The sequence below is a fragment of the Gordonia sp. SID5947 genome (assembly GCF_009862785.1).
In the GTDB taxonomy this organism is placed as follows: domain Bacteria; phylum Actinomycetota; class Actinomycetes; order Mycobacteriales; family Mycobacteriaceae; genus Gordonia.
This window is the reverse complement of sequence record NZ_WWHU01000001.1, coordinates 2,760,084-2,817,754: the sequence shown is the minus strand read 5'-3', so window position 1 is coordinate 2,817,754 and position 57,671 is coordinate 2,760,084. Positions and strand designations below refer to the sequence as shown.

Annotated in this window: 47 protein-coding genes, 5 pseudogenes and 1 riboswitch (2 of these 53 cut by a window edge); of the genes and pseudogenes, 27 read left to right on the top strand and 25 right to left on the bottom strand. The window is 67.9% G+C overall.

The features are described 5' to 3' along the window. Positions 1-330: the end of an FtsX-like permease family protein gene (locus GTV32_RS13020; RefSeq protein WP_161060676.1), read on the top strand. 2,229 nt of this gene lie to the left of the window's left edge; only the last 330 of its 2,559 coding nucleotides appear in the window; its start codon lies beyond the left edge, outside the window; its stop codon occupies positions 328-330. Positions 331-359: 29 nt separating this feature from the next. Here GTV32_RS13020 and GTV32_RS13015 read toward each other — a convergent pair whose 3' ends face one another. Next, positions 360-1,952, bottom strand: coding sequence for an MFS transporter (locus tag GTV32_RS13015; protein WP_161060675.1), 1,593 nt, complete (start codon positions 1,950-1,952; stop codon positions 360-362). 57 nt (positions 1,953-2,009) lie between these two features. Between GTV32_RS13015 and GTV32_RS13010 the strand changes: the two genes are divergently transcribed. After that, a complete protein-coding gene (locus tag GTV32_RS13010) occupies positions 2,010-2,675 on the top strand; it encodes a TetR/AcrR family transcriptional regulator (RefSeq protein WP_161060674.1) in 666 nt (221 codons plus the stop codon). A 250-nt stretch (positions 2,676-2,925) separates the two neighbouring features. Next, positions 2,926-3,384, top strand: coding sequence for a hypothetical protein (locus tag GTV32_RS23460; RefSeq protein ID WP_343287313.1), 459 nt, complete (start codon positions 2,926-2,928; stop codon positions 3,382-3,384). On the opposite strand, the gene GTV32_RS13000 is transcribed toward GTV32_RS23460, so the two are convergent. The 3 genes from GTV32_RS13000 to GTV32_RS12990 form a co-directional block, all read right to left on the bottom strand. After that, positions 3,385-5,043 carry an AMP-binding protein gene (locus tag GTV32_RS13000; RefSeq protein ID WP_161060673.1) on the bottom strand — a complete coding sequence of 553 codons (1,659 nt, stop codon included), beginning with the start codon at positions 5,041-5,043 and terminating at the stop codon, positions 3,385-3,387. It abuts the gene before it with no gap. 91 nt (positions 5,044-5,134) lie between these two features. Then, entirely contained in the window at positions 5,135-5,890 is a 756-nt protein-coding gene (locus GTV32_RS12995; protein WP_161060672.1) for a class I SAM-dependent methyltransferase, read from the bottom strand. Next, the gene (locus GTV32_RS12990; protein ID WP_161060671.1) at positions 5,887-6,657 is read right to left on the bottom strand and encodes a TetR/AcrR family transcriptional regulator C-terminal domain-containing protein; all 771 of its coding nucleotides are present in this window, start codon (positions 6,655-6,657) and stop codon (positions 5,887-5,889) included. The genes GTV32_RS12995 and GTV32_RS12990 overlap by 4 nt, the downstream gene beginning before the upstream one ends. Before the next feature lie 241 nt (positions 6,658-6,898). Between GTV32_RS12990 and GTV32_RS12985 the strand changes: the two genes are divergently transcribed. After that, positions 6,899-8,089 carry a glycosyltransferase family 4 protein gene (locus GTV32_RS12985; RefSeq protein ID WP_161060670.1) on the top strand — a complete coding sequence of 397 codons (1,191 nt, stop codon included), beginning with the start codon at positions 6,899-6,901 and terminating at the stop codon, positions 8,087-8,089. On the opposite strand, the gene GTV32_RS12980 is transcribed toward GTV32_RS12985, so the two are convergent. Both GTV32_RS12980 and GTV32_RS12975 read right to left on the bottom strand, forming a co-directional pair. Then, entirely contained in the window at positions 8,004-9,707 is a 1,704-nt protein-coding gene (locus tag GTV32_RS12980; protein WP_161060669.1) for a hypothetical protein, read from the bottom strand. The genes GTV32_RS12985 and GTV32_RS12980 overlap by 86 nt on opposite strands. 43 nt (positions 9,708-9,750) lie before the next feature. Next, a pseudogene (locus GTV32_RS12975) lies at positions 9,751-10,670 on the bottom strand (CoA ester lyase). Between the two features lie 117 nt (positions 10,671-10,787). Between GTV32_RS12975 and GTV32_RS12970 the strand changes: the two are divergent. Further along, entirely contained in the window at positions 10,788-12,023 is a 1,236-nt protein-coding gene (locus GTV32_RS12970) for a polysaccharide biosynthesis protein (RefSeq protein WP_202421787.1), read from the top strand. Here GTV32_RS12970 and GTV32_RS12965 read toward each other — a convergent pair. Then, positions 11,950-13,137, bottom strand: coding sequence for a DUF3068 domain-containing protein (locus GTV32_RS12965; protein WP_161060668.1), 1,188 nt, complete (start codon positions 13,135-13,137; stop codon positions 11,950-11,952). The genes GTV32_RS12970 and GTV32_RS12965 overlap by 74 nt on opposite strands. Positions 13,138-13,278: 141 nt before the next feature. On the opposite strand from GTV32_RS12965, the gene GTV32_RS12960 reads away from it, so the two are divergent. Continuing rightward, a complete protein-coding gene (locus tag GTV32_RS12960; RefSeq protein WP_161060667.1) occupies positions 13,279-14,580 on the top strand; it encodes an acyltransferase in 1,302 nt (433 codons plus the stop codon). A 2,057-nt stretch (positions 14,581-16,637) separates the two neighbouring features. Here the strand turns inward: GTV32_RS12960 and GTV32_RS24060 are convergent. The 3 genes and pseudogenes from GTV32_RS24060 to GTV32_RS12945 all read right to left on the bottom strand — a co-directional run. After that, a pseudogene (locus tag GTV32_RS24060) lies at positions 16,638-18,722 on the bottom strand (DUF3367 domain-containing protein); the annotation flags it as partial. Positions 18,723-18,814: 92 nt separating this feature from the next. Further along, complete coding sequence (locus GTV32_RS12950) at positions 18,815-19,015, bottom strand: DUF2613 domain-containing protein (protein ID WP_161060666.1); 201 nt, start codon at positions 19,013-19,015, stop codon at positions 18,815-18,817. Between the two features lie 55 nt (positions 19,016-19,070). After that, positions 19,071-19,577 carry a universal stress protein gene (locus tag GTV32_RS12945; RefSeq protein WP_161060665.1) on the bottom strand — a complete coding sequence of 169 codons (507 nt, stop codon included), beginning with the start codon at positions 19,575-19,577 and terminating at the stop codon, positions 19,071-19,073. Between the two features lie 77 nt (positions 19,578-19,654). Here GTV32_RS12945 and GTV32_RS12940 point away from each other — a divergent pair, with 77 nt between their 5' ends. The 3 genes from GTV32_RS12940 to GTV32_RS12930 all read left to right on the top strand — a co-directional run bounded on the left by GTV32_RS12940 (position 19,655) and on the right by GTV32_RS12930 (position 22,223). Continuing rightward, positions 19,655-20,812, top strand: coding sequence for a glycoside hydrolase family 3 protein (locus tag GTV32_RS12940; RefSeq protein WP_237421537.1), 1,158 nt, complete (start codon positions 19,655-19,657; stop codon positions 20,810-20,812). A gap of 74 nt (positions 20,813-20,886) precedes the next feature. Continuing rightward, positions 20,887-21,507, top strand: a complete 621-nt coding sequence (locus tag GTV32_RS12935) for a TetR/AcrR family transcriptional regulator (protein ID WP_161060664.1) — start codon at positions 20,887-20,889, stop codon at positions 21,505-21,507. Between the two features lie 104 nt (positions 21,508-21,611). Next, positions 21,612-22,223: a DedA family protein gene (locus tag GTV32_RS12930; protein ID WP_161060663.1), complete on the top strand. Its 612-nt coding sequence runs from the start codon at positions 21,612-21,614 to the stop codon at positions 22,221-22,223. 79 nt (positions 22,224-22,302) lie between these two features. On the opposite strand, the gene GTV32_RS12925 is transcribed toward GTV32_RS12930, so the two are convergent. Next, positions 22,303-23,190 (bottom strand): MaoC/PaaZ C-terminal domain-containing protein, encoded by an 888-nt coding sequence (locus tag GTV32_RS12925; protein WP_161060662.1) that lies wholly within the window; start codon positions 23,188-23,190, stop codon positions 22,303-22,305. After that, positions 23,190-24,545, bottom strand: coding sequence for a 3-oxoacyl-ACP reductase (locus GTV32_RS12920; protein ID WP_161060661.1), 1,356 nt, complete (start codon positions 24,543-24,545; stop codon positions 23,190-23,192). The genes GTV32_RS12925 and GTV32_RS12920 overlap by 1 nt, the downstream gene beginning before the upstream one ends. Positions 24,546-24,691: 146 nt before the next feature. Here GTV32_RS12920 and GTV32_RS12915 point away from each other — a divergent pair, with 146 nt between their 5' ends. The 3 genes from GTV32_RS12915 to GTV32_RS12905 all read left to right on the top strand — a co-directional run bounded on the left by GTV32_RS12915 (position 24,692) and on the right by GTV32_RS12905 (position 28,738). After that, positions 24,692-25,987 (top strand): acetyl-CoA C-acetyltransferase, encoded by a 1,296-nt coding sequence (locus GTV32_RS12915; RefSeq protein ID WP_161060660.1) that lies wholly within the window; start codon positions 24,692-24,694, stop codon positions 25,985-25,987. 192 nt (positions 25,988-26,179) lie between these two features. Next, entirely contained in the window at positions 26,180-27,880 is a 1,701-nt protein-coding gene (locus GTV32_RS12910; protein ID WP_202421785.1) for a VanW family protein, read from the top strand. A gap of 81 nt (positions 27,881-27,961) precedes the next feature. Continuing rightward, entirely contained in the window at positions 27,962-28,738 is a 777-nt protein-coding gene (locus GTV32_RS12905; protein WP_161060659.1) for an SDR family NAD(P)-dependent oxidoreductase, read from the top strand. 120 nt (positions 28,739-28,858) lie between these two features. Here the strand turns inward: GTV32_RS12905 and GTV32_RS12900 are convergent. Together GTV32_RS12900 and GTV32_RS12895 are read right to left on the bottom strand one after the other, a co-directional pair. Then, positions 28,859-30,693: pseudogene (locus GTV32_RS12900) on the bottom strand (acyl-CoA dehydrogenase). Positions 30,694-30,768: 75 nt separating this feature from the next. Next, entirely contained in the window at positions 30,769-31,806 is a 1,038-nt protein-coding gene (locus GTV32_RS12895) for a DMT family transporter (protein ID WP_161060658.1), read from the bottom strand. Positions 31,807-31,842: 36 nt separating this feature from the next. Here GTV32_RS12895 and GTV32_RS12890 point away from each other — a divergent pair, with 36 nt between their 5' ends. Continuing rightward, positions 31,843-32,424 (top strand): helix-turn-helix domain-containing protein, encoded by a 582-nt coding sequence (locus tag GTV32_RS12890; protein ID WP_343287312.1) that lies wholly within the window; start codon positions 31,843-31,845, stop codon positions 32,422-32,424. Here GTV32_RS12890 and GTV32_RS12885 read toward each other — a convergent pair. Then, positions 32,407-33,177 carry a deoxyribonuclease IV gene (locus tag GTV32_RS12885; protein WP_161060657.1) on the bottom strand — a complete coding sequence of 257 codons (771 nt, stop codon included), beginning with the start codon at positions 33,175-33,177 and terminating at the stop codon, positions 32,407-32,409. The two genes, GTV32_RS12890 and GTV32_RS12885, sit on opposite strands and share 18 nt — an antisense overlap. 27 nt (positions 33,178-33,204) lie before the next feature. After that, on the bottom strand, positions 33,205-33,420 hold the full coding sequence (locus tag GTV32_RS12880) for a hypothetical protein (RefSeq protein WP_161060656.1): 216 nt from the start codon (positions 33,418-33,420) through the stop codon (positions 33,205-33,207). A gap of 347 nt (positions 33,421-33,767) precedes the next feature. Between GTV32_RS12880 and GTV32_RS12875 the strand changes: the two are divergent. The 3 genes and pseudogenes from GTV32_RS12875 to GTV32_RS12865 all read left to right on the top strand — a co-directional run bounded on the left by GTV32_RS12875 (position 33,768) and on the right by GTV32_RS12865 (position 36,052). Further along, a pseudogene (locus GTV32_RS12875) lies at positions 33,768-34,858 on the top strand (phosphatase PAP2 family protein). A 10-nt stretch (positions 34,859-34,868) separates the two neighbouring features. Then, positions 34,869-35,288 carry a hypothetical protein gene (locus tag GTV32_RS12870; RefSeq protein WP_161060655.1) on the top strand — a complete coding sequence of 140 codons (420 nt, stop codon included), beginning with the start codon at positions 34,869-34,871 and terminating at the stop codon, positions 35,286-35,288. 104 nt (positions 35,289-35,392) lie between these two features. After that, positions 35,393-36,052, top strand: a complete 660-nt coding sequence (locus tag GTV32_RS12865; RefSeq protein WP_161060654.1) for a DUF305 domain-containing protein — start codon at positions 35,393-35,395, stop codon at positions 36,050-36,052. Between the two features lie 66 nt (positions 36,053-36,118). Here GTV32_RS12865 and GTV32_RS12860 read toward each other — a convergent pair whose 3' ends face one another. Together GTV32_RS12860 and GTV32_RS12855 are read right to left on the bottom strand one after the other, a co-directional pair. Further along, positions 36,119-37,192 carry a DUF4185 domain-containing protein gene (locus tag GTV32_RS12860; protein ID WP_161060653.1) on the bottom strand — a complete coding sequence of 358 codons (1,074 nt, stop codon included), beginning with the start codon at positions 37,190-37,192 and terminating at the stop codon, positions 36,119-36,121. Between the two features lie 52 nt (positions 37,193-37,244). Continuing rightward, a complete protein-coding gene (locus GTV32_RS12855) occupies positions 37,245-38,123 on the bottom strand; it encodes an acyl-CoA thioesterase domain-containing protein (RefSeq protein WP_161060652.1) in 879 nt (292 codons plus the stop codon). A 67-nt stretch (positions 38,124-38,190) separates the two neighbouring features. Between GTV32_RS12855 and GTV32_RS12850 the strand changes: the two genes are divergently transcribed. Continuing rightward, entirely contained in the window at positions 38,191-38,760 is a 570-nt protein-coding gene (locus GTV32_RS12850; protein WP_161060651.1) for a DUF308 domain-containing protein, read from the top strand. A 29-nt stretch (positions 38,761-38,789) separates the two neighbouring features. Here the strand turns inward: GTV32_RS12850 and GTV32_RS12845 are convergent, their stop codons facing one another. Next, a complete protein-coding gene (locus tag GTV32_RS12845) occupies positions 38,790-39,383 on the bottom strand; it encodes a hypothetical protein (RefSeq protein WP_161060650.1) in 594 nt (197 codons plus the stop codon). Between the two features lie 128 nt (positions 39,384-39,511). Beyond that, positions 39,512-40,222 (bottom strand): hypothetical protein, encoded by a 711-nt coding sequence (locus tag GTV32_RS12840; protein ID WP_161060649.1) that lies wholly within the window; start codon positions 40,220-40,222, stop codon positions 39,512-39,514. 568 nt (positions 40,223-40,790) lie between these two features. On the opposite strand from GTV32_RS12840, the gene GTV32_RS12835 reads away from it, so the two are divergent. Beyond that, on the top strand, positions 40,791-41,309 hold the full coding sequence (locus GTV32_RS12835) for a DUF5709 domain-containing protein (protein WP_161060648.1): 519 nt from the start codon (positions 40,791-40,793) through the stop codon (positions 41,307-41,309). 9 nt (positions 41,310-41,318) lie between these two features. Here GTV32_RS12835 and GTV32_RS12830 read toward each other — a convergent pair whose 3' ends face one another. Next, positions 41,319-42,068, bottom strand: a complete 750-nt coding sequence (locus GTV32_RS12830; RefSeq protein WP_237421536.1) for a Clp protease N-terminal domain-containing protein — start codon at positions 42,066-42,068, stop codon at positions 41,319-41,321. A 270-nt stretch (positions 42,069-42,338) separates the two neighbouring features. Between GTV32_RS12830 and egtB the strand changes: the two genes are divergently transcribed. The 3 genes and pseudogenes from egtB (at position 42,339) to GTV32_RS12815 (ending at position 45,014) form a co-directional block, all read left to right on the top strand. After that, on the top strand, positions 42,339-43,568 hold the full coding sequence (egtB, locus tag GTV32_RS12825) for an ergothioneine biosynthesis protein EgtB (protein ID WP_343287448.1): 1,230 nt from the start codon (positions 42,339-42,341) through the stop codon (positions 43,566-43,568). Continuing rightward, a pseudogene (egtD, locus tag GTV32_RS12820) lies at positions 43,565-44,520 on the top strand (L-histidine N(alpha)-methyltransferase). Before egtB ends, egtD begins: the two are co-directional and overlap by 4 nt. A 113-nt stretch (positions 44,521-44,633) precedes the next feature. Continuing rightward, a complete protein-coding gene (locus tag GTV32_RS12815) occupies positions 44,634-45,014 on the top strand; it encodes an SHOCT domain-containing protein (protein ID WP_161060646.1) in 381 nt (126 codons plus the stop codon). 108 nt (positions 45,015-45,122) lie between these two features. On the opposite strand, the gene GTV32_RS12810 is transcribed toward GTV32_RS12815, so the two are convergent. After that, on the bottom strand, positions 45,123-45,905 hold the full coding sequence (locus GTV32_RS12810) for an HAD-IIA family hydrolase (RefSeq protein ID WP_161060645.1): 783 nt from the start codon (positions 45,903-45,905) through the stop codon (positions 45,123-45,125). Between the two features lie 127 nt (positions 45,906-46,032). Here GTV32_RS12810 and GTV32_RS12805 point away from each other — a divergent pair, with 127 nt between their 5' ends. From GTV32_RS12805 to GTV32_RS12790, 4 genes are all read left to right on the top strand, one after another. Beyond that, positions 46,033-47,016 carry an ABC transporter permease gene (locus tag GTV32_RS12805; RefSeq protein ID WP_161062501.1) on the top strand — a complete coding sequence of 328 codons (984 nt, stop codon included), beginning with the start codon at positions 46,033-46,035 and terminating at the stop codon, positions 47,014-47,016. Positions 47,017-47,125: 109 nt separating this feature from the next. Beyond that, on the top strand, positions 47,126-48,058 hold the full coding sequence (locus GTV32_RS12800) for an ABC transporter permease (protein WP_237421535.1): 933 nt from the start codon (positions 47,126-47,128) through the stop codon (positions 48,056-48,058). Further along, a complete protein-coding gene (locus tag GTV32_RS12795; RefSeq protein ID WP_161060643.1) occupies positions 48,055-50,157 on the top strand; it encodes an ABC transporter ATP-binding protein in 2,103 nt (700 codons plus the stop codon). Before GTV32_RS12800 ends, GTV32_RS12795 begins: the two co-directional genes overlap by 4 nt. After that, entirely contained in the window at positions 50,154-51,812 is a 1,659-nt protein-coding gene (locus GTV32_RS12790; protein WP_161060642.1) for an ABC transporter family substrate-binding protein, read from the top strand. The genes GTV32_RS12795 and GTV32_RS12790 overlap by 4 nt, the downstream gene beginning before the upstream one ends. A 353-nt stretch (positions 51,813-52,165) precedes the next feature. On the opposite strand, the gene thiD is transcribed toward GTV32_RS12790, so the two are convergent. Continuing rightward, a complete protein-coding gene (gene thiD / locus GTV32_RS12785; RefSeq protein WP_161060641.1) occupies positions 52,166-53,020 on the bottom strand; it encodes a bifunctional hydroxymethylpyrimidine kinase/phosphomethylpyrimidine kinase in 855 nt (284 codons plus the stop codon). Beyond that, positions 53,017-54,687, bottom strand: a complete 1,671-nt coding sequence (gene thiC, locus GTV32_RS12780) for a phosphomethylpyrimidine synthase ThiC (RefSeq protein WP_161060640.1) — start codon at positions 54,685-54,687, stop codon at positions 53,017-53,019. The genes thiD and thiC overlap by 4 nt, the downstream gene beginning before the upstream one ends. Further along, positions 54,678-54,792, bottom strand: a riboswitch (TPP riboswitch). (Overlaps the previous gene by 10 nt.) Before the next feature lie 217 nt (positions 54,793-55,009). On the opposite strand from thiC, the gene GTV32_RS12775 reads away from it, so the two are divergent. Beyond that, positions 55,010-55,357 (top strand): GNAT family N-acetyltransferase, encoded by a 348-nt coding sequence (locus tag GTV32_RS12775; protein WP_161060639.1) that lies wholly within the window; start codon positions 55,010-55,012, stop codon positions 55,355-55,357. A gap of 81 nt (positions 55,358-55,438) precedes the next feature. Then, positions 55,439-56,200: a siderophore-interacting protein gene (locus GTV32_RS12770; protein ID WP_161060638.1), complete on the top strand. Its 762-nt coding sequence runs from the start codon at positions 55,439-55,441 to the stop codon at positions 56,198-56,200. 76 nt (positions 56,201-56,276) lie between these two features. Here the strand turns inward: GTV32_RS12770 and GTV32_RS12765 are convergent, their stop codons facing one another. Further along, a protein-coding gene (locus tag GTV32_RS12765) for an ABC transporter ATP-binding protein (protein ID WP_343287311.1) crosses the window boundary here: on the bottom strand, positions 56,277-57,671 show its 3' portion. The gene runs 372 nt beyond the window's last position; 1,395 of the gene's 1,767 nt are visible here — the last part of the coding sequence; its start codon lies beyond the right edge, outside the window — the gene reads right to left on this strand; its stop codon occupies positions 56,277-56,279.

Genomic DNA, 57,671 nt, shown 5'->3' with positions numbered 1-57,671 from the left:
ACCCTCGCGTTGTCGGTGGTGGAGCGCACCCGGGAGATCGGCATGCTGCGGGCGGTCGGCATGCTGCGATCACAGGTGCGGCGCAGCATCTACCTGGAATCGGTGCTCATCGCGATCTTCGGCGCCATCCTCGGGGTGATCCTGGGCAGTGTGATCGGTTGGGCACTGGTGCGGACGCTGGCCAAGTGGGGACTGGGGACACCGGTCCTGCCGTGGAGTCTCATCGTGATCACGCTCGTCGCGTCGGCGGTGGTCGGTGTCCTCGCCGCGCTGTGGCCGGCCGTCCGCGCGGCCCGGACCCGGCCGCTGGAGGCGATCGCCGAGGCCTGAGCCGGTGATCTGAACGATCGCCGGTCAGGTCAGCGGGCTGCCGGCTCCCGCTCGGGTTCGGCGGCCGGCACTTCGGCTGGGGTCATCTCGTCGGGGCTCACGACGGCCAAGATTGCGGCGCCGACGAGGATCACGATGCCCATCACGATGCAGGCGGTGTTCATCGGTCCGACAAAGGCGTGTCTCGCCTGGTCGGCGACCTGCTCGAGAGCGCCTGCCTGCGCCGGATACCGGGTGGCCACCGCATCGAGGGCGTGCAGCGCTTCGGCGAGTGACCGGGAGATGTGATCGCCGAGCTCGGTCGACCCGGTGGTCGCGACCACGTCATGGGTGATGGGCTCGATGTTGCGGGCATAGCCGGCGGCCACGATGCTGCCCGCGAGTGCGATGCCGATGGCGGCGCCGACCTCGCGGAAGGTGTCGTTCACCGCCGACCCGACACCCTGGTTGGCGGAGGGCGTGTTGGCCATGATCGCCGTGGTGGGTGGTGCCGTGGCGAAGCCCTGCCCGGCCGAGCCGAGCAGCAGCAGCGGAAGCAGGCCGAGGTAGGACGAGTAGTCGAGCACGCCCATCAGGATCAGGGCGACGCCGGTGAGCCCGACCCCGAGGACGAGGATGATGCGCAGCGAGTAGCGCACGGCGAGCCAACCGCCGATCGGCGACAGGACCATGATCATCGCGATCAGGGGCAGCATCGCGGTGGCGGCCATCAGCGGCGACATCCCGAAGTCGAGTTGCAGGCGCTGCAGCACCACGAAGAAGAGGCCCAGCGACGCGAAGAACTGCACGAGGACCGTGAACGCGCCGGCGGAGAACGACCGGTTCGAGAACAACCGCACATCGAGAAGTGGTGCGTCACGCCGATACTCGACCAGCGCGAAAACCACCGCCAGCAACAGCCCCGCGACCAGCGCCACGATCACGAGTGCGTCGTCCCATCCGCGGCTGGGCGATTCGAGCAGCCCGACGACGAACAAGAACACCGCCGCGGTCGACAGCAGGGCGCCGGGGAAGTCGAAGGGTTTCGGTTGGTCGTCCCGTGAGGTCGCGATCGTGCACGACGCCACGGCCAGCAGCACCGTGACGGCTGCGAACGTGACGAAGATCGACCGCCAGGTGAACCACTCGAGGAGGAATCCGCTCACGAAGAAGCCGCCGATACTGCCGGCGCCGGCGACCCCAGCCCAGATGGCAACGGCGAGAGGTCGTCTGGACTCGGGTAGTTCGGAGGTCAGCAGCGACAACGTGGCGGGCATGATCATCGCGGCGGCGACCCCGGCGAGTGCCCGGCTGCCGATGACGATCATGGGGTCGTCGATCCACAACGGCGGGAGGGAGGCGATCGCGAAGACCGCCAGGCCGACGACGAGCAGACCACGCCGGCCGTACCGATCGCCCAGCGCGCCGAACGGCAGGAGTAGCGCGGCGAGCGCGACGGTATAGGCATCGACGAGCCAGGTCATCTGCGTGGAACTCGCTCCGATGGACGGTCCGATCTCGGGCAGCGCGACGTTCAGCGCCGTCATCGCGCCTGCCACCACAGACAGAGCTCCGCAGGCGACACACATCAGCCAGATCCCGCGGGCCCCGATCCGATCCACTCGCTGCTGATCCGAGACCATCGTCTGACCATACATGTGCAGGCATGTGTATGTTCAGCGTGCGGTTAGGCTGACGGCATGGCACGACGCACGGGCTGGGGCGGCGAACTCCCGGTCGACGACACCGAGGCGGTCGCCCGGATCCTGTGCGCGGCGCGCCTCGTCATCGAGTCGGAGGGAGCCGACGTCAGTGTGACCCTGGTGGCCCGGGAGCTCCGGGTGACTCGGCAGACGGTCTACCGATATTTCCGCAGCGTGCAGGAACTGTTGGCGGCCGTGGCCCTCGATGCGGGACGGACGGCCGCGCCGACCATCATCGACCGCGTCCGGACGATCACCGACCCGGCTGCGGTCGTCGTGGAATTGGTGGCGTCGGCGATCGAGATCCTCACCACCGACCGGGTGCTGGTGTTCCTGCTCGGACCGGGCGCCAGCACGGGCCTGCTCGGCGGCTCGATGACGGGACAGGTCGCACGCGACCAGGCCCGGTCGATTCTCGACGAGCTCGAGTTCGACTGGCACAAGCTCGGATTCGACGACGACACGTTCGATCAGCTCGTCGAGTGGTGCCTGCTCGTGATCGGCGCCTACATCCACCGCCCCGACGACGAGATCCCGGAACCATCGCAATTGCGGACCTATCTCTCCGTCTGGATGAGGCCGTCGATCGAGGCGGCCCGCGGCGGAAACCGCGGCGCGCGACGTCGGCCGGCGGCCGGGACAATGACACAATCGGTGCCATGAGCCAGCCACCCGACGATCGTTGGGACCCGAATCGGGAACATCCGGACACCCGACGATTCGATCCCGCCGACGAGACGGCCGCCTACCGACCTGACGACCGTGCCCCGCGGATCCGCCGCCGGCAGGCCCTCCGGGTCCTTACGGGCCGCCGCAGGCGTACACCGAGGCGGCTGCCTACGGCCCCCCGTACGGGGAGCCCGGACCCGGTGAGCCGCCGCCGCCCAAGAACACCGGCCGCACGGTCGGGTTGGTGATCGCCGTGATCGCGGCGGTGGTGGTGCTGGCACTCGTCGGCATCCTCATCGCCCGCGGTTCCGGCTCCGACGACGCCGAGCAGACGGCCGGCGCGAGCTCGTCGTCGGCGACCACCACCACCGCGTCGTCGACGACCACCACCACGACCACGGAGGAGACGACCACCACCACACCGACGCCGACGGTGGCGCCGGGCGCGGTGGTCTACCAGTTGACCGGCAACGGCGACGTCATCGGGATCAGATACATCACCGGCACCAGGTCCGCGGTGGTCGCGGCCGCCGGGACCCCGTGGTCACAGTCCGCAACGGTCACCGGCAGCACCGCCGAGCTCAACGCGATCGTGATCCGTGGGCCGGTCACCTGCAACATCCTGCACGGCCGCGACCTGCTTGCCTCGTCGACGAGCAACGGCGGACCCTTACAGTGTTCGGCGCCGCTGCCCGCAGAGTGATCACGTCGCGGGGTTGTCGTCGCGCCAGGTGACGAGTTCCCGTCGCAGCAGTTTTCCGGTGGGGTTGCGAGGTAGTTCGTCGAGGAAGATGACGTCGCGCGGCACCTTGTAGCGGGCGAGATGCGCTCGGACGTGGTCGCGGATCTCCTGCGCCTCCGGATGTGCGCCGGGCGCCGGGACCACGAACGCCCGCAGGCGGGTACCGAACTCGTCGTCGTCGACCCCGATGACCGCGACGTCGTCGATGTCGGCATGCTCGGCCAGCAGGTTCTCCACCTCACCGGGGTAGACGTTCTCGCCGCCCGACAGGATCATGTCGTCGTCGCGTCCGTCGATGTGCAGCAGTCCGTGCTCGTCGAAATGGGCCATGTCGCCGGTCGACATGTACCCGTCGATGATCTGCTTGTGCCGGCCGTCGGTGTACCCCTCGAACGGCGCCGAGCTCCGGACGAACAACCGACCGCTCTGGTGATTGTCCGACAGCGGCTGGTCGGCGTCGTCGTAGAGACGTAGCCGCCCGGCCACCGTCGAGCGTCCGACGGTTCCCGGTGCCAGGCGCAGCTCGTGCGGTTGGGCGACGGCCGCCACGGCGACCTCGGTGGAGCCGTACATGTTGTAGAGGACGTCGCCGAAGGCATCCTGGACGGCCTCGCTCAGCGCCGGTGTCAGCGGGGAGCCGGCGATGACGATGGCCCGCAGTGCGCGCAGGTCGTACTCGGCGATCTTCTCCGGACCGAGGGCGAGCATCCGGTGCAGCATGGTCGGCACCGCGACCAGCATCTCGGCCCGGTGCTCGGCGAGCGCGGCCAGCGTCTTCTCGGCGTCGAAGCGCCGCAACAGGACCGCCTTGTTGGCCTTTGCGGCGGACACCCCCCACATGCCGAACCCGGTGGAGTGGAAGATCGGCGACACGATGACGACGCTGCCGCGTTCCGGGAAGGGGATGCGATCGACGAACATCGCCGAGGCGAATGGATTCATCTTGCCGCGCGGAGCACCCTTGGGGAGGCCGGTGGTGCCACTCGTGAGGATGATGAACCCGCCCGGATTCTTCGGTAGCGGCGGCAACGAGGTGTCGCCGGTGGTGGCGAGATCCTCGACGAGCGGGGCGTCGTACTCCCCCTGATCGCCGTCCGACCAGGTGAGGAAGCGGGGTATCTCGGCGGGCAGGGCGCTGAGGAGGCCGATGAACTCGCTGTCGTGCAGGACCGCCCGCAGATTCTCCCGCTTTGCCACCTCGGCGAACTGGGACTTGCCGAAGCCGGTGTTCATCAGTGCGACCTTGTAACCGGCCCGGCCCGCGGCGGTGATGGTCAGTAGCAGTCCGCGGTGATCGCGCGCCAGCACGCCGACGACCGAACCCGGCTCGATACCCGAGGCGAGCAACGCATTTGCGAGGGCATTGGCCTGGTCACTCAGCTCGCGGTACGTCAGTTCGCCGCGTTCGTCGGCCAATGCGGGCGCGTCCGGATACTCCTGCGCATTGCGCAGGATGAGCGAGGCCTGCGCACCCATGGTGTTGGCCCACTTGATGCCGCGGAGCATCCCCTTGAGATCGGTGAAGTCGAGGATGCCGGTCCGTTGCAGGACCACCGCACTCTTGATGTTCCGAACACCGTCGTCGAGTCGATCCTTCACCTCGTCGAGTACGCCTGCCATACGATCCCTGCCTCTCCACGCTGCGGGGCTCGTGTGATTCGTGGCCCCCGTCACACCATTCTGGCCTGCGCGGCCGTTCGCGTGGCCGAACTCAGCGTTTCCGTAGCACCAGAACGAGATTCGTCCCGAGCACCTCGCGCAGGACCGGCACGCGCATGACCCACCACAGCCAGTGCGGCAGATATCTGGGGAACGCGCCGGCGCGGTGCGCACGCGCGTCGACGCCGGCGGCCCACCGCAGGCCCTGCGCCGCGGTCACCGGGAACAGGGAGGTGCCGAACAGATTCTTCGGCGGATGTCCGTGCCGTCGGGTGTACCAGCGGGCCGCGCGGTGTCCGCCCGCGTAATGCGTGAGACCCATCTCGTGTCCGCCGAACGGGCCCCACCAGAGCGTGTAACTGATGATCACCGTCCCGCCCGGCCTGGTCACGCGCAACATCTCCTCGGCCATCTCCCAGGGCGCAGAGGTGTGTTCGACGACGTTCGACGACACGGCTACGTCCATCGACGCGTCGGCGAACGGCAGGCGGCGGCCGTCGCCGCGGACCGAGGCGCGATGTTCCAGACCGCCCGCGTGCATCTCCGAGGGATCCGGTTCGACCGAGATGTAGTGCGCCCCGCGTCTGTCGAATGCCTCGGCGAAGTAGCCCGGGCCGCCACCGACGTCGAGAATCACGGCGCCGTCGAGGGGAGCCGGATGCCAGTCGGCGACCATCTGCGCCGTGTCGTCGGCGATGGCGCCGTAGAAGCGAGCGGGATCGCTCTGTTCGAAGCGGAAGTCGTTGAGCAGGCGGGCCGCCCGCGACAACGTCGCGTGGCGGGCGAAACCGGTCGTCGAGCGGATCATCGGGGAGCCGACCCCTGCTCATCGACCTCCGATCCGCCGGCGGCCTCCGCGGCGAGTTGTCTCAGTCCCGCCACGAAGGTCCGCAGCGCGAAGACGAACTCGGCTCGCAGATCTTCCGGCAGCGCCGGTAGCACCGTCGCCACGGAAGGGAACCGGTCGGCGTCGAGCCGACGGTAGTACTCGGTGATCGTCGCCCGCCCCGGCGCGGCGTCGTGGGACTCCTGCAGGGCATATCCGACGATGAGCCGGGCGAGGGCGTGATCGGCCGCCGCGGCTCTCGTGGGCGACAGCCCGGCGGCGAGGAGCAGTCGCAGAGACTCCTCGTATCGCAGCAGGCCCATCGGACCGAAATAGATCTGTCCGGCGAACAGCGCGGCCGAGTGCGGGTTCCGGCGCAGCGTGTCGAAGGCGATGATCGCAGAGCCCTCGACCACCGAACTCCAATCATCTCCCAGGTCCGCCGCCGCGATGTCGGACACCGCGTCGCGCATGACGCGTTCGGCGAGCCGCGTGCACAGTTCCTCCAGGCCGCCTGGCAGCTGGCGATACAGCGTGGAGGTCGAGGAACCGAGTCGTCGGGCCAGAGCACGCATACCCAGTCCCTCGATCCCGCCGGCGGCGAGCAATGCCAGCGCCTCGGTGAGGATCTCGTCGAGGGGCATCGGTGGTCTGCCACCGGCGGTGCGGTGCGCTTCGGCCGTCTCGGGCGGCGACTCGCGCCACCAGTCGGGTGACCCGAATTCCGGGCGATCGGTGGTTTCGGGCATCGGGGTGGCCTGGTCGTCCTAGCTGTTCGTGGAGGCGGCGAAATCACCGGTGGAGCGACGGGTCCGTCTCAACTAGGGTTGTAGACGTGCGTCGGGGTTTCGGCTACAGTGTAGCCGCAACGGCAATGCAGCCTGCATCTGGATGGGACCCCAGGGTCCGGACGCGGTGTGGAGGGGACGCCACGTACGGCCTTGGGAACCTCTCCGACGTTCCGGCGCCGATCGGTACGCTTGTCCTGCGATGACCGATTCGATTCATGTCCTGCTTCTCTGCTGGCGCGACACCGCCCACCCGCAAGGTGGCGGCAGTGAGCGCTACCTCGAACGCGTCGGCGCCGAGCTGGTGGCCCGGGGCATGCGGGTCACCCTCCTCACGGCCTCCTACCACGGCGCGCCCGACGAGGAGATGCGCGACGGCGTCCGCATCCTGCGTGCCGGTGGCCGTCTCTCGGTCTACCCACGAGCGCTCGCGACGATAGCGCTCGGCCGGTTCGGTCGTGGACGGCTCGCACGGACCGCGCCCGACGTGGTGGTGGACACCCAGAACGGCATCCCGTTCTTCGCCTCGCTCGTCGCGCGTGCGCCGACCGTCGTCCTGGTTCATCACTGCCATCGCGAGCAGTGGCCGGTGGCCGGCCGGCTCCTCGGCAGGCTCGGCTGGCTCCTCGAGTCGCGGGTGGCGCCGCGCGTCCACCGTCGGAACCGGTATGTGACCGTGTCCGGTCCGTCGGCCGCCGAACTCGCCTCCCTGGGTGTCGACGAATGCCGGATCACCGTGATCCGCAACGGGATCGATCCATTGACCGGACCGGCCGCCGATGCCTCGCATGCCGCGGAGACGGCCACCCGCCTGTGCGTTCTGTCGCGGCTCGTGCCGCACAAGCAGGTCGAGGATGCGCTGGCGGTGGTCGCCGAGCTCACGCACTCGCGTCCGGATGTCCACCTCGACGTGATCGGCGGTGGGTGGTGGTCGGACCAGTTGCGCAGTCGCGCGGCCGAACTCGGTGTCGATGACCACGTCACCTTTCACGGCCATGTCGACGAGGACCGTAAACACGAACTCCTGTCCCAGGCGAATGTGCACCTGATGCCCTCCCGCAAGGAGGGATGGGGCCTCGCCGTGATCGAGGCGGCACAGCATCAGGTCCCGACCATCGGTTATCGGAGCTCGGTCGGGCTCGTGGAGTCGGTCGAGCACGGCGTGACCGGGCTCCTGGTGGACGGCGTCGACGAACTGGTCAGTGCCACCAGGAAACTCATCGACAATCCGGACGAGGCCGCCCGGCTCGGCGACAACGCGCAACGTAAGGCGGCGGGCTACTCCTGGTCGGCGACCGCGGACGGTTTCATCGAGGTGTTCGACGACGTGCTGCCCACAACGCGGCGCCTGCGCTCGCCAGCACCGTCGCCGACCAGAGCAGATGCGCACTGATCACCACCGTGCGTGACGTCGCGGACGCATCCGTCCCCTCCGCCGGGTCGTCGATGCGGTAGAGCGTCAGGTCCGCGCCCCGGAACACCGCTGTCGCCTCCTCCGCGAGCGTGGCCGGTGGTGCATCGTTCTCCACCACCACCCAGCCGACGCCGAGGGCGGCCAGCGATGACGGCGATCCGCCGTCGTGGAGTGCGGCGTCCACGTCGGCTCCACGCCCGGCCGCCGGGTCCACCACGACTCCGTCGACGGTGAGCGATCCCGAATCGGTGACCGCCGCGCGCACCATCCGCGGCAGCGGGTCGAGGGATCCGACGTCGGTGAACCGGTAGCGGCGAACGGCGCCGGTGGGCCATACCGCGACCGCACCGCGGTCGGACGGGACGATACGGGCGACCGCGGCCCAGTCGGCCGGATAGGTGATGGGGCGGATCTGACCGCCGACCCCCCAGGCGAGGTCCGGTAGCGGCGCGACGATCAGCAAAGCCGCCCCCGCCAGTGCGAAACCGGCCGGAACCCAGCGCCGGACGGCGATCACCGCGCCCGCCGCGGCCACCGCGAAGAACGGCACCATCAGTGCCAGGTATTTCTGGGTGTCCCGGAACAGTCCGAAACCCGGCACCTCCGCGGCGAGCCGCGACAGTCCGTCGGCCACCGGGCCGAGCGTGGCCACGGCCACGACGACGGCGGTCGCCCCGGCCAGCACGGCAAGGGCGCCGATCAGCCGGTCGTGCCGAGCCCGATGAGACCAGAGCCACCGGCTTCCGACGGCGACCACGATCAACAGCAACAGTGTCGCCACCGCCGCCCACCAGATGGTCCGGCTCGCGGGCACCGCGTCGGCGTTCCAGATGCCGCCCAGCCCGAGCACCGTCCCGAACGTGCCCAGCCCGGATTCGGCGCGCGCCCCGAACACGGTGAAGCCATCGGCACCGGTGGTCGCCGGGGCGGTACCCGCCAGGGTCGCGGTGAGCCACGGCAGAGCGCCGAGAAGCCATATCCCGCAGAGGGTTCCGGCCGCACGCCATCGCCGTCCGCGGATCAGCGGGAGGGCGGTCAGTGCGAGGAGTGCGATGGCGGCGAGGATCGAGCCGGTCGGTGTGAAGCCTGCGCACGCCGTGGCGGCCGCGAGCTGAGCCCATGCCGGCCACCCGGGTCTGCGGATGACCTCGACGGCCCCGACCACGAGCCAGCCGAGCGCCGCATACGACACCATCAAACTCCAGTGGCCCTGCAGAAGGCGCTCGGCCACATAGGGATTCCAGATCGCGACGAGAGCGGCGGCCACCGCGCCGCTGCGGCCCGCGGATGGCACGAGGCGGATGGCCATCCGCCCGTAGCCCACCCCGGCAAGGGTGAGCGCCGCGAACGTGATCGCGGTGACCACCACCCCGCCGTCGACGATGGTGCTGAGCGTCGCGACGACCCAGTCCTGGGGGACCGCACGCGGCGCCACGTCGCCGAGGCCGAGCGCGGGATCGGTGACGAACGAGCGGGGTGTGGAGACCGCGTCGCGGTAGAGCAGATGTCCCGAACGCAGGATGGGACCCAGGATCAGCGCCGACAGTCCGGCGGAGACGAGGAACAAGGTCGGCAACAGATGCCGTGGGGAGGTCATCGCGTCTCGTCGGGTGGGCTCGTCGATGATCAGCGTCGTGGACTCAGTAGTGGTAGGTGTCCGACGGCGCCGGAACATGATCCGGATCGTCTTCGTAGACGGTGGACGACCCGATCCCGTACGCGCGCGCCAGATCGAGGATCTTGGTGGCCCGTGCGATGCGGGGGAGGTCGGAGCCGTTGCGGATCTCGCCACCGTCCCGCTCGAACTCCGCGAAGAACTCTTTGGCCCAACTGATCTCGTCGTGGGACGGCGACAGCCCCTCGTTGACCGGATGGCACTGGTCGGGGGTGAGGCAGATCTTGCCGGTCATCCCGAACTCGGCGCTGACCGCGGTGGCCTCGGAGAGCTTCAGGGCGCTCGAGCCGACGGTGGGCCCGTCGATGGCGCTCGGCAGGTGAGCGGCCTTGGCGGCGATGGTGAATCGTGACCGCGCGTAGGCGAGGGTCGCCGGGTTGTCCCGAATCCGGTGTCGCGGCGGAAATCGCCGATACCGAAGGCGAGGCGGAAGGTGCCCTTGGCGGAGGCGATCTCGCCGATCCGCTCGAGACCGCGTGCGGTCTCCACCAGCGCGACGATCGGGACACCGGGCAGGCGCTTCGCCGTCTCGCTCACATGATCGACAGATTCCACCATCGCGAGCATCACGCCGCCCACCGATGTGGTGGCCAGCGCCGCCAGATCGTCGGCCCACCAGGGCGTCCCGAATCCGTTGACGCGGACCCAGTCGGAGTGACCGTCGGCCATCCACCCGATCACGTTGTCACGCGCGGCGATCTTGTCCTTCGGAGCGACGGCGTCCTCGATGTCGAGCACGACGATGTCGGCGCGGGACTGCACGGCGGGTTCGAATCGGTTGACCTGCGCCCCGTTGACCAGCAGCCAGCTGCGCGCGAGTACCGGATCGATGCGGAATCCGGCCGGCCCGTCGGCTACTTCGTCGGTCGTGTTCTGGTCGTACATCGGGCTTTCTCACGTTCGGATGGGCTCACTGTCATTACCATCGTTGCCTATCGGCGTCCTCGGGTGCAAAGTGCCCCTTCCGGCCGTGCGGCACCTCCGACATGCACACTTGACCGCATGGTGGAGCGAACCGACCGCGGCGCGCTGGCCGGTGCCCTCGGCTGGGTGGCCGCCGGGTCGATGGTCGCGAACGGCTGCGCCTACCTCATCCATCTGACCGCTAGCCGGTGGTGGCTGAGCACGGCCGAGTACGGCGAATTCGCGGTCGGGCTCTCGGCGATGCTGGTGCTCGGCGTCGCGGCGCTGGCATTGCAGGCGGTGGTCGCCCGGGCGGTCGTACAGCACGTCGCCCCGGCCCGGATCCGTCGCATCTCACTGCTGACCGTGGGCGTGGTGATCGTGCTGGTGGGGGTGGTGGCCCCGCTGATGGCCTGGTTCGCGTCGATGGGGGTGGACGCGGCGCTGGCGGCGTTGTCGGCGGCACCCATGCTGGCGGTGATCGGTGCGGGGCAGGGGGTACTGCAGGGTCGCGGACAGTTCCGGCTGCTCGGCTGGGTGCTCGCGGCGGTCGGGGTGTTGCGCACGGTACCGGTGATCGGGGTGCTGGCCGTGGGGGCCGGACCGACCGGCGCGCTGGCGGCCGGTGCCGTCGGCGCCGGCGTGGGTGCCGTGCTGGTGGCGTGGGCCGTGCGGTCGACGGGTGCCGCGCGGCCGACGGTGCGCTCGGTGACGCCGGGTGGGCTCGATCTGCTCGACGTGGTCCGCGCCTCGGGTGTCCAGTTGGTGCTGATCGTGGCGGCGTCGGTCGATCTGCTGCTGTCTCGCACGGTGTTGTCGCCCGACGACGCAGGGATCTACGCGCTCGGGGCGATCGCGACGAAGGTCGCGTTCTGGCTGCCGCAGGCCGTCGGCGTGGTCTTCTATCCGCGGTTGGCCGACCCGGCGATCTCGAGGCGGTCGCTGGCCCATGCGGTGATGGTGGTCGCAGCGATAGGGGTGGTGCTCACCGCGGGCGCCGCCGTCGCGGGACCGCTGGTGCCGGTGATCGTGCGGCCGGAGTATCAACCGTTGGTCGGGGTGCTGTGGCTGTTCGCCTACACCGGCTCTGTGCTGGCCGTGCTCCAGGTCGCGCTGTTGTCGGCGATCGCCCGCCAGGCCACCGCGATCTCGCTGGTCACCTGGGTCTCGGTGGGCGCGGAGGTGGTGGTGATCCTGACCGTCGTCCATGGCATCGTCGCGCTGGCGGTGACCGCGGCCGTCACCGCGACGGTCGCCGCGGTCACGACGACGCTGGTGGGTCTGCGTCCGGGGCGGCGTTCGGACGCCATCGACGTGGCCGCCACGCGGGAATGATGACCGCCAGCCCGACGATGATCGTCGCGACGCCGGCGACCGCGGCGAAGATCGGCACCACCCGGCCCCACACGGTGATCGGCGAGGCGAGTGCGGTGGCGTGCTCACTCAGCCGTTGTCGGGTCCGGTCGTCGTAGGCGAAGGTCGCGGACATGTTGGTGAGCCGCTGGTCGGGCAGGGCGGTGTCGATGAAGCGATAGCTCTCGTCGACGGTGATGTGTGCGTCGACGATGGTGCCCGTGGTGGTGTCGACCGCGAGTTCCCATCGACCGCTGTGGTGCAGCGTCGCGCTCACGTCGCGAGCGGGGTCGACGCCCGGGACACCGAACCAGCCGGCCGGCCGCGTGATGATCGTCGGCGGGGTGCTGTTCGCGTCCCCGTTCTCGATCTGGTGGAGGTCGGTGTCGGGGACCACGGCGACGAACCGCGCCACGTCGCGCCCCTCGACCGTGGTGTCCCCGGTGTATCGCAGCGGCACGGTGCGTCGGGTCGTCACATCGAAGAAGGTGTGGTCGGAGGCGGACACCCCGAACGGCATCAGGTAGGTGAAGCCGTCGCGGTCGGGAACCCGGATCGGGGCCGAATTGCTGTCGTACTGGATCTCCGAACTGCCGTGTTGGTCTGCGGCGGCGGTGAGGTCGGGGAGTGCGGTGACCCGGTCGAGGGTGATGCGGTCGCGTACCGCTCCCAGGATCGGATCGGTGCACGATGTCTCGCCTGCGGCCGGTTTCACGTCGCTGCCCGGTCGCGGGGCCTCGGGATCGGTCTCACGGCCGTCGATCGTGAGGTGCTCGGCCCGCACCGACGTCCCGGCCTGCAGCGTCACCCGGTCCGCATCGGCGGGCCGGACCGCCACGAAACGTTGCTGCCGCGTCACGTCGGCGTCCACGACCCGGGCCGTCTGCGAACTCAGCGAACACCTGTCCAGGACCCGGGCCGGTGCGGTCGCCGGCGCGACGGTGGTGATGTCGGTGCTCAGCGGAATCGTGCGCAGGTTGTCGACGAACAGTGTCGGCAGCGCGATCGCCGCCGCCAGCAGGAAGCCGCCGACAAAGATCAGTACCGGTCCGATGAGGTCCTTGGTGGAGAGACGACTCGGCCCGGGCGACGACATACCGGCGAGCGTACTGGGCCGCACCGGTCGCCACCGAAACCCGCCGACCGTGCCCAGGTTCCCGCCGATCGTGCCCGTTTTCCACCGATCGGGCGCAGTCGACGGGTGCGACGGTGACGATCGGTACCCTGGTTGACCAGCATGACCACCACCGCAGGCAGTCCCGACCGCACACCCGATGTCGTCGGCGAGACGCGACGCTTCTTCCCACAACTCGAGGGAATGCGCGCGATCGCCGCGCTCGGGGTGCTGACCACGCACGTCGCGTTTCAGACGCGTGCCGTCGAGTTGCCGGTCGTCGGGCCTGCGCTCGGCCGCCTCGACCTCGCGGTGGCGCTGTTCTTCGGGTTGTCGGGGTTCCTGCTGTGGCGGCCGTGGGTGGCCGCGGCCCACACACAGGTGTCGCGGCCGTCGGTGGGCCGCTACCTGTCCCATCGGGTGATCCGGATCTGGCCTGCCTACGTGGTGGTGGTGGTCCTGGTGTTGACCCTGTTGCCGGATGCGAAGAACGCCGACCTCACGGTCTGGCTGGCCAACCTCACCCTGACCCAGGTCTTTGTGCCGCTCTCGTTGACGGCTGGTCTCACCCAGATGTGGAGCCTGTCGGTGGAGGTCGCGTTCTACGCGCTGCTGCCGCTGATCGGCTTCGCCCTCGTGCGATTCCGGGCCCGCGACGACGGGCCGGGACTCGTCGGCCTGCGGATCCCGGCCCTGCTCGGCCTCGGACTGCTGAGCCTCGGCTGGGCCTGGGTGGCCATGTCGCTGCCGGTACCCGCGGGCGTGGAACCGAAGAACTGGGTCTTCGGGCACCTGCCGTGGTTCATCGCCGGGCTGATCCTGGCGGAGGTGGCCGGGGCGATCGAGCTGCACGAGCGGCGGCCGGTGGCGCGCTGGATGCGCGTCGCCACCGCCGTCGGTGCGCGACGGTGGTTGATGGCGGCGGTGCTGGTGGTGGCATATGTCCTGGCATGCACCCCGCTCGCGGGCCCCACCGGCCTCGGGAACCTGTCGCCGCTGCAGTTCGCCACCAAGATGGTGCTCGGCGCTGTCTGCGGCCTGGCCGTGCTGGCGCCGCTGGTGTGCTCGGACGGCGCCGGAAGCGAGGCGAGCGGGCCTGCTCGTCGCCGCCCGTTCCGTCTGCTGACCTCGTCGCCGATGCTCGCACTCGGCCGCTGGTCGTACGGGATCTTCATCTGGCACCTCGCCGTGCTCGCAGTGGTGTTCCCGCTCTTCGGCATCGTCCCGTTCGGTGGTGACTTCCTGCTCGTGTGGACCATCACGGTGGCCCTCACCATCGGTGTCTCCGCGGCCGGCTACGCCTTCATCGAAGAGCCGGCGCGCCGATGGCTCCGCAGCCGCGAGACAAGACGAGCCCGCACCGATGGACCGTCCAGCGTGACCAACCACACCGTCAGCGATACCGCGATCAGGGCCGGTAGCTGAACCCACCAGTCGAATCCGTGGTAGCCGTCGGACGCGTGCCATGGCCCGCTCGCCAGGCCCAGGGTCGCGAGCAGCATGGCCGCGAAGACCGTCGCGACTCCGGTCCGAGGCCGTAGCCAGAGCGAGATGCCCCCCAGCAGAACCGATGTCGCCAGACCCCACCAGCCGGTCAGCAACCATGAAGTGCCCAACCATGACACAGCGGCCGCCGCGGTGACCCACCCCGGGGTGACCCCGTCGCGTGGTCGGTCGTCGTCGGCTGGGTCGACGTCGTCGGTGCTCCGCCGTGGCCACCACGCGAGGGCGAGCAGAAGGGCGACCAGTGCCAGACCCAGGCCGAGTGACCACCGGTAGAGCGAGTCGAAACGATAGGTCAGCGTGACGGTGCCTGCGGCACCGGGCGGGACCAGCCAGCCCTGCTGCCAGCCGTTCATCACCACCGGCTTCAGCGGACGGCCGCCGAGATCGGCCTGCCATCCGTTGTTGGTGCTCTCCGGGACGACCAGGATGCGTTGGCGTGCAGCAGAGTCCACCTGCACCGAGCGGTGTGTCGACGACCAGTCGGTGACCTGCGGGACCACCGGCGACGACCCGCCGTCGTCGGGGGCGCCACGGACCGGCAGGGACACCTGGTCGACGGTGAACGCCGCTCCGGGGTTCACCGACAATTCCTGTTCGCCGCCACCGAGTTCCACGCCTTCTGGTGTGCACGGTCGTGCGACGACGGGCTCACCGGCCCGCAGCGCGGCCGCGGTGGTGCGCACCGACATGCCGATCACCTGCCCCGAGACGGTGAGGCCGATGCCGGCGTCGCAACCGATTTCGACGATGCGGTCGTCGGCGGGTGGTGCCGGCGGAGCCGGACTGATCTGCACCTCGCTGATCCCCGCCGGAGCCGGCCGGGCGAAACCGAGATTGTTGACGTCGATGAGATCGGCGGTCTTGGTCACCGTGAGGTCGATGCGGTCGGTGACCGCCGAGTCCAGCTGAACCACACCGTCGCGCCCGACGTCCCGGATCTGCGGCCCGGTACCGAGGTCCACGCTCACGCGGCGGGGGGCGGCGGGGTACCGCTCGGGAGCGACCAACCGCAAGCGGTCGACACGCTGAGGGTGCGGGAACCGGATCACCAATTCCGGCTTGTCGCTGCGCTTCGTGTCCGACGACTCGTCCGTCGACGAGGAGGACTCCGGTGCGGTCCACGTGGTGCCGACGTCACCGTCCACCGCCGCCGCGGCGTTGCCGCGCGGGTCGTCGACGCCGGTCGGTCCATCTGCGGTGATCTGTCCGGGCGCGGAGATGAGTGCACGCAGCGCATCGCCCGACTTCGGTCGCAAGACCACGCTCGGGTCGACCTCGGTCGGTGCAGGCACCGACAGTGAGCGGGTGAAGATCCCCGGTGTCTCCGGGCTGAGGCCGAGCCCGGGTGTGCATCGCTGGACGTCGCCGTCGGCCACACATGCCGACCGGCCGGCCAATTCCTCGGTGAGCAACCAGCCCGACACCCGCGTCCCGGCGGGTGGCGGCGGCAGCACCGTGCGATGGCGGATGGTGAGTGGTAAGCCGCTGGACAGGTCGGCGAGCGCCAACTCGCCGATGGCGAACTGGTTGCCGCCCCGGCCATCTGCCGTGCTGATGGCGCGGATCTGCATCCACCGGGTGGGGCCGCTCGGGGCCGTGACGGTCACCGGTTCACCGGGCTCGACGCCCTGGGTGACCGAACTGCCGGCCTCGGTGGACACCAGGATGCCGCTCACGTCCGACCCGAGCGCCTTGCTCGTGGTGATGCTCACCGCGAGGTCGGACCGTGGCCGGGTGAAGTCGAGTCGCATCCACCGGCCCACCGCGGAGTCGAGGCCGCTGCTCACCCAGGCCGTGTCGGGATCGCCGTCGAAGGCCGCGGCCGGGGCGTTGGCCGGTGAGGTCTGTCCGAGTTGCGTTGCATCCGAGGCAGATCCGGAGGTGGAGACCCTGATCTGGCCGGGCTGGTTGTCCAGGAGCCATTGGCCCTCCACGAGGGGCTGACCGTCGACCGGGTAGTCGGGTACGGCGTTCTGGGTGCGGCGCGGATCGCCCTGGGCGCGGATGGCCGAACTGTGGTCGTCGACCCGGCCGAAGTCGGTCTCCCGATCGGTGGGGGTATCGGTGACCAGCACTCCACGGTTGTCGGTGAGGCCCGCGCGGCGCGCATCGGCGTCGAGGACGGCCGGGCCCATCGGTGTGCGACCGGCGCGAGCACGCTGTTCCTGAACTGCGGCAAGTGCTTCCGGCCCGCCCGCGATCCGCGGCGCCGCGTCGGCGTCGACGAGGACGGGTCCGGTGCCGGGGAATCCGACAGGAGCATGGACCGCGTAGATCTGGACGGCCGGCAGGAGCGGGCGTAAACCGTTGTCGCGCACCACCCCGGGCACACTCGGCTGTCCGACGTCGTCGCCGAAGGTCGCGACGCGATCCAGTCCTGGGGAACTGTTGAGGGCCTGTTGGGCGACGAGTGGCCGTGCCGATCGGGAGGTGTCCGGATCGAGATCGGCGCGTAGCACCACATAGTTGATGCCCTGCTGGGCGAGGGTGGCGGCGATACCCGGGGAGCCGCGTCCGTCGGCGATGTCGCGCTGGACGGAGTCGAGTGCCCGGATCGCGCCCGGCGGGGTGAGCGGAATCGCATCTCGCACGGCCCACGGATCGTCGGCGAGTGGTTGCATCGGCTCGTCGCGGGTGAGGCCCCAGAGCTGGTCGGCAAACGGTGCACCGGGCACCACCAGGCTGCGTGCCGGTCCGGTGCTGCCGGGTGGACTGCCGTGCGCGGACAGCCATTTCGCGGCAGCGGACCAGTGGTCGGGGATGGCGCGGTAGGTGCCGGCCGGTGCCAGTTGTCCGGTCCAGATCAGCGAGCCCGCTCCGATGGCGGCGACCACCACGACGATGGCGGCGGCCACCGGGCGCGACCGTTGCGGGTGGGCGAAGGCCGCTGCCATCTCACGCAGGGAGACGGTGCCGGGCAACGGCACCCGGGCGAGAAGGTGGGCGGTGCCCAGGACCAGCGGGATGCGGATGAACGGTTCGAATTTGTGGATGTTGCGCAGCGGGGCGCCTGCTCCGTCGAGGAACACCCGCACCGGTTCGGCGATGGGGGAACCCAACTCCCCTGCGAAGCCGAGGCACATCAGCAGCAGCCCGATCACCAGCACGGAGACCAGTCGTCCACGGAACGGCATGTGCCGCATGCACAACCCGGCGAGGCCTGCGGCGGCCAGCACGCCGGTGGCCAAGACGGCGGCCGGCTGGTTCACCAGCACCGCACCGGCAACCCGTTCCGGCGACACGAACGGTGTCCATGAACTGGTGCCGCGCAACACCTCCGTCAGTGACGTCCATTCCGTGGTGACTCGCGACGACTCGATGAAGTCGAGGAACGGCGGACTCACCCGCGACAGGATGAGCAGGGGAATCACCCACCAGGCGCACGCCATGGCCATGCCGAGCATCCACCACGCACCGAAGCGCCACCAGCGTGCCCGGGTCACCGCAGACCGCGACGGTCGCCGCAACATCGGAGCGTGCAGGAGCCACCACACCACGGTGACGCCGAGCGCGGCGAGCGTCGCCACCGCGTTGACCGCGCCCATCAGCGCGACTGCCGCGGCAGATTGCAGGGCGGGTCGCCAGATCGGTCCGTCCTCGCGGTCCAGGACGCGGATCAGCGGGACCATCACCCATGGGGCCAGCACCATCGGCAACGTCTCCGAGGAGATCGAGCCGATGGTGGTCAGCACCCGTGGACTCAGGACGAAGATGATGCCGGCGATAACGCGCGAGCCGGGCGAGCCCACGCGCATGGCCTCGGCGAGTCGCACGATGCCCACGAAGCCGACGACGAGGAGCAGTGCCCACCACGTCCGCTGGACGATCCAGGGCGGGATGTGCACGAGGTCGCCGAGCGCGAAGAAGGCGCCGTGTGGGAAGAAGTAGCCGTAGGCCTGGTTCTGCACCTGACCCATCGGAGCGTTGGGGGTCCAGAGGTGGGCGGCGCGGCTCAGGAAGCCGATCGGATCGGCGGTGAGGTCGAGTTTGGTGTCCGCGGCGATCCGACCGGGGGATTGCAGGAACGAGACGAGGAACGCGCAGAGCGTGGCGACGGCGATGCCTCGCCTCGACAGCGTCCGGTCGAGCGCGGGATCGCGGATCCGTGCCGGGTCGGACCGATCGACCTCGGTGGTCAGGTCAGGCCCGAAGGTCAGTTGTCGGCCCCGGCATCGCCCCGGGTGCCGTAGTCGACCGAGCCCTGAACGAAACCGCTGTTGGGGTTGACGCTGTTGACGTCCGTCGACGGGCTCGTCTCGGTGGACAGGAATCCACCGAGGAACACGGCGCCGAGTCCCACCAGGATGCCGGCGACTCCGGCCACGGCTCCGGCGACGAGGCGGTTGTTGGTCATGGCGACGAAAATACCATTGACCACATAGGTCCCTGCTGAGTGCGGGGAAACTGCACTACAGGGTGACGGGCGGTTGTTTCTCGCATTGCGCGGGCACGATGAACACCGGACGGTGGCAGTGCTTGAGCACGGCCTCGGCCACGCTCGACCGCAACAGGGCCTTCAGTCCAGACGCACCGCGGGTGCCGGTGACCAGCAGATCCACGTCGAGGGCATCGGCGGCGGCGACCAGCGCGCCCCACACCGTCGACTCGACCTCCACCAACGATCCGTGAGCATCCATCCCGACCGAGATGGCGAGTTCGACGCCCGCCTTGTTGAGGGTTTCCGCCTCTGCCTCGAGTGCGTGGTCGACACCTGCCTCGAGTTGGGTGTCGAGAAAGGGCTGCATCCCGCCGGAGAGGGTGGACAGCCGTGCCGGCGACATCCCGCCGGGCTGCCACGCCGTCACCACGTGCGCCGTCCCGGCGCGGAGAAACTGTGCGGCGTAGCGAATCGCGCGATCGGCGTTCGGAGAGCCGTCGTAGGCGATCATCAGTGTCTGCTGGACACCCTGGTCCATGGGGTCAGATTACATGCCAGACTCGAGGCATGGGCTCATCTCAGCGAGGTCGACGAGTGCGTGGCGTACTGATTTTGATGACGATCGCCGCGGTGGTGATCGCGGCCGCCGGTTGTACGTCGGAGGAGTCATCTGATCTCGCCGGGAGTTCGACGTCGGCGTCGGCCGGTTCGTCGTCGTCCTCGCCGGTGTCGTCGAGCGGCGTCGCCGAGCCGGTATCTGCTTGTGGTACAGCGGAACTCAGCAAGATGACATTGCGGCAGAAGCTGGCGCAGATGCTCGTCGTCGGGGTGACCGGGACCGCCGATGCCCAGTCCATCGTCAACAAGGAGCAGGTGGGTGGCATCTTTGTCGGCAGCTGGACCGACCTGTCGATCCTGTCGAGCGGTGCTGCCTCCCGGATCTCCCGTAACAGCCGGATCCCGCTGATGGTCACCGTCGATCAGGAGGGCGGTCGCGTCTCGCGACTGTCCGCGCTGGGTATCGACAGCCCGTCGGCCCGCGAACTCGCACAGACGAAGACCCCCGCCCAGGTGCGCGAGCTGGCGCAGTCGACGGGGCGGCAGTTGCGGCAGCTCGGTGTCACCGTCAATTTCGCGCCCGATGCCGATGTGAGCGCCGAGGCCGACGACGAGGTGATCGGCGACCGGTCGTTCAGCAACGACCCGGCCGTGGTGACCGAGTACGCGGGTGCCTATGCCGCTGGTCTGCAGTCGGCCGGGATCACCCCGGTGTACAAGCACTTTCCCGGTCATGGCCATGGCTCGGGCGACTCGCATCTCGGCGTCGTGGTGACCCCGCCGTTGTCGTCGCTCGAGCGCAGTGACCTGGTGCCGTATCGCACACTGCTCAAGGATCCCGGCAACGCCGCGGTGATGGTCGGGCACCTGATCGTCCCGGGTCTGACCGGTCCGGAGACGCCTTCCAGTATCAGTCCGCGAGCGATCGGCATGCTGCGGACCGGGCAGCCCTATGGCGGCCCGCCCTTCAACGGCGTCGTCTTCTCCGACGACCTGTCCGGCATGGCGGCCATCAGTGCCCGCTATCCGATCGAGCAGGCGGTCCCGATGGCCATCAAGGCGGGGTCCGACGTCGCGCTGTGGCTGGCGACCGACCGTGTCGGTTCGGTACTCGACTCGCTCCAGCGTGAGGTCGCGGCCAAACGGCTCACCGTTGCCCGCGTGGACCGTTCGGTGGTGCGTATTCTCCGCTCGAAGGGCGTTCTCACCTGCTGAACTTACCGGCTGGTAAGTAATCCGGTAAGCTCTGAACACTCAAGTGCGTGATGTGTGGGTGTCGAGGAGGTCTGATGGCAGGCGGAACCAAACGGTTGCCGCGCGCGGTGCGGGAGCAACAGATGCTCGACGCCGCCGTCAAGGTCTTCTCCGAAAACGGCTTTCGCGAGGCGTCGATGGATTCGATCGCCGCGCAGGCCGAGATCAGCAAGCCGATGCTGTACCTCTATTACGGTTCGAAGGACGAGCTGTTCAGTGCGTGCATCGCGCGTGAGTCGGGCCGGTTCATCGACGCCATGAGCGTCGGGTTCGACCCATCGCTGCGCCAGCGCGAGCAGGCCCGCACCGTCGTCAAGGAGTTCCTGCGCTACGTCGACGAGAACCGTCAGTCGTGGAGGGTGCTCTACCGCGTCGCCGTCGGTACGGCGAGTTTCTCCCACTTCGTCTCCGACAGCCGTGCCCGCGTCACCGAGATGGTGACCGAGCTGATCCGTGCCGGCACCACCGTCGAGGGTGCCCGCGACATCGACTTCGAGCTCACCGCCGTCGCGCTGGTCGGCGCAGGGGAGGCCGTGGCCGACCGGATCACCGAGGGGGACGTCGACCTCGAGACGGCGACCGATCTGCTCGTCGGCATCACCTGGCGCGGTCTGAAGGGTGTCGGGACGGTCGACGCGGCGTCGGCTGCGGACTGACTCGAGCGCAAACACACGCAGAACTCCCACAAACACGCAATGCATCGCGTGTTTGTGGGAGTTCTGCGTGTTGGGAGCCCGACACCGCCCAGTACTCTCGACCAGTGCACATCATCGCCGACTGGCTCGTCGAGCTGGTGGAATCAGTGCCGTCGTGGGCTGTGTATCTGGTGGCGTGCGCGGTGGTCTACGCCGAGACCTCGACGCTCATCCTCGGTCTGATCCTGCCCAGCGAAGCCGTGTTGCTGGCGGGCGGTGTGGCCGCGGCCGTCGGGCCGACGTCGATCGGGGCCCTCGTGGTGGCGGTCTGCGTATCCGCGGTCGCCGGAGATCTCACCGGGTATCGGATCGGACGTAGTTCGGGACATCGGGTGAAGGCGTCACGAGCGGGCCGGCGATTCGGAGAACACCGATGGCAGCGCGCCGAGGATCGGATCGACCGCGACGGCATGGTGGCTGTCGCAACCGGCCGCTGGATCGGATATGTACGCACCCTCGTGCCACCGGTGGCCGGGATGACCCGGATGCGGCCGGCCAGATTCGTCGCGGCCGATCTCATCGGCGCCACCACCTGGGCGACCACCGTTTTACTCGTCGGCTACTTTGCCGGCGCAGCACTGGGCACCACGCTGTTGCTCTACGCGACGGTCGCGCTGGTGCTCGTCGCGGGGGGTTGGTACGTCTGGCGGAGGTGGCAGAGGCGCCGGCTCGCCTGACACCCACCCCGAAAACACAGAGAACTCCCACAAACACGGGAAGCATCGCGTGTTTGTGGGAGTTCTGCGTGCGTGAAGCTCAGGCGCCTCGGGTGGTCGCCGTCAGGTGCGGATAACCCTTGCGACGGTTGAGGATCGAGATGTCGAAACTGCCGGCTCCCTCGATCCGCCGCGTATAGAGGTTCACCTTGGACGGCAACAGGATGGGCTTGCCGAAACGGACCGTGTAGGTGACGTCGTCGGGGAGCTGGGCCTCGACATTCGCGACCGCCGCTGCGGCACTCCACATCCCGTGCGCGATGGCCTTCGGGAAGCCGAACGCCTTGGCCGTCAGGTTCCCCATGTGGATGGGGTTGCGGTCACCGGACGCCTCGGCGTACCGGCGGATGCGTCCGAGGTCGACGGCGAGCAGTGCGTCCGGAGGCGGCGGGGCCACCTCCTTGGGGGCCGGCCCGCGTGGCTCGTCGGACAGGCTTGTGCGCTGCTGCTTGAGGAACGTCGCCACCTGGGTGGTCACGAGTTCCGAACCGACGCTGACCCGCGAGATCATGTCGACCAGAAGGCCTTTGCGGTGCTCACGCAGATTCTCCGCATGCGTGTCGATGGTCAGCGGCTCGCCGACGCCGATCGGCCGGAGCCGATGGATGCTGTTCTCGACGTGCACCGAGCCGACCGCGCCGAACGGAAAGTCGTTGTCGGTCATGACCTTCATCGCCAGCGGGAACTGCAGGACGAACGGATACGTCACCGGGAGCGTCGATCCGAACCGTTGCCCCGTGACGCGGGTGTAGGCATGCAGCCGTTCCGGATCGACCCGGACGTCTTCCAATCGGTAGTGCCGCTCGGGGATCGTGGCATCGGCCCGCACCGTGGCCGGTTTGCCGATGACCGGGAGCATGGCTCCGACGGCCTTGGAGTAGACCTCCGCGGTGCCGGGAGCGTGCGGCAGAGTGATCGTCTTACCCATCACGCACCAAGGAATCCCTGGCCGCACACGCGGACCACGTTGCCGGTGATGGCGCTCGACGCCGGATTGGCGAAGTAGGCGACGGTCTCCGCGACGTCCACGGTCTGACCGCCCTGCTGCAGCGAACTCATCAGACGACCGGCCTCACGTGTGGCCACCGGGATCGCCGCGGTCATCTTGGTCTCGATGAACCCGGGCGCGACCGCGTTGATGGTGATGCCCTTCTCCGCGAGGATCGGCGCATATGTGTCGACCAGGCCGATCACGCCTGCCTTGGACGCGCCGTAGTTCGTCTGGCCGCGGTTGCCCGCGATGCCCGCGATGGACGACACGTCGACGACGGAACCGTTCTCACGCAGCGCGCCCTTCTCGAGCAGGTCGTCGACGAGCTTCTGCGGGGCGATCAGGTTGACGCCGATGACCGCGTCCCAGCGGGCGTCGTCCATGTTGGCCAGCAGCTTGTCGCGGGTGATGCCGGCATTGTTGACGATGATGTCGATGCCGCCGTGTCGCTCGAGCGCGTGTTCGGCGAGCTTGGCGCCGGCGTCGTCGGCGGTCACGTCGAGCGGGAACGCGGTGCCCTTGATCTTGTTGGCGGTCTCCGACAAGGCCTCGCCTGCCTGCGGCACGTCGGCGGCGATCACATGGGCGCCGTCACGGGCGAGCACCTCGGCGATGGTGGCGCCGATGCCACGCGCGGCTCCGGTCACCACGGCGACCTTGCCGGCGAGCGGGCGATCCCAGTCGGCGGGCGCCTTGGCGTCACCGGCACCGACCCGGATGACCTGCGCGTCCACGAATGCCGACTTGGCCGACAGCACGAAACGGGTGGTCGACTCGAGACCGGTGAGGCCGGTCTTGGCGTCGGGAGAGACGTAGACGAGCTGGACCGTCGCGCCCTTCTGCAGTTCCTTGCCCACCGACCGGGTGAAGCCCTCGAGCGCGCGCTGCGCGATGTGCTCGTTCGGCTCCTTCACCAGTTCGGGTGTGGTGCCGATGACCAGCAGTCGTGCGCACGGCGCCAGCGAGCGCATGTTCGGTTGGAAGAACTCGAACAGCTGCCGGAGCTCGCCCGGCGAGGTGATCCCGGTCGCATCGAAGACCAGGGCGCCGTACTTGTCGGCGCTACGACCGGTCGTCGCGTTCTGGATCACGTCGTAATCGGGCGAGGTGAGGATCTCGCGCAGCGGCTCGACGACACGGCCGGAACCGCCCAGCAAGACGGGGCCCGGCAGTGCAGGCTCGGACGGCTTGTACCGACGTAGGGTCGGCGGGACCGGCAGACCCGCCTGCTTGGCGATGAACGAACCGGGGGCGGAGTGGACGAAATTCGAGTACAGGCCAGTGGCTGCCACGGGAGGTCTCCTCAGGTTTTCTTCGGCAGGTCGGTCAGACGTGCGGTGCTGCGCGACGACGCTCGCGTGAGCGCCGTTCGACAACTAACTTACTCATGAGTAAGAATAGCTCATAGACACCGAACTACACCCCCTGGGAGATCGAAGTGGCTCAGACACCCAAGACCCGCAGCATGCGCCCGGTCGCGATCCTCGGCGGCAACCGCATCCCGTTCGCCCGCCAGGACAAGGCCTATGCCGAGGTCAGCAATCAAGAGATGTTCACCGCAGCCCTCGACGGGCTGGTCAGCCGCTTCAACCTGCAGGGCGAGCAGCTCGGAATGGTCGCAGGCGGTGCGGTTCTCAAGCATTCGCGCGACTTCAATCTCATCCGTGAATGCGTGCTCGGGTCGGCACTGTCGCCGTACACCCCGGCGTTCGACATCCAGCAGGCCTGCGGCACCGGTCTGCAGGCCATCGTGGCGGTGGGCGACGGTATCGCGTCGGGCCGCTATGACGTGGCCGTCGGCGGCGGCGTGGACACCACCTCGGACGCGCCGATCGGCGTCTCGGAGTCGATGCGACGTCAGATGTTGCAGGTCAATCGGGCCCGCAGCGCCAAGGATCAGGCCCTCGCCGCGCTCAAGCTGCTTCCGAAACTCGGCATCGAGATCCCGCGCAACGGCGAGCCGCGTACCGGTATGTCGATGGGTGAGCACGCCGCGATCACCGCGAAGGAGTTCGGCATCAAGCGTGCCGACCAGGATGCGCTGGCCGCGGCCAGCCACCAGAACATGGCGGCCGCCTACGACAGCGGGTTCTTCGACGACCTCATCACCCCGTTCCTGGGTCTCACCCGGGATCAGAATCTGCGTGGCGATTCCACCGCGGAGAAGCTCGCCAAACTCAAGCCGGTTTTCGGGGTCGCCCTCGGCGACGCGACGATGACCGCGGGCAATTCCACCCCGCTCACCGACGGCGCTTCGACGGTGCTGCTGTCGAGCGACGAGTGGGCGCAGGAGAAGGGCCTGCCCGTGCAGGCCTACCTCGTGGACAGCGAGAGTGCGGCCGTCGACTACGTCAACGGGCCCGACGGCCTGCTGATGGCACCGACCTACGCGGTGCCCCGTCTGCTGCAGCGCAACGGTCTGACGCTGCAGGACTTCGATTTCTACGAGATCCACGAGGCCTTCGCCTCGGTGGTGCTCGCCACCCTGGCCGCCTGGGAATCCGACGCGTACTGCAAGGAGCGCCTCGGCCTCGACAACGCGCTCGGTGCGATCGACCGCGCCAAACTCAACGTCCACGGCTCGTCGCTTGCCGCGGGACACCCGTTCGCGGCGACCGGCGGCCGGATCATCGCGCAGGCAGCCAAGACGATCAAGGAGAACGGCGGCGGTCGCGCGCTGGTCTCGATCTGCGCAGCCGGTGGTCAGGGCGTCACGGCCATCGTCGAAGGGTAGGTCCGAGGGGCTCGGACATCGATCCGGTCACGCTCGTCGAAAAAAATTCTCGGATCGGTGTAACGCCGCGGAAAGTAGCGTAGATATACGAGTAGCTCCGGCTGAGCTGCCAGACCCCCGACCCGGCAGCTCGGCCGGGGCGCCTACTTTTTTCGGCGCCCTTCGCCACCACCCTTTGGTCGTCGTCCACATATGGTTGTTGTCGTGAGCAGGTTTCCGGTCGCGCGTACCGCGGTGCGCATCGTGGTCGGCGTGCTCGCGGTCACCGGTGTGGTGCTCGCCACGGATCTTCTCCTGACCAAGGACACCACCGCGCGTGGTGCCGTGGTGGCCGGTTTGCCCGCGGGACATCTCGACCGCGACGAGGTCCAGGGGGTCATCGACGAACTGTCGGCCCGCACCACCGAGCCGGTCTGGCTACGGACGGCGTCGGGCACCGCGATGGTCGGCTCTGACTCTCTCGGGCTCACCTTCGATCCGGATGCGACCGTCGACCGGCTGATGGAACAGCCGAAGAATCCGTTCACGCGGCTGGCGGCCCTGGCCGGCATGTCGCACACGGTCGATCCGGTCGTGCACATCGATCGGGCGGCCCTCGACAGCACGCTCGACGAGCAGCAGCCCACGCTCGAGAAGGCGGCCGTCGAGGGTGGGGTCCGCTACGAGGGCGCCACTCCCGTCGAGGTCATGCCGGTCGCGGGCGAACGCGTCGCACGCGACGCCGCCGCGGACACCCTGGCCGAGAAGTGGCTCTACCGGCAACCGATCGACCTGCCGGTGGAAGATTTCGATCCGACGGTCTCCGCCGAAGTCGTCCGCGAGACGGCCGCCGGTCCTGCCAGGCGTGCTGTCGCGGGGCCACTCACGCTCAAGGGTTCCGGCAACGTGACGGTGCGCGTGGAGCCCGCACAGCTCGGCTCGATCCTGTCCTTCGGTCCCGACGGCCGGGGCGGACTGCGGCCGGTCATCGACCCGAAGAAGGGCGTGGCACTGCTCGGCCCCCGGTTGGCGGGCACCGAACGCAAACCCGTCGATGCGACGTTCTCGTTGCGGACGGGCAGTCCCACCGTCGTACCGTCCCGCGACGGGGCGACGGTCGACTGGACGAAGACCTTCGCCTCGATCGCGGCGGTGTCGACCGGCTCAGACCCGTCGGATGCACGGTCCGTCGAGGTCGCCTACAAGCCGGTCCCGCCACGTCTGTCCACGGCCGACGCCCGCAAACTCGGCGTCCGAGAAGTGGTCGGCGAGTTCACCACCTCGGGATTCACCAGCGCGTCGGGCGAGAACATCCGCCTCGTCGCCGAGGAGGTCGACGGCGCACTGGTCCTGCCGGGCAAGACGTTCTCGCTCAACACCTACACCGGTCCCCGCGGGACCGCGCAGGGCTACGTGACCTCGACGATCATCGACCACGGGCACGCGGCAAAAGCGGTGGGCGGAGGCATCTCGCAGTTCGCGACGACGCTCTACAACGCGTCGTACTTCGCCGGCCTCGAGGACGTCGACCACACAGAGCACTCCTATTACATCTCGCGGTACCCGGAGGCGCGCGAGGCGACCGTCTTCGAGGGCGCGATCGACCTCGTCTTCCGCAACAACACGCCGCACGGGGTCTACATCGAGACCAGCTGGACGCCGTCGGACGTGACGGTCCGGATGTGGAGCACCACCACCGTCGACGTGCAGTCGATCACCGGCAACCGCCACTCCTACACCGATCCGCCGCTGGTGAAACTGGCAAAGGGAGAAGACTGCATCGCCTCGAGCGGCAGCCGCGGGTTCACCACGTCGAATACCCGGGTGATCTCCGACGCGAAGACCGGTGCGGAGGTGCGCAGGCACACCCGCACCGTCAAATACGATCCCGCGCCCGAGGTCGCCTGCGTCTGACACCCGTGCCGGTGACGACCACCGAACAATCGCTCGGTGGTGGGTGTCGGCGATGCCATCCTGCGATGTAATCTCCACCTCGTGGATATCAATGGAGCAAGTGCAATTGTCACGGGTGGCGCGTCGGGTATCGGCGAAGCCGCGGTTCGCCAGCTGGCGGCCAAGGGGGCCAAGGTCGTCGTCGCCGACCTGCAGGCCGACAAGGGTGAGGCGCTGGCCAAGGAGGTCGGTGGCGCCTTCGTGCGTGTCGACGTCACCGACACCGCGCAGATCGAGGCGGCCGTCACCAAGGCCACCGAACTCGGCCCGCTGCGTGCCCTGGTGAACTCGGCAGGCATCGGCTGGGCCCAGCGCACCATCGGCAAGGACGGCGAATTCAGTTCGGCCCACGATCTCGACGCCTACAAGAAGGTCATCGCGATCAACCTGATCGGCACCTTCGACGCCGCTCGCCTGGCCGCAACCGCGATGAGCCGCAACGAGCCGCTGGAATCCGGTGAGCGTGGCGCCATCGTCAACATGGCCTCGGTCGCTGCGTTCGACGGCCAGATCGGCCAGGCCTCGTACTCGTCGTCCAAGGGCGGCGTCGTCGGCATGACCCTGCCGGTCGCGCGCGACCTGGCTGCGGTGGGCGTGCGCGTCAACACCATCGCGCCCGGTCTGATCGACACCCCGATCTACGGCGAGGGTGAGGCGTCGGAGGCCTTCAAGGCGAAGCTCGGTGAGTCCGTGCTCTTCCCGCATCGCCTGGGCAAGCCCGACGAGCTGGCGTCGATGGTCGTCGAGCTGATCACCAACTCGTACATGAACGCCGAGGTCATCCGCGTCGACGGCGGCATCCGGATGCCACCGAAGTAGGCGACTGGGTTCGTCTGTCCCGAAACGGGTTCGTCCCCCGGGTATCGCCAGATTCTCCACAAACGTACGGAGAGTTCGGCGATACCCGGGGGACGAACGGTTTCAGGGGAACGACGCGGATCAGAAGATCGCTTCGTCGACCTCCATGATGTCGGCGTCGATGTTCTCGACGGTGCCGCGGACGGCGGTCAGCATCGGGAGCATGGTCTTGGCGAAGAAGCTCGCGACGGCGACCTTGCCCTCGTAGAACGACTTGTCCTCATCGGAGGCGCCGGCGTCGAGGGCAGCCAGGGCCACCTCGGCCTGACGCAGCAGCAGCCAGCCGATCAGCAGGTCGCCCACCGACAGCAGGAAGCGCACCGAGCCGAGACCGACCTTGTAGAGCTCCTGCGGATTCTCCTGCGCGTTCATCAGGAAGCCGGTGAGGCTCGCGGCCATGGCCTGCACGTCGTCGACGGCGGTCTTCAGCAGGGCCCGTTCGGTCTTCAGGCGACCGTTGCCGCCCTCGGCGTCGAGGAACTTCTGGATCTCACCGGAGACATGTGCGAGGGCCTGGCCCTTGTCGCGGATGATCTTGCGGAAGAAGAAGTCCTGCGCCTGGATGGCCGTGGTGCCCTCGTAGAGGGAGTCGATCTTCGAGTCGCGGATGTACTGCTCGATCGGGTAGTCCTGCAGGAAGCCGGAGCCGCCGAGGGTCTGCAGCGACTCGTGGCCGAGGGTGCCGTAGGCGCGCTCGGAGCCGACGCCCTTGACGATCGGCAGCAGCAGGTCGTTGACCTTGTGTGCCATCTCCGCGTCGGCACCCGAGACGATCTGGGCGGCAACGGGATCCTGATGGGAAGCGGTGTAGAGGTAGATCGCGCGCAGACCCTCGGCGTAGGCCTTCTGGGTCATCAGCGAACGACGTACGTCCGGGTGGTGCGTGATGGTGACACGCGGTGCGGTCTTGTCGGTCATCTGGGTCAGATCCGCACCCTGCACGCGCTCCTTGGCGTAGTCCAGAGCGTTGAGGTAACCGGTCGACAGTGTGGAGATGGCCTTGGTGCCCACCATCATCCGCGCGTGCTCGATGACGTCGAACATCTGCGCGATGCCGTCGTGGACCTCGCCGACGAGCCAGCCGACGGCCGGTGTGCCGTGCTGGCCGAAGCTCAGCTCACAGGTGGCCGAGGCCTTGATGCCCATCTTGTGCTCGACGTTCGTGACGAAGACGCCGTTGCGCTCGCCCAGCTCGCCGGTCTCGTGGTCGAAGTGGAACTTCGGCACGAAGAACAGTGACAGTCCCTTGGTGCCCGGCTTCGCGCCCTCGGGGCGGGCCAGCACCAGGTGGAAGATGTTCTCGGTCATGTCCTGGTCGGCCGAGGTGATGAAGCGCTTCACACCGTCGATGTGCCAGGTACCGTCGTCCTGCTTGACGGCCTTCGTGCGTGCCGCGCCGACGTCGGAGCCTGCGTCCGGCTCGGTGAGCACCATCGTTGCGCCCCAGCCACGTTCGGAGCAGATCGCGGCCCACTTCTTCTGCTCGTCGGTGCCGTTGTCGAAGAAGATGTTGGCGAATCCCGAACCGGCGGCGTACATGAACACCGGGGGTTGGCGCCGAGGATCATCTCGCCGATCGCCCAGTACAGCGAACGCGGTGCGGGCAGGCCGCCGAGTTCCTCGGCGACACCGATCTTGTCCCAGCCGCCCTCGACGAGTGCGTTGTAGGACTTCTTGAAGCTCTCCGGGATGGCAACGGTGTGCGCGTCCGGATCGAACACCGGCGGATTGCGGTCGGCATCGGTGAACGACTCGGCGATCGGCCCCTCGGCCAGTGTCTTGACCTCGCGAAGCATGTCGACGGCCGTCTCGTGGTCGAGGTCGCCGAAGTCGCCCTCTTCGAGCACCCTGTCGAGGTCGAACATCTCGAAGAGGTTGAAGTGGAGGTCGCGCATGTTGCTCTTGTAATGGCCCATGAAAATTTCCTTCTCTGACAAGTCCGGGTGGGCTACGAGTCGTTCGGCGATCGCATAAGTTACTCGCCGGTAACCTCAGGATACCTCCGATTCGGCGCGCGAACCAACTCGATCGGGGTGTGGCCGGTGCTGACCGCTGTACGCAGGGTTTTCGCTCGCGCGACTCGGACGATCCGGACATTGTTCGCGCCGCTTGCCGACCCGTACGACGGTGATCGTGGCGCCCAGGGCGACCGTGAGGCCGACGATGGTCGTCGCCGTGAGCGGTTCGCCGAACATCGCGGCACCCCAGAGCGTGGTGACCGGGGGCATGAGGAACATCAACGCGTTGACCGAGGTCACGCCGAGCCGGTCCACGAGGATCCAGTACAGCCCGTATCCGCCGAGGGTGGACAGGCCGATGAGCCATCCGATCGCGACCCAGAATCCCGGTGCCGCCGGTGGCATCGCGGTGCCGTCGACCAGGCATATCGCCGTGAAGATGACCGCCGACGTGGTGCAGTGGATCGCGAGTGACTCGGTTCGGGACAGGGTGTTCGGCCCGCGTCGGTCGAGGAATGTCGCCGCCACCAGGCTCGCCATCCCGGCGAGGGGGATCAGGTAGGCCCACCAGGGCGCAGCCGTGGTCGACGCGGTGGCGTCCGTCCACGTCACGATCACCACGCCGATCGCGCCCACGGTGAGTCCGAACCACTGCCTGCCACTCGCCGCGGCTCCGAGGAGCGGCCCGGCGAGCACGGCCACCACCAGCGGTTGCACGCCGTCGATCAGCGCCGTGGTCCCGGTGCTGACTCCGAGTCCGATCGCCCAGTAGACGGTCAGGGTGTACCCGCACTGCGACAGTGCCCCCACGCCGATCTGCGTCATCGCGCCGCGACGAGTTCGGCGTGGGGCGGGAGAGCGGCGTGCCAGAAGGGCCGCGACGGCCGACAGGGCGAGCGCGACGGGTATGAACCGCCACATCAGCAGCGTGGTCGCCGGTGCGTCCGACGCTCCGAGCTTGGCCCCGATGAACCCCGACGACCAGGAGGCGACGAAGAGGATCGACAGGCCGGCACTCAGCCATGCCGAGGGCGCTGGTCTGGTTGGTATACCGATCGGTGAAGTTCGCATACGGCCGACCTTACCGATCGGTGTAGTGTCTGTCAGGTGACCACCACGATCGAATGGACGCCGAAGGCGCGGGCAATCCTGGACGCGGCGTCGGATCTCTTCTACGACCAGGGCATCCACGCCGTCGGCGTGGACGCGATCGCCGAGCGAGCCGGGGTCACCAAACGGACGCTCTACGACAGATTCGGGTCCAAGGAGCGACTCGTGGTGGAGTATCTGCGGGCCCGCGACGCGTTGTGGCGAGAGCTCCTGGCCGGTCGGCTGGCCGCGGCCGACGCCGGCGCGATCGCGCAGGTGTCCGCCGTCTTCGACGCGAGCCGGGACTGGGCCGCCGAACGAGGTGCCAAGGGCTGCAGCATGATCAATGCCCACGCGGAGATCAGTGATCCCGCGCATCCAGCCTACGCCGTCATCGTCGGGCAGAAGCAGTGGATGCTCGATCTCTTCACCCGGATCGCCGAGACGGCAGAGGTCAGAGCCCGCGATGTGGTGGCCGCGCGCCTGATGTTGCTGCACGAGGGGGCGCTCGTCACCGCCGGGATGGAGGTCGTCGAGGACGCGTTCGGCCAGGCGAAGACCGTGGCCGTCGAGCTGCTGCGGTCAGAGCGCGTCGCGTAGGTACTTCAGGTCGTCGGGGATGCCGTCGGCGGGCGTCTCCAGGATCACCGGCGCGCCCGCGGCCGCGGCGACCTCGGCGAGGATCGCGGGGTCGATGTGTCCATCGCCGAGATTCGCGTGCCGGTCCCGGCCGGAGTCGAACTCGTCGCGGGAGTTGTTGAGGTGCACCAGGTCGATACGTCCGGTGATGGCCTTGACCCGTTCCACGAGTCCGACGAGGTCCTCGCCGCCCGCCCACGCGTGGCAGGTGTCGAGGCAGAAGCCGGCCTGGTCGAAATCGCCGACCGACTCCCACAGACGGTCGATCGCCTCCAACGTGCGGGCCATTGCGTGATCGCCGCCGGCGGTGTTCTCGATCAGTATCGGCACGCCGAATCCACCCTTGTCGACCTGGCGGTCGAAGAGCTTGCGCCAGTTCGCGAATCCTTCTTTCGCATCCTCGCCGTCGCGGAGATGGCCACCGTGGACGACGAGACCGAAGGCGCCGAGTTCGGCCGCTGCCGTCGCCTGTTGCTCGACGGCCTTGCGAGAGGGCATCCGCAACCGGTTGTTCAGACTCGCGACGTTGATCTGGTAGCTCGAATGCACGACGACGTCGACGGCCGAATCGCGGATGGCCTCGGCGTCCGCACGGGGGACCGGCTTCTTCCACCCCTGCGGATCGGTGACGAACATCTGGAAGACGTCGATGCCGAGTTCGTTCGCGGTGGACAGCGGGTCGGTGTCCTCACGCAGATGTGCTCCGATGCGCATGCGTCAACGATAGAGGCCGGCGGCCGGTCAGTCTCCGACGGCCGGCACCGTCTCGATGGTGATCGGGACGCCGGTCGCGATGAGGAGCCGGCACGGTGCCGCCGTGCCGGGATAGAGGCTGAGCCATTCGTGGCCGCGGCTGCCCTCGGCGTACACGGAGTCCAGGGTGCGGTCGAGGCGTGCCTCGGCTTCTTTGGTGATGATGTAGCGCTGATCGCCGTATCGCAGGTAACGGTCGGGCACGGCGCTCCTCCCAGGTCGATGCGCATGTGATACCGATCACGATCCTAGGCGAAACCGGCGGCAACGACGGATGCACGGCGGTTTGCCGATCGCCAAACGCCCGATGGTCACTAGGCTGACAGCAAGTGAATACGCTGGGTGCCCCGGACGGGGGTGTGGGTGGGCAGGAATCTCGGGTGAGCATTGACGACGCGGTCGACGTCCCGAACTCGGACGATGATGCGGGATCGCCGGTTCGCCGTGGCGAGAACACGAAGTCGGCATCGGTGGACGAGCGGGCCGGCGTGACCGAATCGGACCGGGCCGGCGTCGAACCGGTGATCGACGACGTGGCCGCCGCCGCCGAGATGGACCCCGAACCCAGCAGTCGTCGGGATCTCACGATGGTGCGGCGGGTCGCGATCGCCGCCTGGGTCGTGTTCATGGTCGTCGAGATCGCCCTCAACGGTCTGGCGTTCGACCGCACGCAACTGATCGTCCTGCTCTGTCTGGGCATGCTGGCCGCCACCATCGGCCGGCGCAAGGCGATCAGCGTGATCATCGACTGGCTGCCGTTCGCGTTGATCCTCGTGCTCTACGACTGGACCCGTGACGTCGCACGGATCGTCGACATGCCGACGCAGTGGCATCTGGCTCCCGACATCGACCACGCGATGTTCGGTGTCAACCCCACGGTCTGGCTCCAGGAACACCTGAAGGGCGCGTCGCCGCCGTGGTGGGAAGTCATCACCAGCGTCGTCTACATGTCGTATTTCATCGTTCCCTATGCTGCGGCGGCCGTCCTCTGGCTGCGTGACCGCTCGGCGTGGCGGCGTTATGCGGCGTGTTTCGTGGCGACGACGTTCCTCGCCCTGGTCGGCTACACGCTGGTTCCCGCCGCACCGCCGTGGGCGGCCGCCCGGTGTACCGCCGAGCAGGTGATCGATCATCCGCGTGAGCCGATGTGTATGGCGAACGAGGGACAAGCCCCGGGTGGCGGCATTCTCGGGACGTCACGCCGACCCAGCCCGGTGCCGCGCCGTATGTGGAGCGCATCTCCGCACGCGGCTGGAACGTCCTGAACATCCACGCGGCCTCGACGCTCGTGGAGGTGGGGCAGGGCAAGGCCAACCTGGTCGCCGCGATCCCGTCGCTGCACGCTGGTCTCACGATGCTGCTGGCGCTGTTCATGTGGCCGCGGGTGAAGGCGCTGGGCAAGACACTCTTCATGGGCTACGCGCTGGCGATGGCCTTCACGCTGGTCTACACCGCCGAGCACTATGTCTTCGACATCCTGTTGGGCTGGGGACTCGCGGCGTTCGTGATCGTCGTCGCGAATGTGGTCGACAAGTACTGGCTGATGCCCCGGAAGCAGCGACGTGACGCGGACCAGGCCCGGCCCGACGACCACGACGAGGTGGAGGTCGGGACCGAACCCGATCCGGCGGCGCCCCGGTAGGCTCGTCGTCGTGTCGATCGCCCGTCTCCGTCAGCTGCCTCGCAGCGCATCAGGGGCCGGTCTGCTGCTGACCATCGCGATGGCGATCGTTCTCATGCACACGGTGGTCGCCCACTGCGCGACCGGCGGTGAGCATTCGTCTTCGGCCGCCGGCCATCCGCAGCCCTCGACGGTCGTGCAGTCGGCGCAGCACGAGATCCTCGACGACACGTCGATGAGCGGGACCGACTGTGGGTTGCACCAGCACGCGTGCGTCTTCGTCCGCGCCGGTGATCCGGACGTCATCGTCCTGGCCGTCCTGGTGCTGGCGTGGGGTTTCCCCATCCCGCCGCTGTTGCGTTCGGTCCGCGGGCGACTGCGGCTCCGCGCGGGCCGGCCACCTCCCTGGGCGGTGCTGACACATCTGCAATTGCAGGTGATCCGCTGCTGATCGGCATTCGCCGGACCATCGGTCCGGAGGCCGATCCATGCCGCTTGCGCGCGTCCGCCGGACGTCGCGCAGGTCGGATTCACACTCTTGCAGAGGATTTTTCGATGAAACGACAGACAACCGCATGCTCGATCCTGATCGCCACGGCCCTTCTCGGGGCGTGTTCCACCGACGCCGACGACCCGGCCCCGACGTCGATGACCCCGATGTCGATGACCCCGACGTCGATGACCTCGGCGTCCGTATCGAGTGCGCCGGTCGCCGGATCGGCCGCCGCCGGGTCGGAGGCGATGTCGCACAACGATGCAGACGTCGCGTTCAACCAGATGATGATCCCGCATCATCAGCAGGCGGTCGCGATGGCCGAGCTCGTCGACGAACGCACCACGACGCCTGCCGTGCGTTCCCTCGCCGAGCGGATCGCGGGGGCTCAGCAGCCCGAGATCGATCAGATGACCGCCCGTCTGGGTTCGTGGGGCGTGCCCGCCGAGCCGGCGGAGTCGGGTGGGCACGGCGGCCACGGCGGGCACTCGATGTCGGGCATGATGACCGACGACGAGATGGCTGCGCTCGCCGCCGCGCGCGGAACGGACTTCGACCGGTTGTGGCTCGACGGGATGATCCGCCATCACGAGGGTGCGGTCGAGATGGCCGATGACGAGCTCGCTCGTGGGATCGACGGTCCGTCGCGCGATCTCGCCCAGCAGATCAAAGCCGCTCAGCAAGCGGAGATCGACGAGATGAAGCAGCTGCTCGGGCAGTGAGCCGGCCGGTCTGGTGCCCCTGCCACAGTGCGGGGCACCAGACCGTGGCGGTTCGCCCGCCCGGTGTCAGGGCTTGTTCAGCGGAAGCCGCATCAGATAGACCTGATATCCGGTGTAGATCGAGTACGTGAAGTAGAGCGAGCTGCCCTTCGACCACGGATGGATGAAGGGCGCGTACCCGGAGTACGGGTCGTTGGCCGGCACCACGACCTCACCGGAGGTCCACGGACCCCACGGATTGTCGGCGGTCCTCAGCACCACCCCGTTGTCCTTGGTGCCCAGCGAGATGTACTTGCCGAGGTAGTCGTTCCAGGCGACCGACAGCTCGCCGGTCGGCGCACTCATCACCGGCGTAGCCGAACCGGGGTTGTTCTTCACCCATTTGCCCCACGAGAAGTACTCGTACTTGCCGAGGTGCTCGATGTCCTTCTCGTTCACACGTGCCAGGTAGACCGAGCCCCAGCGTCCGTCGGGGGTTCCGTAGGTGTAGACCGTGTCGCCCACCTTGAGGTAGGCCGCCATCTGGAACTTGTGGTTGCCTCCGCCGTTGGGCCGGAATGCGTTGACCGCTTTCCAGTTCTGGCCGTTGTCGGACGAGGCCGCGAGCCCTGACCAGTTGGTGAACCAGATCCCGGGAGGTCCCCAGTGCTTCACCGACATGACATTCATGTACTGCTTGCCGTTCGCCGCGATGCCCGCGGTCGGGATGATGGTGACCTCGCGACGCAGGTCCGGCTTCAGCAGGCGTTTGGCGTGGCCCGGGCGTCCCGCGTGGCCCGTGAACGTCATGCCGTCGGAGAGGTTCCGGTCGGTGCTGCGCAGCAGCACGTTGGACCGCCAGTACCAGAGCTGACCGTAGAGCAGCGACCAACCGTTGAACGATTGCGTGTCGCCGAAGGCGGTCATGATCTCACCGCGGCCGTTGTCCCACATCACGCCGAGATCGGTGCCGACGATGTTGTACCGGCCGACCGTGTCGTTGATCGATCCGGGCCCGGTCAGACGTGCGACCACCTTGCCGTTGCCCGCCGCGACGGGGAATGCCTCCGCGGATGGTGTGGTCGCCACGCTCACAGTCAGAGTCGTCGCGAGGGTGGAAACCGCGAAAACCGTTCTCCATCGTCCTAGACGCCGCATCATGAGCGAGACCCTATCAAGACCTGATAGTGATCGGAGTGCGACATAAGGAACGTCAGCCCTCGGCGTACCTTTCGCCGGGCTTCACCGAGGTGAAATCAATGGTCGCGGCGGTATTCTCCACGCCTGTCACCATCCCGACCCCGAACTGGCCGTCGACGTCGTAGAGATTGGCGGTACTCGTCGATATCCCGTCGGTTTCCAGGTGGGTGGCCGCCTCCACCCCGATCCGTGTCCCGACCGGCAGCCGGGAGAGCGCGACGGTGAGATCGCAGTTGATGAACGCGATACCCGCGGTGCCCCAGTTGCAGATCAGGCTGGTCGACTCGCCGCTGATCACCGCGCGTTCGAACGGTGTGGGGTCCTCTCCGACGACGGTGGAGACCGCTCGGGTCCACAGCCATTTACGCCGGGCGTCCTGGTGGGCGCCCATGTCCCGGCTCCACACGATCTCGCCGCCGTGCTCTGAAGTGGTGCCGTACCACGGGATGTGGTCGTCCAGATCGGTCTCGGGCGGCCGGAACCGGGTCGCGTCGGCGGGACGGCTCCAGCGTTCTCCCGGCGGATCGGTGCTCTCCCGCACGAACACGGTGGTACTCCGCGCGACGATGACCTCTTTGCCGTCGACCACCTGGACGATGTCGACCTCGGCGACCTTGATCCTGCCGCCGTCCCGGATCAGGCGCCCCCGGGTGACGGTGACGGTGTCCCTGGCCACCTTGAACAGTTCGATGGTGAAACGCGCCGTGCGAAATCCGGTCGTCGCGAATTCGTCCTCGGCGGCGCGGGCGGCGAGCGCACACACCGCAGGTCCGTTCAACGTCGACGGCGCCCAGAGGCTGGCCGCATAGCGGGTGGGGACGAATCCGCGAGATTCTTCTCCATCGGAATCGACCGCCCCGGATTCGGGAGAGAAGAATGCGACCAGCGACACTGTGTTTCCCTTCTGTTCGGCGGGTGATTGTGGTGTCGCACCCTCCGAGACGTACTAATCTGCCTCCATGACAATTGCAGATTACGCAAAGCAGATTCCGAACGAATTGGTGAATGCCGTTCGCTCGATGATGATCGCGACGTCGATCGTCGGAATCGTCTTGGGAATCATCGCGCTCATCTGGCCGGGCGCGACCCTGCTCGTGATCGGTGTGCTCTTCGGGATCTCGTTGATCGTGGCCGGATTGTTCCGCATCTACACCGCGTTCGCGGCCAACCTGCTCTCAGGCGGCTGGCGGTTCGTTCTCGGTCTGGTCGGCGTGCTGATCCTGGCGGCGGGCATCATCGCGTTGTTCAATCCCGAGGAGTCGCTGGTGTTCCTGGCGATCTTCATCGGCATCGGGTGGATCTTCCAGGGCGTCGCGGATCTGGCCCACGCCGTCGCCGGCTCGGTGCACACACCGCGGTGGCTGCTGGTGCTCTCGGGCGTCGTCGCGATCATCGCCGGCATCGTGATGATGGCGATCCCCGGCCTCGCGCTGGCCACCTTCCTGTGGGTGGCGGCGATCATGCTCATCGTGGTCAGTGTGGTCACGTTGTTCACCCTGCCGAAGAAGATCGAGGATCCGGCGCTCTGAGCCGCAGTCGGTCTCGCCGTCGCGGATTCTCAGGCGATGGCGAGACCGTCGAACGTCACCGATGCGCGCGCCGACTCGACGTTCGCCGGCAACTCGTCGACGAGCCGGTTGATCATCACCAGGACGTCGTGGCTGTGGTTCAGTCGCGCGCTGTCGATGAGTGCGCTGTCGGTGAGCGTGTGGTCGGCGCTGATCATCGACAGCGGGTCCGCCTCGGTGCGGTGAGCGACGGCCGCCGCGAGTAGCCGGCGGGCCTGATCCGGGTCGGCGTCCCAGACGGCGTCGGCGGTGGTCAGGTAGAGGCGGACCGCGGGCGGGTAGTCGTGCAGGTTGACCAGTGCCCAGGCCCAGTGCTTGGCCACGTCGACGGTGTCGGTCTGCGCCGGGCCGTGGGTCCGCACGTACTTCCCGTGCAGCTCTCGGCACAACGGTGTGGAGTCCTCCCAGAGGTGCAGCTGTGACATGCACCGGACACAGTCGTGCAGATTCGACAGGTACTTGATGGAGTACGGGCCCTCGCGTCGGGACCGGATCTCGCGCAGGACCGAGAATTCGGCCAGGGCATGGGTGTATTCGCCCGCCGAGAGCAGGGCCTCGGCCTCGTCCTGCATCTCCTCGATCATTCCCCGATTGTCCCGGATATCGGCCGGCAGCGGGTGATTTCGTCGAAAGATCTGATCTCCCGACGACGACCCGGCCGCCGCCCGAGAAGGGCGACGGCCGGGTCGGTGTCGGCGTGCGGACGCCGAGATCAGTACTGCTGATTCGGCGGGTAGGGCGGCGGTGCCTGCGAACCGGCAACGCCGGCGGGCGCGATCTGCCCGCCGGTGAAGAACCGGTAGGCGTAGGTGCTCGCGATGATGGTCACCGGGATCGAGACCAGCAGCCCGACGAGGCAGAGGATGGCGCCGACGATGTTCAGGCCGATGCTGGCCAGGGCAAGCAGGAACAGCGGGCCGGCGTTCTTGCTGATCACCGAGAAGCTCGCCTTGATACCCGCGATAGGGTCCAGGTCGCGATCCACCACGAAGGTCAGCGACCAGTAGGCGAGGAACGCGAAGATGATGCCCGGGATGATCAACAGGATCAGGCCGATGTAGGTACCGATCGCCACGAGCAGAGCGGTGATGATGACCGGCCCGAAATTGAGGCGGAAGAAGTTCCCGATCGCCGGCTTGTTGCCGTCGACCTCATCGAGCGCTCCGCGGACGAACGCGCCCTGGAACACATAGCCGACGATCGCACTGATGATGCCGAACAGCAGATTGATCCAGAGGACCCGGCCGTAGTCGGACGACACGTTGCCGATCCAGCCGATCACGCCCGAGACGACCAGCGCGATCAGGATCGTCAGGATCCACGGGAGCGCGTTCTCCTTGAAGCGATTCCAGCCGTAGCTGATCGCATCGCCGACCGAGAACTGGGACGCGGGCGATGCGCCGTAACCCGCGGCTCCGGGCACCGTGCCATACGCACCACCCGGGGGCGGTCCGTAGCCACCGGGCGGGGGTCCGTAACCACCCTGGGGCGGGCCATATCCGCCCGGCTGTCCACCGGGCGGGGGCGGAGGCGGAGGCGGATAGCTGCCTCCGGGAGGCGGATAGTCACCACCGGGCGGCGGATATCCCGCTCCGGGCGGGGGTGCGCTGGGCGGGGGAGATCCCGGCGGCGGGTACGAACCGGGCGGCGGATAGTTGCCACCCGCGGGAGGTGGCGGGTTCGATCCGGGCGGCGGGTACGAGGGCGGCGGGTACGAGGGAGGAGGCGGGTTGCCCGCGGCGGGTTCCGGGGTCTGCCCGGGTACCCGACGCCGTCTTCGGGCTCGGGATTGCCGGGATTGCGTGGATCGGGCGGTGTGGTCATGGCACGGAGGATACGGAACTCCGGCCGCGGACCACGGTCTTTCCGCGTTGCCGCGGCGTGTCAGTGGCGAGAATGCTTCGGACGCTCGACGCCGCCCCGACGGGTCGTGGTACCGACCCGGCGACGATTGGTCGTCCCGGTGGATCCCGTCCGCCGGGACTGGCATCGTGAAGGTCGTGAGTGACATCGGCAGCACCCCGGAAGGTTCCGACGGCGAATACAGCCTCGACGACGACGATCAGCTCCAGCCCGAGGACACCCTCGACGACCGGGGGGTCGACGACGTCCTCGACGAGGGTTACTCGCCGCCGGATCATCGCCCGAGCGGCGCACGGCGAGGGCTGACCGCTCAGGAACAGCGTGACGGCGAGACGCTCGACGAGCGACTGTCCGAGGAGGAGCCCGACGTCGGTGCGGTGGATCCGCTCGACGACATCGAAAAAGACTGGCGTTCACACGCATCCGACCGCGACGACGCCTACGACGAGAGTGATCAGGCGGGCGGGGGCCGGGCCGGACGGTTGATCGCGCCCGACGAGGGCACCGGCGTCGACGACGAGCAGGAGTCCGTCGCCACCGACGCCGGCATCGACGGGGCGGGCGCCTCGGCCGAAGAGGCCGCCGTGCACTACATCGACGTGGACACCGTCGAGGACTCCGAGGAGGACGACGGAGACCGCGACTGACGTCGACGCCTATTTCGTGAACTGGGCGAGGGTTTCGCGGATGAACGTTCGCGCCGCGTCGATCTCCACACCGAGCGAGTCGAGGGTGGCCGCCACGGGCGGGTCCGTGAACAGGGCCAGCAGGAGATGCTCGGTGCCGACGTAGTTGTGCCCCATCTCCATCGCGATGCCGACCGTCCTCTCGAGGACCGCCTTGGATCGATCATCGAAGGGCACAAGTGATTTCTTGTCGTCGCTCCCGTCGTCGGCGCCACCGTCGGCGCCACCGGTCGCCCGGGGTCCCGGCGTGCATGCCTCGGCCAGCGCCGTCAGGTCCACGCCCTGGGCGCGCAGGGTCAGGTCGGCCACCGACTCCGGCGCCACCGCGAGGCCGCGGGCGAGATGTTCGGGGGTGACGGACTCGCTGTACTCGCCGATGGCGAGGTTGTTGGCCTCGGCGATCACGTTGCGTGCTCGAGGGGTGAAGCGCCCGAAGGGGTTCGGCTCCTCGGACAGCGGTGCGCCCGGGGTGCGCGGTACGAATCGTTTCTGTGCGGCCTGCTTGCTGACGCCCATGCTCGACCCGATCTCGGTCCACGACGCGCCCGCGCGTCGGGCCTGGTCGACGAAATGGCCGATCAGGTGATCGGCCACCTCGCCGAGATGTTCGGCGGTGACCACCGCATTCGCGAGTTGGTCGAGTGGATTGTCGTGCACGGTCCGGATGGCCGCGATCAGGTCGTCGAGACGGACGTTCTTCATCATGACGGGCTCAGGCATGCGTCAACACTAGGTTGACGCCGAGCGGGCGTCAACCCTTGGTTGACCTGAGTTCGCCGGCGCGTCTCGGGCTGTGCGGATTGTCGGTGGGATGTGATGCGATGGCTCGTGGCCCCGAGGCGATTCGTTGACAGCGGTACCGACCGTGGGAACGATGGAGGCTCGAAGGTTGCCCGTCCGTCCCGACCACGTGCCAGGTCACACAGAAAACGGGAGGTACCAGTGAGCATCACCAACCGGCCCGCGCCGGCGTCCGTCGTTTCCTCGAAGGTGGCGGACGATCCGAGTCCGCACCGATTCCTCGAGGTCCGCGCCCTGACCGACACGTTGACCGCGAACCTCTCCGCCGAAGACCAGACGCCGCAGTCGATGACCGACGCCAGCCCGGCCAAATGGCATCGGGCACACGTCACGTGGTTCTTCGAGGAGTTCATCCTCCGCAACGACCCCTCGTACGTGGTGTACGACGACACGTACCGCTACCTGTTCAACAGCTACTACGAGGCGGTCGGTGCGCGGCACCCGCGTCCGGAGCGGGGACTGGTGACCCGCCCCGGTGTCGCCGACATCGCTCACTACCGCGAATACGTCGACAGCGCGATGGTCGAGGCCCTCGAGCGCGGCACCATCGGCGACGACCTGCTGCCCTTGGTCGAACTCGGGTGCAATCACGAGCAGCAGCACCAGGAGCTGTTGCTGATGGACATCAAGCACCTGTTCTCGACCCACGCCTTCGCGCCGGTCTATGTCGAGCGCGAGGCCGATATCGCAGGCACGTCGGAAACCCTCACGTGGCGGTCGTGTGGCGGCGGGATCACCGAGATCGGAGCCGACCAGGGAGTCCACGTTCCGTTCGCCTATGACAACGAGGGGCCGCGCCACCGGGTCTTCCTGGAGGATTTCGAGATCGCCGAGCGGGCGGTGACCAACGCCGAATGGCTCGAGTTCATGGCCGACGACGGGTATCGCCGACCGGAGCTGTGGCTGTCCGACGGCTGGGCACATATTCGCGAAACCGGTTGGCAGGCGCCGGAATACTGGGAGTTCAGCGACGGTGAGTGGACCACCTTCACGCTGTCGGGCCGTCGTCGTGTCGCCCCCGACGAGCCGGTGGTGCACGTCTCCTTCTACGAGGCCGACGCCTACGCCCGGTGGGCGGGAGCCCGGCTCCCCACCGAGTTCGAATGGGAGGTCGCCGCGGCCAGCGGGGGAGAGGCGCGTGGCCAGTTGCTCGATCCGGCGCGGTGCCATCCCGGTCGGGCCGGCACCTCGATGGTCGGTGACGTCTGGGAATGGACCGCCAGCGCCTACCTGCCGTATCCGGGCTTCGTCCCGGCCAACGGCGCGGTGGGCGAGTACAACGGCAAGTTCATGTGTGATCAGCACGTCCTGCGTGGTGCGAGCGCGGTGACGCCGCCGGGCCACGAGCGGGTGACCTACCGCAATTTCTTCCCCGCCCATGCCCGGTGGGCGTTCTCCGGCCTGCGGCTGGCCCGATGACCGCCGGCATCGACGAGGCGCTGGCGGTCGACGCGGTGGCCGGTCTCTGGGCCGAGCCGCCGACGCTGCCCACCAAGTGGCTCTATGACGAACGCGGCAGCCGTCTGTTCGACGAGATCACCCGAGTGCCCGAGTACTACCCGACTCGGCGCGAGACCGCGATCCTGCGGGCGCGCAGTGCCGACATCGCAGCGGCCACCGACGCCGCCATGATGGTCGAATTCGGTTCGGGCACCTCGACAAAAACCCGACTGCTGTTGCGCGCGTTCGCCGAGCGGGCCGCGGGTGCCGGCCGCACGTTCACCTACGTGCCACTCGACGTCAGTACCGAGATCCTGGAGTCGTCGTCGGCGGAGCTGTCGCTGGACTATCCGGACATCGGCGTCGAACCCATGGTCGCCGACTTCACCAGTCCCGATCTCATGTTGCCGGCCGCCGAGGGACCGCGGATCGCCGTCTTCCTCGGCGGCACCGTCGGCAATTTCGATGTCTCCCAACGCGCGGCGTTTCTCCGCACCCTCGCGGACGCCCTCGCCCCGGGCGACTACTTCCTCCTCGGCGCCGACCTCATCAAGGACACCGGCAGGCTCGTCGCCGCCTACAACGACAAGGCCGGGGTCACGGCCGATTTCAACCGCAACATGATCGAGGTGCTGCGGGCCGGTCTCGACGGTCGAGGCCTCTACGTCGACGATTTCGATCACATCGCGCGATGGAACCCGGCCCGGCACCGGATCGAGATGTGGCTGCGTGCACGCCGCGACATCGATGTGTATTTCGCCGTGCTGGACAGACGATGGCGGTTGCCCCGGGGGCCGAGGTGCTGACCGAGATCAGTACGAAATTCGACCTGACGGATCTCGCGGAGGAACTCGCCGTCGCCGGCCTCGACGTGGTGACGACATGGACCGACGACGCGGACGACTTCAGCCTGACGCTCAGCCGTCGGTGAACACGGCGACGCGAATCTTCGTCATGCACTGCCCCTGAGTGCAGGCTGTGAGAAGCTTTTGTCGGCCCGGCGATCCCCGTCGGGCCGACATTGACATGCAAGGAGCATTTCCCATGTGGGACTCGTTCTGGGACTTCATCTGGTACACGATCGTCATTTTCGCGTTCGTGGCCTACCTGATGGTCCTCTGGTTCATCATCACCGACCTGTTCCGCGACAAGAAGTCGTCCGGCTGGCTGAAAGCGATCTGGGTGATCTTCCTGGTCATCCTGCCGTACATCACCGCGATCGTGTATCTGCTCGCCAAGGGTCGCGGCATGTCGGAGCGCCAGGCCGAGGCCGCCCAACAGGCCAAGCAGGCCACCGACAGCTACATCCAGTCGGTCGCAGGCAAGAGCCCGGCCGAGCACATCGCGGATGCCAAGGCCCTCCTCGACGCCGGGACCATCACCCAGCAGGAGTTCGACGCACTGAAGGCGAAGGCGCTCGCCTGATCTCGTGACGGGTTCATCGGCGTCATGCCCGAGGGAACCCACGTACTCGTCGACAGCACCCGCTCCCGCGTGGAGTCGGGTGCTGTCGACGTTTCACCGTCGAACCGATCAGCCGTGGAACGGGTCCTGGGTGCGGCCCACCAGGTCGGCGACCGAGCTGATCACCTCGGTCGGGCGATACGGAAACAGTTCCACCGACGTCGGGGTGGAGATCCCGGAGAGCACCAGCAGAGTCTGGAGCCCGGCCTCCATCCCCGCGATGACATCGGTGTCCATCCGGTCGCCGATCATCAGCGTGTGCTCGGAATGGGCGCCCATCTGCCGCAGCGCCGACCGCATCATCAGTGGGTTGGGCTTGCCTACGTAGTAGGGCTCGCGTCCGGTCGCCCTGCTGATCAGTGCGGCGACCGCGCCGGTGGCCGGGAGCGACCCGCTCGTCGACGGACCGGTGGCGTCCGGGTTGGTCGCGATGAAACGCGCACCTCGTTCGACGAGCCGGATCGCGGTCGTGATGGCCTCGAACGAATAGGTACGTGTCTCGCCGAGGACCACGTAGTCGGGGTCCGAATCGGTGATCACATAGCCGATCTCGTGGAGCGCGGTGGTGAGACCGGATTCGCCGACCACGTAGGCCGATCCGCCCGGACGTTGCGAATCGAGAAACCGGGCCGTGGCCAGCGCCGACGTCCAGATGGCCGGCTCCGGGATGTCGAGACCGATGCGGAGCAGCCGGGCCCTCAGATCACGCGGTGTGCGGATGGAGTTGTTGGTCAGCACGGTGAACGGCGTGCCGTTCGCCGTCAGCTCGGCGAGGAATGCGTCGGCACCGGGGATCAGGTGTTCCTCGCTGGTGAGCACCCCGTCCATGTCCATGAGATAGTTCCAGGCCATACGCCCGATTATGGTCGCGGTGAACGCGTGCCGCGTCGAACCCGCCGAATCGGCGATCTCGCTGACACAATGGACCGACCGCGGCCGGTTCAGCCCCCGGCCGGACAGCCGGAGTCAGAGGTCGCAGGTGATCGGGTATCTGTGCAAGCGCATCGCCGCGTGGGCGGTCCTTGTCTTCGTGGCCACCAACCTCACGTTCTTCCTGGCGACCTGGTTCCTCGATCCGCGATCGAACTACGCCGAACGCAAGCCGCCGCTCCCACCAGACGTGGTCGACCGCACGCTGACGAGCTACAACCTCAACGACAAGACTCCGGTGCTGGAACGGTGGTGGACCTGGCTGACCGGCATCCTGCTGCACTGGGATTGGGGTTCGACGCCGGTGGGGACCAGCGTCAACGCACAGGTGGGATTCAGGATCTGGTCGTCGGTGCAGTTGCTCACCGCAGCCACCGTGCTGGCGACGCTGTTGGGCATCGCGCTCGGTGTCTACACCGCCCTGCGCCATTACCGATTGGCCGATCGCGCTTGGCAAATGGTCTCGATCGTGATGATCAACATCCCGGTCGCGGTGGCCGGACTCGCGGTGGTACTCCTCGGCATCGCGATCAATCAGCAGGTGGGTCACACGGTGGTGTACGTCGCCGGGTCGTCGAGCATCGATGTGCACGGGTTCTTCCCTGTGCTGGCCGATCGCGTCAAACACCTGATCCTGCCGACGATCACGCTGGTGATGGTGCAGTATGCGGGACTGCACCTCATGCAACGCTCGCTGCTGCTCGACACGATCGAGGCGGACTATGTCCGGACCGCGCGCGCCAAGGGTCTCACCCGTGGTGTCGCGGTGCGTCGACATGCCTTGCGCACGGCGATCATCCCGGTGGCCGTCGGGGTGGCCTTCGCGATCCCGGCGGTGTTCACCGGCGCGGTCATCACCGAGACGATCTTCGGGTGGGAGGGGATGGGCCGCTATTTCGTGACGTCCATCAACACCAACGACGTCTACGGGGCGGTGGCGGTCGCCGCCTTCGGTGCGCTGGCGACCGCCGTCGGCGCGATCCTCGCCGATCTGGCGGTCGTCTACCTCGATCCACGGGTACGGGTGAGCTGACATGGTGATGATGCCTCCGGAACCGTCACGGCCGGACCGGTCACGTGACCCCGATTCTCCCCGTCTCCGGAGTCGCGACGCGCATGATCCGACCGCCACCGCGCCCATCATGGGTGAGACGGGCGGGATGCTTGCCGACGGTGTCGGCCCCCTCGAGGACAGCCTCCAGACACCGATCGCACGGCGCCGCCTGGGCCGGGCCGGACTCATCGCACGGCGGTTCGCGCGTCGTCGTTCGGCCCTGGCCGGTCTGGTGATCTTCGTGGTGCTGGTCTGTTTCGCGCTCTTCGGCGGCTTGTTCAGCGCATACTCCTACACCGACACCGATTTCCTCGCGATCGGGTTCCCGCCGTCGTCCGGCCATTGGTTCGGTACGAATGACGCGGGCAACGACCTGTACGCGCAGGTCGTCCACGGATTGCAGCGCTCCCTCGTCATCGCGTTGTCGGTCTCGTTGGGCACCACCGTGATCGCCGGCTTTCTCGGTGCGCTTGCCGCCTACTTCGGGGGCTGGGTGCAGCGGGTCGTCCTCGGCGTCATCTATCTGCTGCTGGTGGTGCCGACCTTCCTGATCCTGGCGCTGATCTCCACCAAGACCGGTGGCGACTGGCGCTGGCTCATCGTGGTTCTCACCCTCACCGGCTGGATGATGTTGGCGCGCATCATCCACTCCATGGCCCAATCGATCCGGGAGCGCGACTATGTGCGGGCCGCACGGTATCTGGGTGAGCCACCGGTGACGATCGTCGCCCGGCACATCCTGCCGAACCTAGCGTCGCTGCTGGTGATCAACTTCGCGCTCGGCGTGGTGGCGACCGTCCTCGCCGAGACCGGTCTGTCCTTCCTCGGCCTCGGTGTGAAGATCCCCGACGTCACGCTCGGCGCCCTGCTGCAGTCCGGCACCGGAGCGTTGTTCGCATCGCCCTGGCTGTTCTACTTCCCCGCGGCGGTGCTGACATTGCTGACGGTCTCGATGGCGCTGATCGCCGACGGCCTGCGCGACGCTCTGGACCCGACATCCGGATCGGGGGCCCGCGCATGAGCGGCGCATCGGATCACCGGCCCGAAACGGTGCTGGCCGTGCGGGATCTGCGGGTGTCCTTCGGTTCCGAGGCCGGTCGGGTCGATGCGGTTCGCGGGCTCTCGTTCGACGTGACCGCGTCGTCGACGCTGGCGGTGGTCGGCGAGTCCGGTTCCGGTAAATCGGTGTCCGCGTTGGCGATTCTGGGGTTGCTCCCGGATTCGGCGGAGGTGAGCGGGTCGATCGCGCTGGGCGGCCGCGAGTTGCTGGGACTGGCGGACAAGGCGATGTCGTCGATACGTGGACGGGAGATCTCGATGATCTTCCAGGATCCGCTGTCGTCACTGACGCCGGTGTTCACCGTCGGCGCACAGATCGTCGAGGCGCTCAAGGCCCATCAGGCGATCGGTACCAAGGCCGCCACGGCGCGGGCCGTCGAACTACTCGACCTCGTCGGCATACCGGACCCCGCGCGGCGGGTGACGGCTTTTCCACACGAACTCTCCGGTGGCATGCGTCAGCGGGTGATGATCGCGATGGCCATCGCGAACGATCCCGCGGTGATCATCGCCGACGAACCCACCACCGCACTCGATGTCACCATCCAGGCACAGATCCTGACGCTGCTGCGGACCGCCCAGGCCGAGACCGGCGCGGCGATGTTGCTCATCACCCACGATCTCGGAGTGGTGGCCGGGGCCGCCGACGACGTGGTGGTCATGTACGGCGGACGGGCCGTCGAGCGGGCGGCCGTGGAACCGCTGTTCGATGCGCCGCGGATGCCGTACACGATCGGTCTGCTCGGTGCGGTGCCGCGGGTCGATCGGATCACCGAGTCGCTCACGCCGATCCCCGGCACACCGCCGGTGCTCATCGATCCGCCGTCGGCGTGTCAGTTCGCACCCCGTTGCCCGATCGCCATCGACGAATGTGTCCGGCAGGAGCCGGTGTTGAGACCGGTGTCAGCTGCCGGATCCGGTGTCGAGGAACATGAGGCTGCGTGCGTGCGTGTGCGGGAGATCGGCGCGGACGCGACCATCGACGGTCGTCCGATCTACGGCACAGCCGCTGTCGAGACGCGCGCCGTCGCGACGGATGCCGACGAGCGGCCGGTGGTGCTGGAGGTGTCCGGTCTGCGCAAGCAGTTCCCGCTCACCAGCGGTCTCATGAAGCGTCGGGTCGGGACGGTGCGAGCGGTGGACGGGGTCTCTTTCGAGATCCGCCGCGGTGAGACGATGGCGATCGTCGGCGAGTCCGGCAGCGGGAAGTCGACCACCCTGCTCGAGGTGATGGAGTTCGGACAGCCCGCCGGTGTGGTCCGGCTCTCCGGCACCGACCCGGCCGGGCTCTCCCGGCGACGGTCACGGGTTCTGCGCCGCGAGATGTCGATCGTCTTCCAGGATCCGTCGGAGGCGCTCGATCCACGCTTCACGGCTTTCGACGTCGTCGGGGAACCGTTGCGCGCGCTGGGATTGTCGAAGGAGGAGACCGCCGATCGGGTCGGCGGTCTGTTCCGCCGGGTCGGTCTCGACCCGGCACATGCCGATCGCTATCCGTCGGCGTTCTCGGGAGGCCAGCGCCAACGCCTGGCCATCGCACGGGCACTGGCCACCGATCCCAGGCTGGTGATCCTCGACGAGCCGCTCTCCGCACTCGACGTCTCCGTCCAGGCCGACATCGTCAACCTCATCCGCCGGTTGCAGGCGGAGGGCGATGTCGCGTATCTCGTGGTGGCGCATGATCTCTCGGTGGTCCGGCACATGGCGGACAGGGTGGCCGTGATGTATCTGGGACGGTTCGTCGAGGCCGGGCCGGTCGCCTCGGTGTTCGACACCCCGAGACACCCGTACACCCAAGCGTTGTTGTCGGCGGTCCCGGTACCCGATCCGCGCGCCGAACGCGCCCGCACTCCAATCGTGTTGCGCGGTGAGCAACCGAGTCCCACCGACGAGATCACCGGATGTGCGTTCGCGGGACGGTGCCCCCTGTACCTCACCCTCGCCGAGACCGAGCGGGCCCGGTGCCGGGACCACGAGCCCGCACTCGAAGGACCGGCCGCGGGCCATCCCGCGGCCTGTCACTTCACCGACCGGATGCCGATGTCACAGGAGGCGCCGTGAAGCGAATCGTCGCGCTGACGCTCGTGATCTTCCTGGCGATCTTGGGACTCGCCGGTTGTGGTGTGCGACTGGACGACACGGCCATCTCGACGACCGGCGCCGACCTCAACCCGCAACCGCGGGAGAACCTCCGGGACGGTGGGAGTCTGACCACGGCGATCACCGAGGTGAGTCCGCAGTGGAACACCTTTCAGGCAGACGGCTCCGCATACACACTTCTGCTCTGGCGGTGGTACAACCCGACGCTGGCCTATTTCTCGCCCGACGGAACCTACTCGTTCAATCGCGACTACCTCACCGACGTCCGAAAAGAACTGGTGGACGGCAAGACCGTGGTCACCTACACCATCAATCCGAAGGCCCACTACAACGACGGCGCGCCGATCGACTACCGCTCGTTCGTGAACACGTGGCGGGCGAGCAGCGGTGCCGATCCGAACTACGTCGTGAGTTCAACCGACGGTTACGACCAGATCGATTCCGTCACCAGGGGCGTCGACGACCGGCAGGCGGTGGTCCGGTTCAGGGGGGTCTGGGCGTGGCCCGACGGACTCTTCAACTACCTGCTGAACCCGAAGGTGAACACCGCTGATCTGTACAACCGCGGATATCTGCAGAATCCGCATCCGGAGTGGGGCGCGGGGCCGTACACGATCGACTCGTACGATCCCAACTCCGGTGTCGTGGTCTTCAAGCGGAACCCGCGGTGGTGGGGCAACCCGGGCAAGCTGGAGCGGCGGGTGTTCCGGCAGATGGAGGACCAGGCCGCCATCAACGCCTTCCGCAACGGCGAACTCGACGCCATCGGAGTGGGTAGCAAGGACTCGCGCGCACAGGTGATCACGATGGGCGGTGTGACGATCCGGACCGCGGCCACACCGCAACAATCCCTTCTCGTCGTCAATCTCGACACCCCGATCCTGGGGGACCGGCGGGTACGCGAGGCGGTACTCCGTGGAGTCGACCGGAACACGCTGGCGCGCATCCGTTTCACCGGTCTCAACTACACCGAGCCGCTGCCGGGGTCTCTGCAGATGTACTCGTTCCAGCCCGGCTACGAGGACAACGTCAAGGGCGTCATCGACTACGACCCCGACCGCGCCCGCCGGCTCCTCGACGAGGCAGGCTGGCGCGTCGGTGATGACGACGACGGGATCCGGATGAAAGACGGCAGGCGATTGTCGCTGTCACTGCCGATCCTGTCCGACTCACCTGCGATCCAGAACCTCGGCCGCGCCTTCCAGGCCATCCTCGAACAGATAGGGATCGACGTGGTGGTGGCACAACGCCCGTCGTCGGACTTCTCGAAGATCGTCGTCAACAAGGAGTTCGATCTGTTCCTGATGGGCTTCTCGTCCAGCGACCCGTTCGGGATGGCCTATCTGTGTCAGACGTGGTGCGAGGGGTCGCAGCTCAACAAGGCAGGCGCCGGTTCTCCGGAGCTCGACGCCGAGATCGCCCGGGTGGCGCAGATCCCGGAGCCGATGGCACAGATCGCCGCCGCCAACAAGGTGGAGCGGCAGGCTTTCGCACAATATTCGGATCTGCCGCTGTTCAACGGTCCGGCGATGGTCGCGGTGAAGGAAAAGCTCGCCAATTACGGTGCGGGCCAGTTCTACATCGGACCCGTCGAAAATGTGGGCTGGCAGAAGTAGTCGCCCCGCTCCGCCCTGCCCCCTCCCGCCCGCCCGCCGACAGCAACTGGTTTCCCGCCGACAGCAACCGGAATCCCGCCGACAGCAACCGGAATCCCGCCGACAGCAACCGGAATCCCGCCGACAGCAACCGGAATCCCGCCGACAGCAACCGACTTTCCGCCCGACAGCACCACCTCGAGACGTCGACGACGATACTGAGGCCCCTGATCGTGCACCGAGTGCACGCCCGCGGTGCGGGGAACGTTGCTCTCGGTGAGATTCGTGTTGCTGTCGGCGAGAAATCGGTTGCTGTCGGCGGGAATCCGGTTGCTGTCGGCGGGGGGCGGGGGCGGGGGCGGGGCGGGGATGAATCAGGAGTGGGAGACGCGCCAGAGCGGGTTCACCGGTCCGTGGCCTGCGCCCAGCGGGTAGGCCGATTCGAGCCCCCGGGTGACCCAGCGCTTCGCGAACGCCACGGCGTCGGGAACCGAATAACCGTGTGCGAGCGCGCTCGCGGTGGCCGCGGCGAGGGTGTCGCCCGCCCCGTGGTCGTGGGTGGTCGCGATTCTCGGGTGGACGAACTCGTGGAACTCGTCACCGTCGAACAAGAGATCGGGACTGTGATCCGAGGACCGCAGGTGGCCGCCCTTCACCAGGGCCCAGTGCGCCCCCAGGTCGTGGAGGGCATGTGCGGCCGCCCGCTGCGTCGCCGCGTCGACGACGTCGATGCCGGTGATCAGCCGCACCTCGTCGAGGTTGGGCGTGACGACCGTCGCCAGTGGGATCAGTCTGGTGCGCAACGTGTCCAGGGCCTCGGCGGCCAGCAGTGCGTCTCCGTGCATCGACGCACACACCGGGTCCACCACGAGGGGGACTCCGTGGTCGCGTCCGATCCGCAGTTCGATGCAGGCGTCTGCCACCGCCTCGATGATGGGCGCAGACGCGAGCATGCCCGACTTCGCCGCCCCGACCCCGATGTCGGTGACGACGCTGCGCATCTGCGCGGCAACCGTCGTCGGTTCGATCTCCTGGAATCCCTGGACACCCACGGAGTTCTGCACGGTCACCGCGGTCACCGCCACACAGGCGTGCAACCCGAGAAGCGCAAAGGTGCGCATGTCGGCCTGGATCCCGGCACCGCCGCCCGAGTCCGACCCGGCGATGGTCAGAACGCGGGCCGGCGTGACACCCGGTGCGGCGGTGGGTAGTCCGAGATCGTCACTCATCCCGCGGCCGGACCGCCCGCGGTTGCCTCGAGTGGCAGGTAGACGCGATTCCCCGCCTCGGCGAACTCGGCCGATTTGGCGGCCATCTCCTCGGCGATCTTGCGGTCGATGTCCTCGGCGGTCACGAGTCCGTTCTCCTCGGCATAGGTGCGGACGTCTGCCGAGATCCGCATCGAGCAGAACTTGGGCCCGCACATCGAACAGAAGTGCGCGGTCTTCGCCGGCTCGGCGGGCATCGTCTCGTCGTGGTACTCACGAGCCGTGTCCGGGTCGAGGGCGAGGTTGAACTGGTCGGTCCAGCGGAACTCGAAGCGCGCCTTGGACAATGCGTCGTCGCGCTCCTGGGCGCCCGGGTGTCCCTTGGCGAGATCAGCGGAGTGGGCCGCGATCTTGTAGGTGATCACGCCGACCTTCACGTCATCGCGGTTCGGTAGTCCCAGATGCTCCTTGGGTGTCACATAGCAGAGCATCGCGGTACCGGCCTGCGCGATGAGTGCCGCGCCGATCGCCGAGGTGATGTGGTCATAGGCCGGCGCGATATCGGTTGCGAGCGGTCCGAGCGTGTAGAACGGGGCCTCTTCGCAGAGTTCTTCCTCGAGCCGCACGTTCTCCGCGATCTTGTGCATGGGAACGTGGCCCGGACCTTCGATCATCACCTGTACGCCATGAGATTTCGCGATCTTGGTCAGTTCGCCCAAGGTGCGGAGCTCGGCGAACTGCGCCTCGTCGTTCGCGTCGGCGATCGACCCGGGCCGGAGACCGTCACCCAGTGAGAAGGTGATGTCGTAACGCCGGAAGATCTCGCAGAGCTCGTCGTAGTGGGTGTAGAGGAACGACTCCTCGTGGTGTGCGAGACACCAGGCGGCCATGATCGAGCCGCCGCGCGAGACGATGCCGGTGACCCGCCGCGCCGTCAACGGCACATAACGTAGCAGGACCCCGGCGTGCACGGTCATGTAGTCGACGCCCTGTTCGGCCTGCTCGATCACGGTGTCGCGGTAGATCTCCCAGGTCAGCTTGGTGGGATCACCGTTGACCTTCTCGAGTGCCTGATAGATCGGCACGGTACCGACCGGGACCGGCGAGTTGCGCAGAATCCACTCGCGGGTGATGTGGATGTCTTTACCCGTGGACAGGTCCATGATGGTGTCGGCCCCCCACCGGGAGGCCCACACCATCTTCTCGACCTCCTCCGCGATGGAACTGGTGACCGCCGAGTTGCCGATGTTGGCGTTCACCTTCACGGCGAACGCCTTGCCGATGATCATCGGCTCGGACTCCGGGTGACGATGGTTGGCCGGGATCACGGCGCGACCGGCCGCGACCTCGCTGCGGACGAGTTCCTCGTCGACGCCCTCACGAGCGGCGATGAAGCGCATCTCGTCGGTGACGATGCCCGCCCTTGCCCATGCCAGCTGTGTCGATGCGCCCTCGATCGGCGCCGGTCGCTGCCAGGAGTCCCGGGTCGGCGCAAGGCCGCGTTCCACATCGATCACCGCGTTCGAGTCGGTGTACGGGCCGGAGGTGTCGTAGACGTCGAGGTGTTCACCGTTGGTGAGTTCGATGCGCCGATGGGGGATCCGCAGGTGATCGAGCTCGCGGTAGTACTTGTGGCTGCCCTCGATCGGACCGGTGGTGACAGCAGATTCAGATACAGATGTTCCCATGAGGGGCTCCCTACGCCGGCATTATCCGGACAGGTTCGGGCGGTCGGCGACCGCCTGTCGCCATCTCAGCCCCCGGTGATCGTGGGAGCCCCCGCGCTGTGCAATTGTGTGGCCGAACGGCCTATCGGACACCCTACGTGCCCGACGGCCACGGCGACCACCGGTGCCGGGCGATTGTTTCCCATGCGAAAAAACTGTCCGGGTTTCGCGATACCTACGGCATCGTAAGGTATGGTGTGACCGGGATCACATATGGTCCCCGTCCGCTGGTGGGAAGGGGAGTCCTGTCAACGGGTGGTCTCGTGACGCGCCGGAGGGGCTCATGCAACGGAAACATCGGCAGCGGCCACCGCAGTCCGCGCGGGCCATCCTGCAGCAGATCTCGCAGGTCGTACACAATCCCATCCGGGACCGGTTCGAGTTATGGGTGGCCGGCGACCTGGTCGGAGTCCTCGGCTACAGCATCGACAACGTGGACGGCGCACGGACGTTCACCATCCTGCACACCGTCCTCTACGACGAGTACACCGGCCACGGATTGGGTACGCGGCTGATGCGCGGCGCCGTCGACTACGTCCGTGACCAGGGCGCGCGGTTGCGCCCGGTGTGCTCGTTCACCAAGAGTTATCTGGACGCCCATCCTGGGCTCGTTCCGCTCGCGCCCGCCTGATCCCTCTGGTCCATTCCCTGCGGGTTAGCATAGGCTAGCCTGAGATTGGTGGTTGCTCTCGAGGGGAAGTAGGTCGGTCGGATGACGGAGACGACAAAACCGAAGTCGCGTGGTTGGCAGGGGGCCGTCCTCAAACTGTTCGGTGCCGACGACTACGAACTCACGGTGACCAGCAACGAGACGGTCACCGACGAGTACATCCGATTGGGGTTCACCGGGGGTGGGCTGCTCGCCGACCGTCCGGTCCATCCGACCATGTGGGTGCGGATCTGGTTCGAGAACAAGCACGGCAAGTTGCATCAGCGCGCCTACACGCTGGTCGACCCCGACCCGGCCACCGACTCGTTCTACCTCGAGTTCGCGATCCACGACGGCGCGGCGACCCGCTGGGCCCAGACCGCCGAGCCCGGGGAGACCATCTCGTCGACCTTCATGGGATCCAAGTTCGCGATCCCGGAGCCTGCGCCGGCGGGTTGGCTGATCGCCGGGGACACGGCGGCGCTGCCCGCCATCAACTCGCTGCTCGACGCGATCTCCGCGTCCGAGAATCCGTCGGCACCGGCCACGGTCTGGTTCGAGTATGTGCACGAGTCCGACAAGGCGCTGCCGCTGCGCCTGCGAGACCACGACACCATCAACTGGATCAAACGAGACGGCGGCCCGGATGCCCTCATCGAGGCCGTTCGTGATGCGGCGTTCGACGCGACAGGCCATTTCGGCTGGGTGGCCCTCGACATGAAGGGCACCCGGGCGGTGTCGTCGGCGTTCAAGAACGACTACAAACTCGGCAAGGCGGGCGTGAAGGCGCAGGCGTACTGGCGAGCGGGCGCGCCCGACTCCTGACGTTCCGCTCGGCCATCCGCCTGTGAACGGGTCGGCCGTGCACGGAATCGGCCGTCGTGGTGCGGTGTCTGATCCCTCAATCGGTGCTTGTGCTGGATACGGCGGAGTGCTGCTGCGTGCTCCCGGGCGTACCGAACGCGGCCCAGAGCCGCGCCAACTCACCGCCGGCCGCGATGAGCACGTCCGGCGGTCCGTGCTCGACGACGACTCCCTCGGAGAGCACCGCCACGACGTCCGCGCTGAGTGCCTGGGAGAGGCGATGCGCGATGACGAGGGTCGTGCGTCCGTCGGTTGCCGCAAGGGCGGCACGGTCGAGATCGGCGGCCTGGTCGCTGTCGGCCTCGGCCGTCGCCTCGTCGAGGATCGCGATCTCGGGGTCGGCAAGTACCAGGCGAGCCAGCGCGACCTGTTGTGCCCGGGCGTCGCCGAGACGGAAGCCGCCCTCGCCGACGACGGTGTCGATGCCCGCAGGCAACGCCCGAACCCATCCGTCGGCGCCGACCACGGCCAAGGCCTCGAAGGCCTCCGCGCGGGTGGCGGCGGGCGCGGCCAGGCGGAGGTCGTCGATGAGCGGTCCGGCGAAGACATGCACCTCTTGACTGACGGTGAAGACCCGTGCGCGAGCGGGTGTCACGACCTCGCCGCGAGTGGCGGTGAGCGTGCCGTCGATCAGGCCGGCGATCGTGGACTTTCCGGCGCCGCTCGCACCGACCAGGGCGAGACGACGTCCCCGAGGGATGTCGAGGTCGACACCGCGGAGGACCGGCCGGTCTGACGCGTAGCCGAAGTGGATGTCCCGCAACACCGGTCCCGTGGCGGTGCCCGGTGTCACCGAGGTGGTGGCTTCCGCGTCGGTATCCCGGGCCGGCGCGGCGGTCAGGACCCCGACCAGTCGGGTGAGGCCGGCGCCCGCCAGCTGCAACTCGGCGGAACTGTAGAGGATCATCCCGATCGGATTGAACAGGCGATGGAAGAGCAGAGCGGCCGCCGTCGTCGCCCCGACGGTGATGGCGTCTGCGGACACGAGCCAGAAGCCGATTCCGAGAATCGCTGTGAGGCCGACGAATTCGGCTCTGTTGACCCGACCCACCAGTCGGGTGAACAGGGTGAAGACCGAGATCGCGAGATCCCGGGTGCGCGCCGAGGCGGATTCGATCCGCTCGAGTTCACGCTCTTGCAGGCCGTAGGCGAGGACGGTGTCGCGACTCGAGGCCGATTCGACGATGGCCTGTGCGCGTTCGGCGGCAGCCGCGCGTTCGGCGGCGTAGACGGGCGCCGAACGGGGCACATACCAGCGAAGGGCCGCGGCATAGAAGGGGATGGCGCTCGCGCCGGCGAGTCCCAGACGCCAGTCGAGCCCGGCCATCGCGATCACGCTGACCACGGTCAGCGCTGCTGCGGTCACGACCGTCGGCACCACCGTGGTGACCGCACGGTTGATGACCGTCACATCGTTGTTCACCCGTGAGAG

Excerpts from the sequence above, each read along its gene's own strand:
- GTV32_RS13015 (WP_161060675.1), bottom strand. The coding sequence starts at position 1,952 with ATGGTCTCGGATCAGCAGCGAGTGGATCGGATCGGGGCCCGCGGGATC.
- GTV32_RS13010 (WP_161060674.1), top strand. The coding sequence starts at position 2,010 with ATGGCACGACGCACGGGCTGGGGCGGCGAACTCCCGGTCGACGACACC.
- GTV32_RS13000 (WP_161060673.1), bottom strand. The coding sequence starts at position 5,043 with ATGGCAGGCGTACTCGACGAGGTGAAGGATCGACTCGACGACGGTGTT.
- GTV32_RS12995 (WP_161060672.1), bottom strand. The coding sequence starts at position 5,890 with ATGATCCGCTCGACGACCGGTTTCGCCCGCCACGCGACGTTGTCGCGG.
- GTV32_RS12990 (WP_161060671.1), bottom strand. The coding sequence starts at position 6,657 with ATGCCCGAAACCACCGATCGCCCGGAATTCGGGTCACCCGACTGGTGG.
- GTV32_RS12985 (WP_161060670.1), top strand. The coding sequence starts at position 6,899 with ATGACCGATTCGATTCATGTCCTGCTTCTCTGCTGGCGCGACACCGCC.
- GTV32_RS12980 (WP_161060669.1), bottom strand. The coding sequence starts at position 9,707 with ATGACCTCCCCACGGCATCTGTTGCCGACCTTGTTCCTCGTCTCCGCC.
- GTV32_RS12970 (WP_202421787.1), top strand. The coding sequence starts at position 10,788 with ATGGTGGAGCGAACCGACCGCGGCGCGCTGGCCGGTGCCCTCGGCTGG.
- GTV32_RS12965 (WP_161060668.1), bottom strand. The coding sequence starts at position 13,137 with ATGTCGTCGCCCGGGCCGAGTCGTCTCTCCACCAAGGACCTCATCGGA.
- GTV32_RS12960 (WP_161060667.1), top strand. The coding sequence starts at position 13,279 with ATGACCACCACCGCAGGCAGTCCCGACCGCACACCCGATGTCGTCGGC.
- GTV32_RS12950 (WP_161060666.1), bottom strand. The coding sequence starts at position 19,015 with ATGACCAACAACCGCCTCGTCGCCGGAGCCGTGGCCGGAGTCGCCGGC.
- GTV32_RS12945 (WP_161060665.1), bottom strand. The coding sequence starts at position 19,577 with ATGGACCAGGGTGTCCAGCAGACACTGATGATCGCCTACGACGGCTCT.
- GTV32_RS12940 (WP_237421537.1), top strand. The coding sequence starts at position 19,655 with ATGACGATCGCCGCGGTGGTGATCGCGGCCGCCGGTTGTACGTCGGAG.
- GTV32_RS12935 (WP_161060664.1), top strand. The coding sequence starts at position 20,887 with ATGGCAGGCGGAACCAAACGGTTGCCGCGCGCGGTGCGGGAGCAACAG.
- GTV32_RS12925 (WP_161060662.1), bottom strand. The coding sequence starts at position 23,190 with ATGGGTAAGACGATCACTCTGCCGCACGCTCCCGGCACCGCGGAGGTC.
- GTV32_RS12910 (WP_202421785.1), top strand. The coding sequence starts at position 26,180 with ATGGTTGTTGTCGTGAGCAGGTTTCCGGTCGCGCGTACCGCGGTGCGC.
- GTV32_RS12895 (WP_161060658.1), bottom strand. The coding sequence starts at position 31,806 with ATGCGAACTTCACCGATCGGTATACCAACCAGACCAGCGCCCTCGGCA.
- GTV32_RS12885 (WP_161060657.1), bottom strand. The coding sequence starts at position 33,177 with ATGCGCATCGGAGCACATCTGCGTGAGGACACCGACCCGCTGTCCACC.
- GTV32_RS12865 (WP_161060654.1), top strand. The coding sequence starts at position 35,393 with ATGAAACGACAGACAACCGCATGCTCGATCCTGATCGCCACGGCCCTT.
- GTV32_RS12860 (WP_161060653.1), bottom strand. The coding sequence starts at position 37,192 with ATGATGCGGCGTCTAGGACGATGGAGAACGGTTTTCGCGGTTTCCACC.
- GTV32_RS12850 (WP_161060651.1), top strand. The coding sequence starts at position 38,191 with ATGACAATTGCAGATTACGCAAAGCAGATTCCGAACGAATTGGTGAAT.
- GTV32_RS12845 (WP_161060650.1), bottom strand. The coding sequence starts at position 39,383 with ATGATCGAGGAGATGCAGGACGAGGCCGAGGCCCTGCTCTCGGCGGGC.
- GTV32_RS12830 (WP_237421536.1), bottom strand. The coding sequence starts at position 42,068 with ATGCCTGAGCCCGTCATGATGAAGAACGTCCGTCTCGACGACCTGATC.
- GTV32_RS12815 (WP_161060646.1), top strand. The coding sequence starts at position 44,634 with ATGTGGGACTCGTTCTGGGACTTCATCTGGTACACGATCGTCATTTTC.
- GTV32_RS12810 (WP_161060645.1), bottom strand. The coding sequence starts at position 45,905 with ATGGCCTGGAACTATCTCATGGACATGGACGGGGTGCTCACCAGCGAG.
- GTV32_RS12800 (WP_237421535.1), top strand. The coding sequence starts at position 47,126 with ATGGGTGAGACGGGCGGGATGCTTGCCGACGGTGTCGGCCCCCTCGAG.
- GTV32_RS12795 (WP_161060643.1), top strand. The coding sequence starts at position 48,055 with ATGAGCGGCGCATCGGATCACCGGCCCGAAACGGTGCTGGCCGTGCGG.
- thiD (WP_161060641.1), bottom strand. The coding sequence starts at position 53,020 with ATGAGTGACGATCTCGGACTACCCACCGCCGCACCGGGTGTCACGCCG.
- thiC (WP_161060640.1), bottom strand. The coding sequence starts at position 54,687 with ATGGGAACATCTGTATCTGAATCTGCTGTCACCACCGGTCCGATCGAG.
- GTV32_RS12775 (WP_161060639.1), top strand. The coding sequence starts at position 55,010 with ATGCAACGGAAACATCGGCAGCGGCCACCGCAGTCCGCGCGGGCCATC.
- GTV32_RS12770 (WP_161060638.1), top strand. The coding sequence starts at position 55,439 with ATGACGGAGACGACAAAACCGAAGTCGCGTGGTTGGCAGGGGGCCGTC.